Origin of the sequence: Legionella sheltonii, assembly GCF_026191355.1 — a bacterium.
Lineage (GTDB): Bacteria > Pseudomonadota > Gammaproteobacteria > Legionellales > Legionellaceae > Legionella > Legionella sheltonii.
In genome coordinates this window covers 1-57671 of sequence record NZ_JAPHOQ010000001.1, presented here as the reverse complement: position 1 = coordinate 57671, position 57671 = coordinate 1, and the positions used below count along the sequence as shown (strand labels likewise).

The following is a 57671-nucleotide window of genomic DNA, read 5'->3' as shown; positions in this document are numbered from 1 at the left end:
CAAATGCTTTAAATCATATAGAACATGTTGTCCTTTACCAAAAGAGCGAATCATCTCGATACCCATATCCTTAAATTGTTGATGGGCAACTGCGAGAACAATGCCGTCATATTCACCCCTATTGGGTTGTGCAATTAATGAGAGTCCATATTCATGTTCAACATCTGCTTCAGCAGCCCAGGGATCATAGACATCCACAGCTACATTATATTCTTTTAACCCAGTGATAACATCAATGACACGTGTATTGCGTATATCAGGACAATTTTCCTTAAAAGTTAATCCCATGACCAATACTTTTGCTCCTTCGACATGAATACGTTGTTTAATCATTGATTTCACAAGCTGAGAAACCACATAAGATCCCATTGCATCATTAAGACGACGCCCTGCGAGAATAATTTCTGGATGATAACCAATAGATTGTGCCTTATGCGTCAAATAATAAGGATCGACACCAATACAATGCCCACCAACCAAACCAGGACGAAAAGGTAAAAAATTCCATTTTGTTCCAGCAGCTTTCAGCACCGCTTCAGTATCTATTTCCAACTTATTGAAAATAATCGCTAATTCATTGATTAATGCAATATTCAAATCACGTTGTGTATTTTCAATTACCTTTGCCGCTTCTGCGACTCTGATACTCTCGACCTTATGAGTGCCTGCAACAATAATTTCTTGATACAAAGCATCGACAATATCTGCGACTTCAGGGGTTGATCCTGAAGTAATCTTCGTAATCGTTGTTACTCGGTGAAGTTTATCACCTGGATTGACGCGCTCGGGGCTGTAACCTGCATAGAAATCCACATTAAATTTCATTCCAGAGGTACGTTCAAGTACGGGTACGCATACTTCCTCTATAGCACCAGGATAAACAGTAGACTCATAGATGACTATATTACCAGGCTCCAGCATACGCCCTATCATTTCACTGGCCTTAATCAGAGGCTGAAAATCTGGTTGTTTGTACTGATCAATCGGCGTTGGTACGGTAATGATATACATATCACAAAAGGCAATTTCTTCAGGGATTGATGTTAAATACAAATGTTTTGCTTCCCGCAACTCTGCATCACTGATTTCTAGAGTCGAATCATGGCCGCTTTTAAGTTCTTTAACGCGATTTTCATTAATATCAAAACCCATTACCGAACGCACTTTGCCAAATTCAACTGCTAAGGGCAAACCAACATAACCCAAACCAACTACAGCAAGCTTCTTTTCTTCAACAACGGTCATCCTTTCAGTCCCAATTTTATTTTTATATTATTGTAATCTAATCCAACTTCATCATTATAAACTGACCTGCTCTAAGGCTTTATCAGATTGTACTGCATAATAATCCAGATACCATTCCACAAAACGTTTTATCCCTACTTCTACCGGAGTGCTTGGGGCATATCCCACATCATTCTTTAGCGCTTCTACATCGGCAAAAGTATCTGGTACATCACCATCTTGCAGGGGTAACAAATTCATTTTTGCCTTTTTTCCGAGACACTGCTCTAATACTTCGATATAACGTGACAAAAGAACAGGACTTTGATTGCCGATATTGTAAACGCGCCATGGAGCAGCACTTGTACCAGGTTCGGGAGACATACCTGACCACTCCTTATTTGGTGTAGCCGGATGATCATGTACTCTTATTATGCCTTCTACTATGTCATCAATATAAGTAAAATCTCGTCGGTGGTTTCCAAAATTAAATACATCAATAGACTCATCGTTCAGAAGATTTTTGGTAAATTTGAAAAGTGCCATATCGGGTCTTCCCCAAGGCCCGTACACTGTAAAAAAGCGTAGTCCTGTAGTTGGAAGTCGATATAAATGACTGTAACTATGAGCCATAAGCTCATTGGCCTTCTTGGTTGCTGCATAAAGACTCAAAGGATGGTCTACATTATCATGAACTGAAAAAGGCAGGGATTCATTAGCACCATAAACGGAGCTGGAAGAAGCATAACTAAGGTGCTCTATACGATGATGTCTACATCCTTCCAAAATATTGAGAAAACCGACCAGATTACTGTCAATATAGACATAGGGGTTTTCAATGGAATAACGAACTCCAGCCTGGGCACCAAGATGAATAACTCGTTGAAAATTATGCGATGCAAACAATTGCGCCATAGATTCTCGATCAGCCAATTCGAGATGAATGAACTTGAAATGGGCAAAATCAGCCAGTTGTTGTAAACGTGCCTTTTTCAGATTGACATCGTAATAGTCATTGAGATTATCAATACCAATAACTTCATCACCTCGTTCGCACAATTTTTGTGCCACATGAAAGCCAATAAATCCAGCTACTCCAGTAACTAAAACTTTCACTAAACATTACCTCCAGACAGAGTACTGAGATTAAATAAAAACCTTATTTTTAATTCTTCTTAAGTAGCAAAAAGTACACGATGTGTGATCTTCTGTCACTAGGAATTTTTTAGCGCATGGACATTTCGCCAAAAAATTCGGGTAATTCCTAACGCTCCCCCTGCTAGTATACCTAACAATAGAGATATTGTAAGAATCAATTTCTTTTTCGGTGCAGCAGGGATAATTGGTGTTTCTATTGTTCCATCCAAATGGAATACTTTTACTTCTTTTGGCTCTATAACAAATGATTTATAAAAATCAAGCTGGCCTTGCAATTTACGTAGCCCAGGAGTAAATGGGTCATCAGAATCTCGCTCTGATAAATTTTTAATTTTCGCGCGAAGAACTGGAGTGCCCAGCATATACGCTATATTGGTTTCATTTACGGTATTTTATTGATTTACCACTGGGATGTTTATATTTGCATTTTGCGCAATATTGATGACTTCATTTAATTGAGCCATATGATCTAATTTAATTTTTCGGCAATACCTTTTGATAAATCAATCTGATGTTCTAGTTTATAAATGTCGATTTTATCTAAAAAGAAGATTATCTTGAATTAATTTATAATCAGCTTACAGCAGTAGACAAACCCTTAATTGAGAGAGCTGCTCTTATAAGACATGCTTTTGGGTTTATTATCTAGCTATGCTTCATTCTCCAGGAACCAAAAATAAGTAAAGCCCAAAGTGAATAAGCATGGTTAAACGTCCTAGCATTATGTTCACGCCATACTTCTCTTAATTTATCGGGATTAAGAAATGGCGCAAAGACATCCGTATTTTTCATAATAATTTCCTCACCTATAGGTTTCAATTGGTTGCGAAGTAGACTCGCCAAAGGTATGTTAAAACCTTTCTTTTTCCCTTTTACTACCTCGTCTAATAAAGAATGCTTAGATAAAATTTTCCTTAAGGTAAGTTTTGATTCGCCAAATAATGGGCTTAATAGATGTTCGGGCAACTTGCTTGCAAAGTTAATAATTCTACGATCAAGAAACGGAACTCGAATTTCCAAACCGTGAGCCATACTCATCCGATCAACTTTTGCTAACATGTCACCAGGTAAGTAGATTCGTTGATCCGCCAGTAAGCATTTATCAAAAATAGCTCCAGGAGCATCAACTACCGCCTTTTCATAATTGGCTAGAGGATTTACATTTAAAAAATCATGCATGGCTGGACTATATAACTTATTTAACAAAAAAGGATATGCCAACCGGCGCCATTGCGAATGGGGGACTTCAGATAGTGAAACGCCCCAAAGAAATCGCATAAGCATTTCATGCCAAGGTAAGCGACGCTCATCATAGCCACATTTTTTAAACAACCAGTCACCAAGTTGCTGCGTTAAAAATTTTGGTATCAAAGATCGTGTGTACTGAGCAACTCTACTTGCCTTATATGTGGAGTATCCTGCAAATATTTCATCTGCGCCGTCACCTGCAATAGCAACTGTCACATGATTACTTGCTTCTCTTGATAATGCAAAATGTGCTAAACAACTTGAATCAGCTAATTGACCATCAACATGATGCGATACCCGATGGAAATCATTTATTATTTGACTCGTTTGATCGACAGAAACAGATCGCCATGGATGATTAGTAAAAGTAGCTATTTTTTGAGCCAAAATGCTCTCATCGTGTGAGGTTTCATTGAACTGAGCAGTATAACTTATCACTTCACTTTTCGTGAGAAGTGCAATTAGGGTGCTATCAATTCCGCTACTTTGTAGTAGGCCAATTGGAACATCTGCAACTAGCATTTGGTTAATAACTTGTGACAATAATAACTCTATCTCATCAACAGCATCATCTAATTGAATTGATTGATCAGGTTTTCTTACCGGATGCCAATAATTATGGCAAGAGAGCGAGCCATCAAATGAAACTTTTAAAATTGTTCCTGGCTCAAGTTGTTTTATGTTTTTTAATAAAGAGCGCTCTGGATTTGTATACCCCGATGCTAAATAAGTATGAAATTCAGCTTCATCAATATCCATAGGAAATTGTTTTGTTGCAAGTATCCCTTTAATTTCACTACAAAAAAACAATGAAGAATTATTTTGAGCATAAAAAAGAGGTTTAATACCTATACCATCGCGAACAAGAACTAATGTTTCAGTACGACAGTCCCATATACCTATAGCAAACATTCCTTCAATACGATCAAATAATTTTTCTCCCCACGTTAACCAACCTATAGGTAATAATTCTGCATCGCAGTTTGATTTAAATAAATAATCCGTTTCTTTTTCTAAATCGTTTCGTATCTCATCATAATTGTAAATTTCACCATTATAGGTTACGGAAATCAGATTAAGGGTATCTTGCATCGGTTGATGACCTGCTTCACTTAAATCTCGAATTGCCAATCTTCGATGACCTAGACCAACTCCGTCCGTAAACCAAAATCCTTCACCGTCTGGTCCACGATGAAAAATGCTATCAGTCATTGCTTTAAGCATATTCGCTGAGATTGAGGAACGGTCAAAATTTAAAATGCCTGCAATACCACACATTTGTTTTTTACCTAAATCAATGATCTCTCTTCACAGTTTATATTACCCTAATGAACCGAGATGATTGAATCATTAGGATTATATGCATACAATGAGAAATTTATTTGTTTATAGAGGAGCTTAAATTGAGAATTGAAAAGATTTCTTAATTCAGCAGATATATCAGGCTCATAAGCCAAAAGCAATTTCACTTCATGCGCTTGCATGAATTCTTTTAATAATTTGAGCCTGGTTTGATCACTCTCTTTCTTTATTAATGCAAGCTGCTCCGCTTCTTTTTGCCATTCTAAAATTTTTAAACCTCGTCCACTATAGCTTAAGAAATTAAGGTCTTTTTTAAGATGAGCTATCGGTTGAAAACTCGAATAGCGGATTGCAAGCATTAGATCTTCAATCAAGCCATCACTATCACCATCAAGGGAGAAGGCCATGATTTTGGATCCTGGAGGTAATGTTTTAATGTAATGCAGCATCTTTTTGTTTGAGAGATTATTGACCTGATCTTCAACCTGATTATGCTGAATTTGATTGACTACGAAATTATAGAATGTCGTGGGGAAATCAATAAACCATCGATAAACACAAATGAGGATAAGGCATCCAAAAACGAGGCGGTAGGTGTTAGGAATTTTAATATCAATATTGGCAAAAAATCTGATGGCCCCTATCAGTAACAATGGAATCAGATATCTGCAATTACGTATCAAGTCGATTTCTGCAGGATATCGTCCATACATTCTTGCAATGCTCTGATCCAGCCAAGCAATACCCACAGAGGAAATTAAGAGGCCCGCAATAAAAAAAATAAAAAACTGTCGCTCATACTGAGGTTTTTTTGAAAACGTTGGGGCTATGAGTAATCCAATTAATCCCATGAGCCAAAACCAATTCCACTTCCCTTGGAACAACAATGAATATAATGACTGGACTATACTTAATGCATTGTAATATTGAGGTCCAGCCGCTTGAGTCATATAGTGCGCTGCAATAGCAGAACTGCTGTTATTATGTAGACTCTCTGAAGAAGGAAATCCACTAAAAAAGGTTATAATAAACGGAGCTGCAACCATTAAGAACATCATCCCTGCAGCAAAAACTACCAATACTTGCTTTCCCCAACCGCGCCCAGTCGGCTTGCACATGAATAAAGCAGTAAGACATGCAAATGAGACTGAAGGAGCGCTGACAGGATGAACATAAACACTCAGGCCACATAAACCCATCACAATCAATGGAAACCAGACTTTATTATTGTTTTTGAGTAAAGCAAGTAAAAGAAAAGGGAATAAGGCTCCGTAATAGCCTCGGGTTAAAGGGACATCAAGTTGCCCCCATAGCTCCCCTGAAAAAATATATATAGGACTTAGCGAGAGTAAGGCCAGTAAAAAAGCCCAACCCCGATTGGAAAATAAATCTAGCCCGAGCAAATAAAAACCTAGTAGTTGCACGAATATAATTGGCCAAATAAGAAGCAAGTATGACCGGCCAATATCATGAGTAAAATAGGTTAAAAATTGGGTTAGAGGAATAGAAATAGTCCAATAAAATTTAAAATTTTGAGCGTCCGAGAATAACGGATCATTCGCAAACCGCTCTGGACTGATGTTACTGGCAACAATTGATGATACGTTTCCTGCGTCTCCATTTGTTAAAATAATCGGTGCTGGTCCCCAAGTTTTCATTAACCATAAAGAGGCAAAAATAAAGAATAATGCCAACACAAGCCAATGGTTATTAAGGCGATTAAAAAATGGGAAAGAAAACATGTAAATCCCTCTATTTGGGTACAAATATATACATGGAATTTAAACCATATACAAATTTTTCATGCTTTTTTAAGCTATAACCCGCTTTAGTAAACAAATCCATAATCTCTGATTCATCCATACCCATTTCTTCATGCTCATCCACCTCACGATGTTTGTCCTCACTATACCACCATAGGGCATGACCAATTTTTCCTATAACTTTTCCTATCATAGTCACTACAACTTTGCCATTAGGTCGCAATAAACGGCGAATCTCCTGTAGCGATTCAAACCGTTCTGGGATGTGATTTAAACAGGCTATATAACTCACGGTGTCAAAACTATTATCTTCAAACGGAAGATGAGCTGAGTTTTGAATAATGGTACAGTCACTATTCCAATCGACAACATCAACACCAATACTATGATGCGCATCATCTGGAGAATTGTTATACAAACTTGCATACTGACGATATAAGTGGATAAGTAAGTTATCTCCTGCACCGATATCCAAAACTCGACCTTGTAATTCAGGTAACACTTTTCTAAAACGCTCTCCGCGTAAAGAAGTAAGATGTAATTTTTCTGAAACTGCGTCGGGCAAAAGAACCATTCTTAATGGTGCCCCAATAAAATCATAGAATGATTGTAAAAAATTTTTTTGGTTTTTATAAACCCAATCAGGCGGTAAAGCGAGTGAGTTAAATGATTTAATTGCATTATCCATTTGTTTGTTTATCCGATTTTATAGGCCTAAAAGGCATATTAGTTATTGACGAAAGTTGAATCAATCTAAGCTGGCTAATTTGATCCGCTAACAGCCCTACTGCCATAAGCAAGATCCCCCCTAAGATCGATATGGCGCCCGCAACTGGGAAACCGACCCCAAGTTGTAACGCTTTATATAAGCTATAGAACACACCCAAAAAAAAGATGATTACTCCAGCTCGAAGAAATATTTTAAGAGGAGCAAATAATGTGGTTATTCTTATAACAAGAGCCATCGTATTAAAACCATCGCGCAGTTTGACTTTGCTCGTTCCAATTCGCGAATTGACCTTAATGGGGTAAAATGCCATTGGATAATCTCGCTCTAAGAAAATCATTAAGCTGGTCAAACTCGCACTGTATCCATCAGGTAAAACAAAAAGATAACGACAAATGACCTCTCGTCTAAAGACACGTAAACCGCAGTTTAGATCGTGTCCCGCATTGACTTTCATCGTTCTAACTATCATTCGAATAAGAAACTTACCCAGTGTTCTTATGCGACTGGAGGTACCCGAGGGCCTTTGACCGATAACAGCGAGTAAACCTTCAGTGTGAATTTTATTAGCCATACCGATTAAGTCCTCTATTCGATGCTCTCCATCTGCATCAAACCAGGCCACATATTCTGTATCTGCCAATGCCATACCTGTTTTAAGTGCTCCACCATAGCCAATGTTATAGGAATGGGTCACCACTCGAACATTAGGGGCTTGGAGTGCTTGGTGTAATGTAGCATCACTACTGTGATCATCTACAACAATGATATTTACATAAGGAAGATTTGTCCGCAAGCTCTCTAGTGTTGCTTTGATTCCCTCTTCTTCATTGTATGCAGGGATGATTATGGTCAAAAGCTTTTCCCATTCATATCCTTTCTTTGTCTTAGTTTCGGTCATTCTTTATCCTGAGAACTCTTTTCAAAATTACATAAAACTCAATAGATATTAGTGTACGCTATCCTTTAAAGGTGACCATTACACCTAGAGTTACTAAAATAGTGCCTACAATTTTATAAATATTTAATGACTCACCCAAGATCAATGAGCTAAATAGTAATACAAAAACGAATGATAAACTCAAAAAAGGATAAGCATAGCTGATTTCGAATTTAGTCATTGCTGCCATCCAAGAAATTATTGCTAAGGTGGATGCGAAGCAAACACTTAATATCCACGGATTAAGGAATTGAAAAAAAACAAATGCTATTTTCGATGTAAAACCCGGTGGCAAGACACCTGCTGACTTCATTTGCCATCGAATCACCAACTGAGCATACACTGTGCACATAACTGTTAATAATATATAAGTGTAATTCACAAATATTCCTCGAAATTATTTTTTTACCCACTCAGCTAAAAAATAAGGGAAAAAGAAATCCCCTGGCAAAAGATTATAAATTTCCTCGAGAAAAAATAAGGGCTTAGAAATAAATTTTTTAAACGATAGAGGTAAATTTAAAATTAAACTATTCAATATTAGAAAATATGCAGGACCACCCATATATTTTACAAATTTAACCTCAAAGTCTGATCCAAAACTTTGATGCAACTGATCATGTTGAAGCGCCTCCTCAGAATCAGCATCAAAATATTTACTTTTTTTGTACCATAGTTTGCGTACTGATTCTAACATAAAACTACTGCTTGCCTCACACATTAACAAACTACCGCCTGGTTTTAGCATTTGCGATATATTCAAAAAAGTATTTTCTAAAGAAGCGATGCAATGATGTATACCACCAACAACTATGGCATGGTCGTATTGTTGATTCAATGTGCTAGTAGCAGTGAGATCGAGTTCATATGCCTCGCTTCCCACAATTTGTCGGTAGGCTGCACAGGCCTTTGCAGAAATATCAAAACCATGAGTAATTATTTCTGGAAATTTATTTTTCAGATAAAGTGAGTTGTAACCACTTCCACAAGCCAAATCGGCTACTCGTTTATTATTCAAATCGATGTTATTCAATAAGGGCTTATAGATAAATTGCTCTCTGAAGGCAATAGATGTCGGATCATAATAATGTTGTTCATATAAGTCGTGTATCTTTTCATAGTGTTCTTTTTGTGCCAAAGAGCCCGTATTTTTTTCCAACCCATTCTCCTAAAAACTCGACTAAAATGATTAATATTCTAACTAACATCATTTTTATTCGGATATCCTAAATATAACTATTTTTCATCTACACTCAAACTAAATCCAGTTGTGTGAAAAAATCTCACATGCTTAAATCCATTTTTCAAGTATTATTTAGTATCATTCTCCATATGAGCTACTCATAATTGACTTGAACGTAAATACTAAGCTGTTGCCTATTTTTGGAATCTAAGAACATTTTTGCGTGATTATAAAGGGTAATTTTAAATAATTACACAAAAAAATGTTCCTACTTAGAACAATTTTCAAATGAGGCATGCAAAGTATACTTGTTGCGGAACTAAAGCGTACTTTTCGTAATAGATCAATAAATCATAAGCATATTTCAATTTCCACAAAACCATAAAGCTCTATCAAAAATTTTTCCGCTTTTATACTTATTGCGATCAATGAAATGCATTTCGCTGTGCGAATTTCTGAATAGAAACACGAGATAAATTATCCATTTAAAAAGAAGCACATTTTAAAATTATGCTATCTTATCCTGCTTATAAAAAGCACTTTTGATGGTATTTGAGAGATAAAAATTCACTTTTACTCGCAAATTTTTAACAAAAATCATGTTGAGCGCAATCCAAAGTACTATCCATTCAAGAAGCATTATTCCATTTAAATAGCGCCCAACAGACCCTTCTGTGAAATTAATTAAAAAAATTAGTACCAATGCATAAATTACTGGTGGCAACAGTAGCGTTCTGATTAGCTTATCTACTTTTACCAGGAGAGTAAGTAAAAAGATAGGAAATACAAACTGATAAGAAAATGGAACCGTCATTTCTGCTTTGATTGGCGGCAAAAAAGCTCTCATATTATGAATCAATGAATCGGAAGAGATTAATATTTTAGCCAAGGGAAAGATAGCATCTCCACCAAACTTCATCTGAGTTTCTTTTCGTACTAAATCCAAATCATATAGGTCGCGCTTTTGCGTCATCTCCTGCTCACTCCATGATGGTACAGATATTTCTAATTTAAATGTTTCTGATTCAATATGGGTTATTTCTTTTAAGAAGGACAAAGGATTTTGATACAGAGCTTCAAAACCTGCTTTCGAAATTAATTCATCGCTTTTTGCAGCACCAAGTTTTGAATAGGTACTTCCTAACGCATCCCAAAAAGGAATTTTTTCATTAGATGTCAAATGAAGTAAATGAGATAGTTTTGAACTGTTAGGCCCATTTCGTCCAGATGCAAAGTTAAAAGCACGAAAAGATAAAAATATTCCTTTATATACATAGGGCTTCTTTACTGGCACCCAGAGCATCCATGATTTTTCTATCAGAAAAGCACCAAGTTGAGTAGAAAAAAGTATTATTAAGAATAGCGCTAATCGTTGTAAGTAAGAGGCTCTTTTAAATTGGAATACAATTCCAATAAAAGTGAATAAACCAAATAATAGCAATTCCGTGCGTACATGATAGGCAATTCCAACACAGATTGGATACACAAAAAAAATAAGCCATTTTTTTTGAGTTTGAACTGATATTATGTAGAGCAACCACAGTCCTACGAGAGCCAGTGCTCCCAGATTATCGCTAGCCGGATAAGACCATATAGGTAAAACATAGGAGATTAAAAGGACAAAAGTACTTATCCATAGCCTCATTAGATTCGATATATTAAACTTAAAAATAATAGTCACTAAAAATAAACCAGAAAAAAAATAGGTTATTGCTAGTGCTAAAGAGAGTGTGTCAACACTATACCCAAAACTTTTCATGAAAAAATGGTAAAAAAACACCACCAGATCTCGACCACCAATTAAGCTTCCGGCAAAAGTAACAAGTCCTTTAGGCCATAAGACGCTTGACTGGATATAGTATTGAGCATCTCTATGGAATTGGGCAACCTGACACGATTTGAAAATGGATAAGATGGCTAATAAAATTAAAGCGATAATGAAAACAAATTTTTGAGTATTGAGTGGTCTTAGAAGAACAACGTGACGCATCTGAACATCCTTATCTCTGACACTTAGAGTATAAACCTGAAATCATTTAATAAAAATTCAATTTAAATCCTACTATTTTCATCTCCTTATGCATTTGAAATATGCGAATTTTATAATTTTAAACGACAAATCACTAAATTTATCATAAAACAAATAATAACAATAGAAACTTCAATAGAGCATTTATTTGTCAGTGAAACAAACATTTTTCAACTTGCCACCGCAACCACTCGTCTAGTAGCGCAATAATTGAACATGCTTGCTGAGCCGGCTACTGCAAAAAGAATAGGAATAAAAAAGCTAAAGTTGATGCCGGTAAATTCAATAATAAGCACAATTGCTGTAAGCGGCATTTTTTGCGCCGCGGCAAGAAAAGCGGTTCCCCCAATCACCGCAAAAGCAGCGATGGAGATGCCTGGCAATAAATAACTCCAAAGCGTGCCGAGCACCACAGCCAATAAAGCGCCATTGGCAAGCGAAGGGGTTAAGAGACCGCCTGCAGCACCGGCTTGAATACTGGTACATACAATTAACACTCGCAGTATTAATAGGACCGCAGCAATACTTAAACCTAATATATTGCCATCAAATCCTAACTGCGCTGCCGAGCGACCATTTCCCAATATTGCCGGAAAATAAATAGATAATAAGCCGATTAGGAAAAAATTGAACAGGCAAAAAACAATAATCCTCCAGTTACGCGGTGCTTTACTTTGTACTCTATTGGTAATTTCTTTAAACCAATAGGCCGAGAAACCAAAAATAGGACCGGCAATAATCGCCCAAATAACTACGGAATAATCCAAAATTAAAACAGGTATATGGTACATAGTTTGATTGCCAAGTCCCATCCAGGAAATGACCACAGCAATCGCAGAAGTAGTAATTGCCGGGATTACCGCAAACCATCGAAAACTTCCAAGTAATACTTCCAGGGTAAATAAAGCACCACCAAAAGGAACATTATAAACCGCTGCTAATCCTGCCCCTGCAGCACTTGCCACTAATATTTGACTTTCTTTAGGATGTAATTTCATCTTGTTAGTAAACCAACACGCAAAGGTAGCCCCTAATTCTCGTGGGGCAACTTCACGCCCCAACGGAGAGCCCAAAGCCACAGTAACAATTTGCAGCAGCACATGTGTTAGAGTGGTCTTTATTGGCATGTAGGGTCTTGGTGATTTGATTGCGTTGGCTATACTGACTAAGGGGCTGCCATAGCGAAAGACAGCCCACCAGCCAAAACCTGCAATAAAACCGCAAAGCAGAAGTGCGACTACTCTTCTTGGAGCAGTTGAATCGCTGACCACAAATAAAAAACTCTTATTGCCCAGAATAGGAAATACAGTATGCTCATAGGCCAGGTGTTGGATAAAATGCAATAATATCGCTAAAAACATCCCCCCAAAACCAGAAACAACCCCTATAATAATCGTGGCAAAAAAAAGACGATGCCATCGGGATGTTAAATGTTTGGTCATGAACTACTCCTTAATTCATAACGGGATTTGATTACTCAACTTTCCGGCAACTTGCAACTGATGGGCAACGATCCGAGCCAGGTAGTCAAACTCAATATTAACTTCTTGTCCTTGCTTCAAGTAGCACAGGGTTGTACTTAGTAATGTATGTGGAATAAGCATTAATTTGATGCTTTGATTTGCAACTGAATTAATCGTTAAGCTTACCCCTTCAACCGTAATACTCCCCTTAGGAATTAAATACAACATGGCATTGGCATCAAATCTGCTTAACTCGACTTCAACAAATTCGTTCATATGCTTTATTGCCTGAATTTGTGCCACTGCATCAACATGCCCGCTTACATAGTGCCCACCAAAGCGAGTCGATGCAAGCATAGCACGTTCTAAATTGACCTCATTCCCAACTCTTAAATGTCCTAAAGTGGTTCTAGTTAGAGTTTCAGGCGAAAGGTCAAAATTCAGCTTTGCCCCGTCAGAAGGCAATAAGGTTAAGCATACGCCATTCACCGCAATGCTTTCACCTATTTGTAGTTCTTCAAAACCACAAGAAATAACCAATCGGTTTGCATCACCATGATTGATGTTGCGAATCACGGTCCCTTTTTTTTCAATAATTCCGGTAAACATGAATTCCTCTTATTCCTGCCTCAAGTATGTTCGTCTTTTTTGGCGGTTTCCACCCCCTTTCGCTTCATCCCGAGCGCAACGCGCAGATCCCTTGCTCCGCTTGGGATGAGGTAGGTTCTTCTTACTCCTGGCTTAGGTGTGTTCGTCTCTCTTGCATGGTTTCCACGCTATTAATCACCGTTTGCCTACAAATCTCTTGCATAACAGGAATCTCTTTCAAGGGTTGACCTTGATAAATTGTATAAGCAATCAGAAAACTATCACGCCATATTTTTTCATTTCGCCTTTCCTTCGCTTTCATCCATAAGGCAATCCATAAAAAATGAAATTGCCATTTATCACGGTGTATTTCCATTTCTTCAGCAAATACTGCATCCATGGCCTCTTCCATGCTGCACACTCTAATTCCATCAACAAAAGTGCTGTTGTGATTGACAATCTTATCCACTAAAGGATTTTCCAAATACCAGGATTCAGTAAATGATTTACTTTTAAGCCATGATTTCGAACGGCGTAGCGATTCAGAAATTACTTCTTGGGTAAATGGCGTGATTTGGACACTCATCTGTTCAAAGAGATAATCTAAATCCAATTTCACGGGGCGTATGCGGATGCCTAATAGTTCTTGAATTTCTAAAAATTGAATATTAGGAATCTCTTCTTTTTCTATTGTTATCGCCAAGAAATGTTCCACCATCATGGTGAAATAAGATAAATCGACTTCACGAAGCGTCACGTTCTCATCAAAAGCCTTTTTATAATAATCCTTTACATCTTTTGCTGAGAGGACCGGTGTTATCCATGCATCTTTAATACCTAAATCATACTTTAGTAATAAACCACACAGTCTATTTTTCCTCTGTTTACGTACATTCAGAAAAATACCTTGTGAGCCTGTACCATCCACCTCAGTAGCTCGAATAGTCGCTTGAGCCGCTTCCTGTTCCGGTGCAAATACAACCCCTTTTTTACGTTGCGTTTTTATCCAGGAATTAAATAGTGCATGATAGCGCTCTGGATACCAATGCATAATGGTCTGCAAACGTGAAAGAGATATAGAGGAAAAAGTCACCAACTCTATAATTTGGCCCAGTGTATTAATCGCAATGTCGCGCACCTCAGCCTGAGGATGTAATAAAATGAGCAAGGCAATATCGGCCCCCTCCTCGATATTATATAAATCGACCATAAGATCGATAAAAAAGTCCGCGGGCATTGCATAGCTCTGCGCGAAAAAATTTTCGGCGATTTCAAAAACGTTCAGGTCAGATAATTCGTGAATCAAATCACGAATAGCATCCAAATGTGATATCGGTTCACCTTCAGGAATCGATTCCTCCTCATCGCTGGCAAGATCGTAATAGGCATCCTTTAAATCTTCAGTCAATTCAACATGCGATTCATAAAAGGAATTTAATATAGGGAGCCAAAAACTAAGGGTGTGTTTGCGTGAATCAATCATTTCAGCTAAATGATTCATTAATTGAGTTAATGCCTTTGCAGTGACTTTATTATTACCTTCGGCAGCCCCTTGCAACTGCGCGACACAAATATCTAAGGCAAAAACACATGCGGAATAAACCGAAAGACCTTCATCCAACTTTTCTTCTAAGTTATTAATGATATCCACTAATTTAAAAGCGAGTTCAGGTTCTTGAAAAAATAAAGTATATAACTGAGGATCCGGTTCCGCATTTTGTTCAATGTGGGTCGCCATTTCCGTGAGTAGGTGGTATAGGTCTGACGAATTATGGGTCATATTTTTTTAGGCACCTCTCTTGGTCTACCTTCTTCATTTATGGCAACAAAAACAAAAACACCTTCGGTGACTTGATACGTTTCATTCTGAGTCGCAGGATGAGCCCATACCTCAACATTAAATGTCATAGAACTATTGCCTTGTTTCACCAAAGTGACATAACAGCTCACAAGATCCCCCACATGAACTGGTTTTAAGAAATTCATTGAATGAATAGCCACTGTAGCTACACGTCCTAATGCTAATTTTTTCGCCAATATTCCTGCGGCTAAATCCATTTGTGACACAATCCACCCACCAAATATATCACCATTGGCGTTCGTATTTGCTGGCATCGCCAAAGTCTGAATAGTTAACTCTCCTTTGGGGGTATTGGTCATGATTCACCATTTTATGTTAGATGTAGCCAGGGGACACGGTCATTAAATTAAGAGAAAATCCCTTCTCCCCATGGGGAGAAGGTGCTCGTAAGGGCGAATGAGGGTGTTGACTACAGCTAATGAACCCTCACCGCTACCCCTCGCCCACGGATAGGAGAGGGGACTCTATTAACCAAGCGCCACCCCAGCTTTTAATTACGCTTTAATTTGGCTAATGCATCTGCCATTGCCGTATTAAATACCGTTTTTTTAACCGGCTCAACTTTTTTAGCCTCAGGTTTTTTCTTATGCTCTGCTTTTTTAACTGGTGGTTGTTTTTTCACTTCCGATGTTTTTGCAACTTTTTTAACAGCTTGGCTCGCAGGTTCATCTTCCAATTTCATACTTAAGCCAATGCGTTTTCTTTCTTTATCTACTTCAATAACTTTAACCGTTACGATATCTCCGGCCTTCACTACGGTACGTGGATCAGAAATAAATTTATTGGTCATCGCTGAGATATGAACTAATCCATCTTGATGCACACCAATATCCACAAAAGCACCAAAGTTAGTTACATTACTGACAACCCCTTCAAGGATCATTCCTTCGTGTAAATGTTCGATGTCTTCAACACCTTCTTTAAATTGTGCCGTTTTAAACTCCGGTCTGGGATCGCGACCCGGTTTTTCCAATTCACGCAACACATCTCTTATGGTAGGCAAACCAAATTGCTCATCGATAAATTCTGCCGCATTCACACTGTGTAATACTTCTTTATTGCCGATTAGTTTCTTAATATCAACTTTTTTATCTGCAATAATTTTTTCTACTAAAGGATAAGCTTCTGGATGAACACAAGAGGCATCCAAAGGATTATCGCCATGCATGATACGTAAAAATCCTGCTGCTTGTTGAAATGCTTTTTCACCCATACGATTTACTTTTTTCAACTCCATCCGGTTTTTGAAAGCACCATGTTCATCACGATAAAGGACGATATTTTTGGCTAAAGCCTCATTAAGACCAGAAATATGAGATAAAAGAGCCGCCGAAGCCGTATTTACATCAACACCAACCGCATTCACGCAATCTTCAACTACACCATCCAAACAACGCGCCAAGCGAGTTTGATTCACATCATGCTGGTATTGGCCTACGCCAATAGACTTGGCTTCAATTTTGACTAATTCAGCAAGAGGATCTTGGAGACGACGTGCAATGGAAACAGCCCCTCTCAAGGTAACGTCTAAATCAGGAAATTCCTGAGAAGCTATTTCAGAAGCCGAATAAACAGATGCACCAGCTTCACTCACAATAATTTTAGTCAGTTTTAAATCAGGATACATTTTTATTAAATCAGAAACTAAGCGCTCTGTTTCGCGAGAGCCAGTTCCATTGCCAATACTGATTAAATTGACCTGGTGTTTTGCTGCCAATTTTGCCAAATCAGTAATTCCCTGATGCCATTCATTTTGGGGCGCAAATGGAAAAATAACGGTGTAATCCAGTAACTTACCGGTTGCATCAACGACAACGACTTTAACACCTGTTCTGATTCCAGGATCAAGGCCAATTGTGATTTGTGGACCAGCTGGTGCAGCAAGTAACAAATCCCGTAAATTTCTGGAAAATACTTTTATTGCTTCTTCATCTGCCATTTCTCGTAAACGAGTGAGTAATTCCAACTCTAATTTAGTAAATAATTTTACCTTCCAGGTCAGACGTACGGTTTCAAGGAGCCAACTGTCTGCTTTTCTGTGATGGTCAGCAATATTGAAATACGCAGCTAATTTATTTTCACCGTAGGTTTCTTCGTGCTCAGGTAAAGTAAGACTCACTTGTAAAACACTTTCCCGACGGCCACGGAATAAAGCTAATGCACGATGCGAAGGGATCTTTTTAATTGCTTCGGCATAATCAAAATAATCTGAAAATTTGTTTACCGTTTCTTTTTTCTTGGAGCTGCCTATTGATTTGACAATACCATGCTGCCACAAATATTCACGCAGCTCATTAATTAAATCGGCATCTTCTGCAAAATGCTCCATTAATATATGCCGCGCACCTTCTAATGCTGCTTTTGCATCCTCAACACCAGCCTCAGGATTGATAAATTGCACGGCTTGCTCTTCGGGATCCAGATCTGGATTTTTCCAAAGAGCCTGAGCTAATGGCTCTAAGCCTGCTTCTATGGCAATTTGAGCCTTAGTCCGACGCTTGGGTCTATAGGGTAGATATAAATCTTCAAGACGAGTTTTAGTGTCTGCAGCCAAAATGCTTTTTTCAAGCTCAGGAGTGAGTTTCTCTTGTTCTCGGATAGACTGTAAAACTACAGCACGACGTTCATCCAATTCTCGTAAATAATGCACACGTTCATCAATAAAACGTAATTGCACATCATCTAATCCTTCTGTAGCCTCTTTGCGATAACGAGCAATAAAAGGAACTGTTGCCCCTTCATTGAGCAGACGAATGGACGCTTCTACCTGCGCTGGTTTCACTTTAAGCTCTTGCGCAATAATCGCAGCTAATCCCGACATCTCTTGAGTCATTTACATCCCCGTAAAACATAAATATAGAACAATTTGATTACCGCACCCGAAACCTTACTGGAGTAGTCTGGGTGAGTCGTTTAAAAAACCGCCACATTATTACTCAACAGTCACTGACTTGGCAAGATTGCGCGGTTGATCAACATCCGTACCTTTAGCAACGGCGACATGGTAAGCCAACAATTGCAAAGGTATCGTATAAACTATTGGAGCGATCCATAGACCACAGTAAGGTACCTTAATTAAACGCGTGCCATTTGCTTGCCAGTTCTGAGTATTATCAACAAAAACAAACAACTGACCACCGCGTGCACTTACTTCGTGCAAATTAGATTTTAATTTATCCAGCAGTTCATCATTGGGAGCAACGGCAACGACAGGCATATTTTCATCAACTAAAGCCAAAGGACCATGTTTTAACTCTCCAGAAGGATAGGCTTCTGCGTGAATATAAGAAATTTCCTTTAACTTTAAAGCACCTTCAAGAGCTACTGGATACTGCACCCCGCGCCCTAAGAATAAAGCATGTGCTTTATTAACAAATAGAGATGCGAGATCTTCAATTTCTTCATTCATTTTTAACGCACGCTCGCAACATGCAGGCAACTCTTGCAATTGTTTTAAGATTTCATTAGCCCGATGATCATGGGAAAGTGCTGCGGCTAACATCAAGAAAGCAACTAATTGAGTGGTAAATGCTTTAGTCGATGCCACGCCAATCTCGATTCCAGCACGCGTTAGGAAAACACAGTCTGCCTCCCTGACCAAAGTACTTGTTGCCACATTACAAATAGCCAAGGTGGCCAAATAATTCATATTTTTTGCTTTTTGCAAAGCAGCGAGCGTGTCTGCTGTTTCTCCGGATTGGGACACGGTAATAAATAAAGTATCCTGGGGTACGACAACATCTCGATAGCGGTATTCACTTGCGATTTCAACTTGCGTGGGTAATCCCGCTAAAGATTCTAACCAATATTTGGCAATCATTCCGGCGTGATAACTGGTACCACAAGCAACAATATGAATTTGTTTTACCATCGGAAATACATGAGAGGCTCGTTCACCAAAACTGGCTTTAAGTACTTCGAGGCTATTGATGCGACCTTCTAAAGTATCAGTCAGTACCTTAGATTGCTCAAAGATTTCCTTAAGCATAAAATGCCGATAAGGCCCTTTGCTTACCGTTTCAGAATCACTTGCTAAAGGATGAAGAGGTCGTTCAACAACCGATTTGGATGCATTATAGATGGTCACGCTTTTCGAGGTAATAAAGGCACTGTCCCCTTCTTCTAAGTAGATCACTGATTGTGCAAAAGACTTTAATGCCAGACCATCAGATGCGATAAAATTTTCACCGATGCCTAAACCAACAACCAAGGGGCTCCCTTTACGAACTGCAACAAGCTCCATTGGTCTTTGTTGGTGAATAACACCCAAAGCAAACGCACCATCCATTTCTGCAGCAGCAGTTTGCACTGCTGCGAGTAAATTTTCATTCTGTTGATAATGGTAATGAATTAAATGAGCAGCCACTTCTGTATCGGTTTCAGAGGTGAACTGATAGCCCTTCATCATTAATTCATGACGTAATTTTTCATGATTTTCAATAATACCATTATGTACTAATGCAATTTGTCCATGGGATAAATGAGGATGAGCATTTTGCTCAGAGGGCTTACCATGTGTCGCCCATCTCGTGTGTGCAATCCCTGTATTACCCGCAATGGCGGTTTCTTGCATTGCATCCGCTAAATTTTGCACCTTACCCTGAATTCGCACACGCTTTAAATTCCCTTGATTATCGATTACCGCAATGCCGGCTGAATCATAACCTCTATATTCCAAGCGACGTAGACCTTCCAGTAGAATTTTACTGATATCCCTTTCAGACACAGCTCCCATAATCCCACACATAAACCTGCTCCTCGTTTCAACAACCGCATATGAACGATATATCAATAAAAAAACGGCAATTATGCCATAAACATTTATAAATCACTAACATGATTCGTAATAGATTGAGAAAGGACGATGCCACAAATTATCTTCTAAAATCAAATATGGAATACAGCCATAAATAGAAGTTATAAAAAGAAAATTCAGACTACAACTACTACCAATAAATTATAGATATTTTCTTGGTTTTTACAAAAAGACCCCCTCACCCCTCCCCCGATCCCACAAGTGGGGAGAGGGGGTACTTTTAAAAACATTCCTTCTCCCTGCCAGGGAGAAGGTGCCCGTAAGGGCGGAAGAGGGCTACCTTTTACCTCCAATAAATAAATTCAGCCATCCTCACCGCTTTTTACTCTATTGGATTTTCACAGGTTACGTCATATCCGTGATATTTCATTGCCTTACAGACTTCAAAAGCAAGGAGTCCATGAGCACGGGTACTTGGATGAATTTCATCCCAGAATAAATAGCTCTCAGGCGTATCACATACATGATAGTTTTTATCCCCAGCAGCAAAGCTCGCATCTCGGTACTGCAGTACTTGTGCGTAACGTAATACATAGTTGTTCGCAAAAGGTGAGGTGCGGAATGCATCATACATTGGAAGCTTCACATCGATACACGCCTCCGTCGTATTAGTAAATCCATAATTTTCTGGGTTTTTTAAAGCGCGTGACAAATAATCGCCCATATCGATGTAAAGAAAATTAGAATCGGGGTAAATTTTCGCCCATTCTTGCATACGATTTTGAAGACGCTCATTGTGCATATCCACTGCATTATTCAAAACCTCTCTATCAGTGGTTTGCACCATACGAGGAGTATCGCCTATATGAGGCAGCCCCATAATCACAAAACGACGTGCTCCTGCTTGCATTAATTTCATGACTGCTGAACCAGCACCTGATAGAACATTATCAACATAGGTACTCATCACTTCAGTGTTGTAATTATCTTCAAAGAACAAAACATTAATGTAATCATTACTTCCTGTGAAAATAAAAAACACTGTTTCATCACTTAAGGTGGGATGTTCGAGCAAATAAGCCTGAACCGTTAGACCAAGACTGGGTGGAACCAATTTCCCTACAATCAGATTTTTGATTGTCCCTAATGGATGACGAATTAAATTCCAGACGGTGAGCTGATAATCATAGGTTGCTGCCCAGCTTCCACCAAAAGCACGGTTCAAATAAACTTCTTCATCGTCCGGAGAAATGGAAAGCATCTTCGCTAAATATTCATTCCATACCTGACCATTAGAAAAACGCGCATTCCAGTAAGGCTTTCCTGGCAATACAGGCACTAATTTAATTTTACTGACTAAATTGGCAATATAAGGCGCTAATTGGTTATCAAAAAAATCGGTAACTACAGCGATACCTGAATCCAAAACCATTTGTGGCACATAATATTCTTCAGCAAACTCAACCATCTTATTGAGTACAAATGCTTTGAAAGGTGCTACTAAAAAAGCAGGATCCTCTTCTTGGCGTAAACTTTTTAGTAAATGGGTAGTATTCCCGGTATCAGACAAACTGTCGCCAAAAACAACCATAGTTTTTATGGGAGTAGCGGCAAAACTAAAGAGTGGGATAAAAAAACAAAGGATAAAGAACCAACGCAACTTCCGAATGTAATGTGCCATATTATCTCCTTATAAAGCCAGCAGAATGAAAACACAGATAGCTTTGGTATACACCTAAGAAACTTCAAAATACTATTTTAACCTATTGCCATTTCCGCTCTGGAAGCCTAAAAATTCGCAACAGAACCAGTCCATGACCGATCTTTAAGCCTTCCAAGGCAAAAAAATCAAGTAAACGTAAACTTAGTATTTTAAAGTTTCTTAGGTATATAACAGTATGATCGCTGGTTAGTTTTTGTCAACGCATTTAGCTAACTTTTGCTTCACATTGAACCGAAACTTAGGGTGCATTTAATTCAGGCCTATTGATTAAATTCTGTGTAAATGTTAATTTTTGTCGATTATTTTTGGTTATTTTTCAGGTAGTATGATGAACGAAATAGTGATTGCTTCATTTTATAAATTTGTTTCCCTAGAAAATTTCGAAGTGATGCGTGAGCCTTTGCTTACTAAAATGCATGAAATTAAAATCAAGGGGACGATTATATTAGCCGCTGAAGGAATCAATGGAAGTTTTGCCGGAACGCGTGCCCAAATGGATCTATTTTACCAATTTATCCATCAAGATGAGCGTTTGGCTGATTTAAGATTTAAAGAAACTTTTGATAAAGAAAATCCCTTTGAAAAGTCTAAGGTTAAACTTCGTAAAGAAATTGTAACTATGGGTCTTACGAATGTTGATCCTCTGAAAACTGTAGGGACCTATCTCAGTCCTGAAGAGTGGAACGAATTAATTCAAGATCCTGAAGTGGTGTTGATTGATACACGTAATGATTATGAATTTGAATTAGGCACATTCAAAAATGCCATTAACCCCATCACGGAAAATTTTCGTGATTTTCCACAATACGTGCAAGAAGAGTTGCTCAATAAAAAAGATAAAAAAATTGCTATGTTTTGCACCGGTGGCATACGCTGCGAAAAATCCACTGCTTACCTAAAAGATTTAGGGTTTGAAAATGTCTATCATTTGCAGGATGGCATTCTCAACTATATTGAAAAAATGCCCAAAGAAGAATCACTCTGGGAAGGACATTGCTTTGTTTTTGATAATCGTGTAGCAGTTGATCATCAACTCAATCGAGTCTATCCTCAATTACCTTTGGATTACAAACACGACCGCGTCAAAGAATAAATATGACAAACAAGAAACAATCCGATTCAACCATAGTGTTGAATCGCAAAGCAGGCTTCAATTATTTTCTTGAGGATCAGTACGAAGCGGGGCTTGTACTTGAGGGCTGGGAAGTCAAAAGCCTGCGCGCCGGAAAAATTAATTTATCTGATGCACATATTATTATCAAAAACGGTGAAGCCTTTTTACTGGGTGCCCAGATCCAACCGCTCATTACTGCCTCGACTCACTCCATTCCTGACCCCATACGTACCCGTAAGCTGTTATTAAATAAAAAAGAATTGAACCACCTCATCGGCAGTGTTGAACGTCAAGGCTATACCATTGTGCCACTTTCTTTATATTGGAAAAAAAATAATATAAAAATAAAAATAGCTTTGGCTAAGGGCAAAAAAGAGCATGATAAGCGAGACTCCATTAAAGACCGTGAATGGGAAAGAGACCGTTCTCGCATCATGAAAAAAACAGGGAGAGACTGATGAATATAGGTGAATCGATACCCGATTTTGCATTTTCGGCAACGAGTGGAATTAATGCACGTTTAAGCGATTATAAAGGACAGTATGTTGTCCTTTATTTTTATCCTAAGGATGCAACACCAGGTTGTACCACAGAAGGGCAAGATTTTCGTGATGCCTACCCCCAATTCCAAAAATTAAATACTCAGATATTTGGAATTTCTCGTGACAGCTTAAAATCGCATGAGAACTTTAAAGCCAAACAAAACTTTCCATTTGAGCTCATTAGTGATCCAGACGAACAATTATGCCAATTGTTTGAGGTGATTAAAATGAAATCAATGTATGGAAAACAAGTGCGTGGAATTGAGCGCAGTACGTTCATCATTGATCCGCAGGGAAAATTAAGCAAAGAATGGCGTAAAGTAAGCGTCAAAGGTCATGTAGACGAAGTACTTAGTGCGTTAAAGTAACCATTTTATTCTTGACTGGGTCGCATCCCCTAAGCAGAATGAAGGAAGCAATCAAATAAGTGTCGCTTGGTGAAGGTTGGATTTCACCCTAACTTGATGGCAGTTAGGTACTGACTTCAACCAGGCTACACGTTTTAATCACAAGGTGAATTTATGGATAATAGCAATACCCGTCAGAAGTTGTTTGTACTTGATACCAATATTTTAATGCATGACCCTACCGCCATCTATCATTTTGAAGAGCATGATATCTATTTGCCAATGGTGGTGCTGGAAGAACTAGACAATCATAAAATGGGTACATCGGAGGTGGCACGTAACGTCCGCCAAACAAACCGCATGTTGGTAGAGCTCATGAGTAACTCTACCCATGAACAAATCGTCTCAGGATTAGCTATACCTAATTATTTGCATTCAGATAAGAAAAAGTGCAGTGGAAAGTTATTTTTTCAAACCGATGAATTCGATCAGGTTGTTCCATCGACTCTTCCTGGACACAAAGTAGATAATACAATTCTTGCCACTGCTTTGGGCTTACAAAAAAAATACACAGGGAAAAAGCAAGTAATTATTGTATCAAAAGACATCAATTTGCGTATTAAGGCCGGGATACTGGGGATTCTTGCTGAAGATTATTACAGCGATCAGGTGCTTGATGATGTCAATCTGTTACATAAAGGCTTGCATATTCTTGATAATAATTTCTGGGATACTCATGCTAAAGATATGGAGTCATGGCAAGAAAGTGGAAAAACTTTTTATAAAGTAACGGGGCCTTTAATCCATCAATGGAACCCCAATGATTGCATCAGTACGGAAGATGATCAGTTTCAAGCCATCGTAAAGAAATTGGAGCATGATCATGCGGTCATCCAGCTAACCCGTGATTATACAAAGCATTCTGTATGGGGAATTCATGCGAAAAACCGTGAACAAAACTTCACCTTAAACCTGCTTATGGATCCTGAGATCGATTTTGTCAGCTTACAAGGTCCTGCTGGAACAGGAAAAACGCTACTCACGATTGCAGCAGGTTTAACCCAAGTCCTGGATCAAAACCGTTATACCGAGATTTTAATGACCCGTGTGACAATTCCTGTCGGCGAAGACATTGGTTTCCTTCCCGGTACCGAAGAAGAAAAAATGACCCCGTGGATGGGCGCTTTAATGGATAACTTAGAAGTGCTCCACAGTTCCCAGGTGGGTGGTACTTTTGGGCGTGGCGCAACTCAAGATTTATTGCAAAACAAAATTAAAATTCGCTCTTTGAATTTTATGCGTGGCCGTACCTTTTTAAATCGATACATTATCATTGATGAGGCGCAAAACTTAACTCCAAAACAGATAAAAACTTTAGTAACCCGTGCAGGCCCAGGGTCTAAGATTATTTGTCTGGGTGATATTAAACAAATTGATACCCCCTATTTGAGTGAAACGACTTCGGGTTTAACTTTTGCCGTTGATCGCTTTAAACACTGGGAACATAGCGCTCATATGAGTCTGACACGTGGCGAACGTTCAAGACTTGCATTTTATGCGGCGGAACATTTATAGTATGCACTTTAAGGATTTACCATGACTGATCATGCCATCACTTTTGATGACGTTCTACTTGTTCCTTCCTACAACCACCATGAATCAAGAAGAGTAGTGGAAACTGCCAGTACTGACAGACTGGGCAAATTAACCTTAGAGCTGCCTGTAATCAGTTCAAATATGGATACCATTACTGAAAGTGCAATGGCCAATTTCATGGGTTCTAAAGGCGCTATGGGTGCTTTACATCGCTTTATGAGCATTGAAGACAACATTGCCGAGTTTAAAAAGTGCCAAAATAGAGTTTTTGTTTCAGTAGGTTGTACTGCCGCTGAATTAGAAAGAGCGGCGGCATTACGTGATGCAGGCGCTGACTATTTTTGTGTGGATGTGGCTCATGCTCATGCCAAATATGTGGGTAAGACCCTCAAAAGCTTACGTCAGATACTTGCTGATCGATGTATTATGGCTGGAAATGTTGCTACCTACGCTGGAGCGGATTATCTTGCCTCATGCGGAGCGGATATAATCAAAGCAGGTATTGGTGGTGGTTCGGTATGCAGCACTCGAATTAAAACAGGTTTTGGTGTTCCCATGTTAACCTGTATTCAAGACTGTTCACGCTCTGATCGCTCTATTGTTGCTGATGGCGGCATTAGAACCTCAGGAGATATCGTCAAAGCGTTAGCTTTTGGCGCTGATTTTGTCATGATTGGCGGGATGCTAGCGGGTACTTCACCAACCCCTGGCGAAGTCATTCAAAAACCAGATGGCAGCAAGGTAAAGCGTTATCGTGGCATGGCCTCAAAAGAAGCACAAGAAAACTTCTTAGGCCAAATGCATGAATGGAAAACCGCAGAAGGTGTAGCAACTGAGGTCCCTTTCAAAGAAAATCCCGATGCCATTATTGCGGATATCGTAGGCGGTTTAAGATCGGGTCTGACCTATGCTGGTGCGGACACAATCAGTGAACTGCAACGCAAATTAAATTATGTAGTGGTCACCCAAGCCGGTCGTATTGAAAGCTTACCGCATAAATTATTAGGCTAAATTGCATCCAACCCCGGGTGAAGGCGTAAGCTATAACCCGGGCTCTGTTTTTCCCCGGGATTCGCTTCGCCTCACTCAGGCTACATCGTATTACTTACAGTTGCGGTTTGATCTTCTGTCAAATCTTTAGAAGGAGCTGGTGTACTCGATTGAGGTGAGACACTTGTAAAATCTTGGGGCAATGATTGCTCCGCGAAAGACATGGGAGACGTAGTAGTATCTGATGGAGAACCAAGTTCCATTACTGTGTCGTTCTCTTCTTCTTCTTCAAACTCATCAACCATTTGCTCATTTTCTTTGTCAACATCTTGCTGCTCTTCTTGCTGTTCGTCTTCTAGGTCTTCATTTTGCTCTATTTCATCTTCTCGTTCATTTTGTACTGTAACCTTCTCATCTGCTTCTACATTTTCAGCTTCCACTACACTACCAAGCTCTTCCTTCTTACCAATGTTATTTACTTTCTCGGTAAGTTTTTCTAAGGCCTGAACTATTGAGTCGTTGGCTTTGTCAGGAAGCGAGGTAATCGTACTTTTAGCGGTACTCAGTGCATCGGTGAATTTACCCACTGCTTGCCCCACTGGGGTTTTATTGAATTCTGCAAGCTTCTCATCGACCTTATCTGAAACTGCTTGTTTTGCTTTATCGATGAGTTCGTCTTTCTTCGCACCTATGGCATCACTTAATCCACCTAGAGCTTTCCCCAGCTTAGATTGTGCAGCTTTATCCCAAGCCTTACCTGCAGCATTTTTTAAAGCACCATTGATATCGCCCTGAATTTCCTCGACCATATGCCCGAGATCATCCAGATACTCCTTCATAGGGTCTTTTTTATCCTTACCCTCTTCTTTTCCCTGACCTTCCGCTTTTTTGGCTTTAGGTACTTCTTGTTCTTGCTTAGGCTTGTCTTCGTCTTTCTTAGCGGTTTGCTTTGGCCCATCAGAAACATCAGGAGCTATAACCTGTGGTTTTGGAGGAGGTGGTGTATCACTAACTGTTTGACCTGGGGTCTGGCTGCCTGGTTTTGGGCTGGTAGGTTCAGTTTTTCCGTTACTCATTGTCTTTAACCTCTACAATATCTACCCCTATTATAATAAAGATAGCACATCAAAAGAAACATTGCCTCTAAATAAATAGCGCAGAATCAGTATTTTCAGATACACTTAAGCATATCAGGATTCTTTTTATATGAACCATATTTACCCATAATTTACACTTATTTTGCAAAGTAAATGCACTGAAATGGAATAATAAATGATGATGAATCAAAATGATTTTCGTTATATGAGTCATGGCAAACAATTGCTTGATTTAAAAAAGGAAGATTTAGCACTGCTTAAGCCAATTAATCAACGGGGACCAAAAAAAGAACGAGCCCTCCTGCTTTTACATGGGTTTACTTCCACCCCCGCTGTGTATCGTTACCTGATTCCTCAAATAAATCATTACGATGCATTAGTTTGCCCGGCATTACCTGGACATGCTGAAAGCATTGCAGATTTTGCACAAGCCAAAGCTGAAGATTGGCTTAATTGTGCCATGCTAGAATGTGAAGCCTTATTTAAGGAATACCCAAAAGTAGACATACTGGGATTATCACTTGGGGGTATTTTAGCATGCAAGCTGAGTACAATATTTACATTCAATCATATGTTCCTTTTAGCACCTGCATTAAAACTCCGTATGAACATTGATCAGAACTTGAAACTTCTTGCTGTGCTCAAAAAACTTGGATTCTGTGAGCTAAGAGGACAAGCAGGGAATCTGCAAACGGATCAATATGCTGAAATATCCTACAGAAAGCTCCCAATTCCTGCACTTATTGAACTGTTTACCTTGATTCGTACACACCATTGGGTAGCACCAAGCTGTCCAATCGATCTTTTTTTAGGAACCCATGATGCGGTTGTTGATTCAAAAGAGATAGAGCGAATTTTTGCCCCTTTAGCGAACACCCAAATCCATTGGCTCACTAACTCCGCACATGTTTTACCATTAGATAATGATTTGGATCAGATTGTTCAATGCATCAATCAGCATGCATCTTTTAGGCAGAATGAAAAAACTTCGCTTCGGTTAATGGACGATGCGCTGGGTATTAAGGAAATTTAACTTCTACCCTCATCCGCACTAACAAGTACCTTCTCGCCAGCCTCAGTCATCGCGAGTGTCAGGGAACTCCTCATTGTGACGCTTTAGTAGTGCAGTTTATAGAAAAAATTCTCTCTCCCGTTATTGGGAGAGGGATTTGGCTGAGGGTAAAAACCTCGTCCTTTTTAAGGAACTTGCTTATTGTAACGCGTAAAATCTTTAAACTCTGCTTGATTCCACTCACGCATATCCAATACCGAACCATCAAAAGCCATAAAGTCCGCTCGGGTGTTTGGCAGGTTATAATAATAAATATCACTGGCATCCGTAGCTAAATTACTTTGATGTTTCGCCACCGAAATTTCTGCAACAGAATGCCCATGCGTTCTTACAAAGCTACGTTGTGCACGTAAATAACGTCCTTTAAATCGAGCATTTCCCCAGAGTTCAACATCAAGCCTATTGACTGCTCCCGCTAGTTGAAGCGTCGCTTTCTGCTTTGCACGAACCATCAAGTTATCCGTTCTAACCCAATACAAACTGAGCCAGGCATTGCCATACATCGACAAATTGGCTAAATTGGCAATCCCTTCAAGCTGAACCTTTGGGTCTCCCTGCAGATTTATCTGTAAATTTTGGCTTGCGATACCGCCAATTTGCACCAGGCCTTTACCCTTGACATCCAATACGCGTAAACCGATAGTACCGCCTAACCTGACGTTCCCCGTTTTTACTAAATAAACATCCAATACACTGGTGTGTATCTGACTTCCCCTAATTAAAGGAACACCTTGAGCCATCAAGCGATTAAGAAACTGGCCGCGAACATCCGCATAAACTGGACCATGGGCATTACCAATAGACAAGTACAATGTATTTTGTTTGACCTCTGCTTTTACTGTAGCGAGATCACGCGCATCTCCTGATAAAATCACTTGCGGCTGTTTATAGCCCGTGTGCAAATTAACACTGAGTGGTCCTTCTATAACCAGCTGATTAAAGGTTGGAACTGCTCTGACTTGTTTCGTCTTTACCGCTTGTGGTAAAGGCGGGGTTATTTTTTTTTGGAGCCCATGATGCGCGCAAGCGGTTAATAAAAAGACAGTTAGAATCAATAAGTAAAACCGCTTTTGCATAGATTTCATTCCTAGTTTCAATAATTCCTCTACATTAGAGCAAGTTCTGGCAATGTGCAAGGTCAATGATGATGCATCACTCTTTGAATTCGCTATTGGCCTAGATATTCACATGATGAAAATATTTACAGGGATAATAACTCCATCAGCCAGGGTAGAGTCTACTCAAGATCTGTTCTACCCGATTGAGGAGTAGCTGGTCTCATAAAAGTATTATGACTTGCTAAAAAATTTTTTTGAGTAACTTTCTTAGCTATTGTGCTTACGAATTAGCTAATTCACAGAGGGTGCAGGGATCCCTGACGTTCCTTTTTCCAGGAGGTAGCTAAAACCAGGATCCCTTATTAAAATCAGAAAGCATTACATGAGCGGGACAAGTATCGTTCACTGGAGCATTAGGAGCATCATCGATTAGAGATTCTAACGATTCATTAAAAGGGATTAAAGCCGGCAATTGGATATAAATATCAACCAAAATACCATTTCTACAGCCTAAATAAACCTTGCCAGAGTTCTTTTTTCCAAAGGCTTGGGCTACCCTCTCCCGCAAAACAGTTAATGGCACTTTTTGTCCTTGATGTTGGGTAAGATACTGTCCTAAAACTGAATTATCGACCGCTACGGTCAATCGCATGGCTAAAGAAAAATACTCATCTGCAGACAAAATTTGACAACTGCCATGCTTATTCCATTCATGGCGCTCCAAACAACTCCCATAATTGTAACTGGGCATAAGTTTTTTCAAATTTTCCGATACTTGGGGTGATAAACTCAGGGGAGGATAAGCACAATGTCTGGATTTTTGTTCTACCCCGCAGAATCCATAGCTTTGACCACAAGCATTCTGATTTGGCCATAAACCATGTAAGGTAAGATGTTTTGCTTGATACGAGTTTTTAGATAAGTGCATGCACTCGGGTTTACCTGCTTCATAACCATAAGTTTGACAAAAACCTGGCTGTGAACTGAGGGCAAGCACATAAGAGTCAGACATGCCTGCATGCGTGTCACATGCATCGCCAAATCCTACAGAAGCAACGACGTTGACAGAAAAAACAAGCAACAAAAGGGCAGTGAGCTTTTTCATTAAGACACTCCAACCAAGCTTCTTTTGAACATTATACATAAGATGAACCTGAAAGCCAGTTTTTATTTTTATATAAGATATTGAATTTTAATGAAAATTAATTAACTAAAATGTCTAATTTAAATACTACAGAAAACGCCTGGCCCGGATTACGCTGCGTTAATCCGAGCTAAAAAATTCAGGTTACAATACTAACAAAAATCATTCATGGGAGAACCAGCTGGGGTAACCGTTTGTCCATCGTCACTAGCCAACAAGGGTACTTTCTCGCTTGAAAGCTCTTTTTTACTCCACAAGGAGAAAATGAATGAACGCTCAGGTTTTGGTTCAGGCGTAGGCTCTTCAAGAAGTTTTTTACAAAACGCCGAATATTCTTTGTCATCAAATTCCAACGAACTTTTTTCTTCTGGTTTAAATAGAGCATCCACCAAAAGTTGCGATGCGATCGCCAACGCTGCTGCTGCAACAAGCATAGGGATGCCTATGCCTAGAGGTACAAACATTAAACTGGCAAAAACAACAGCAGGAACCATACATTGTATCAAAATGCTGCGCACTAAATTGACTGATTGATAAACTATCATCTCTTTTTGATATTCGGATTCTGCTTGGCATTTCTTAATTTCAAGATAAAGTAGCTTTTTTTCATCCAGATCGAGATCTTTATTCTCTTTTAATAACTTGATTAACATCTTAATCTTTTGCGCAGCATCCTCTTCTTGCTCTTGTCTATTCTTATAGGTTTTATAGATTTCAATGCCTCCTTTGATTGCATTACTAATAATCGTAAATGCAAGGCACAATACTGCACCAGCGATGGCCATTGAAGCTAAAACTGGAGCTGATATCGGCATGAATGGCATGGTTAAGATCATAAAAGCCGCCATCAAACTAACAGCGTAGGCAATATTAACAATTAAGGATACCTTTTGCAGATGCCACTCCCTTTCACATTTTAACTTTTCCCGTTTTAATGCGTGGATTTGCATCTCGATTTGACGCTTTGCTTTTAGCTCTTCATCCTGTAGCTTGCTTACTAATTCTAGATCCTTAAGCGCTTGAAGTTGTCTGTGTAATCGTTCTAAATCTTCATCATATTGCAGCATGGCTTTATTATATTTTGTACTTTGCTCAGCAAAATCCCATAATGCTATGGCAATATCAAAAACTAATAGTGCAAGAGTAACCGCATCCCCCGCTGTACCTAATAAACCTTTTCCAGTAAGCCAGAAAAAACACACTAAATTAGCCGTTCCCCAAATTGAATCATTCAATAAGGTAAATTTTCTTTGATCCCATTGAGTTAGGAAACGCTCCTGCCAAGGTGTTTTTGCCTCTTCGTCACTCATCCATGGATGTTTAACGGTGTGCTTGAGCAATAAAAACAGATTCAGGGCAAAACGAGCGTAATATAAAATCCAGCTCAGATTCCCGGTATAAGGATCAGGCACTCTTATCGCATCGGTTGCCTGTTTTTGATAAAAACGATCTTCGGGAACCAGGCTAATCACGGTTTTTAAGAAACTTGATCCCCATACCCAATATAGCCGCCCTTCATTCAGACCGCCCATGTTGTCTCTAATTTTTCTTGCCGTCCCACCAGATAAATCAGCAATGTCTCTAGCCAACAATTGACCAAGGGGAATACCCAAATATTTTATTGGCTGATCAGGATGAAGCTCTTCTTGTTCAGGATGCTTTTTGATTCGTTCTTGATACTCAGGATCCAGCTCTATAAGAAATTTTGAGCATCTTTTAATGTATTCACCATATTTTTTTGCATTTTCTGTTTTTTGATAGTCAATCTCATGCTTTTGTTGCGCTGCCAAAAGCATCAGGGTGATTTTCAAATTGAATGCCAACTCTTCTTTTTGTTTGTCATTCATATAGGCAAACATAACCCTATCCGTGTTATCCAATACTCCTAAATAAAACTCTAAGGAGGGCAGAAAACTATCACTACGATGCTCCGTGTACGCGCGACCAGTTAAAGAGCGAATAGCGTCTAGCTCTGCTCCTCTGGCACGTTGATACTTTTTAGAACAGGTCTGTTTTAATTGGTCATATTGCTTTTGAAGGCGTATAGATTGAAAGTAATCATAAGTCTGTGCACTGGGATCGAGTTCATCTGGTTCTTCAATTAAGCGAATACTTACTTTTTTTAGATCTACATCTATATCAACATAATAAAGCACGCCATCCTGCAAAACGATGGCGTTATTCTCATGAAGCAATGGGCTGAGGGTTTCAAATTGAATTTCCTCTTCATCTTCAAAATTAAGCTGATCTGGATCTATCTTGATAAGGCCGCACTCTGCTCTGTTGTACTTAAGCAAATCCTCGAAGCTCAAATCAGCAAGTTCCTTATTTTCTTTTAAAGCATCTCGAAGAAAGGATTGAAGAATTGCGCTACTTGTTGCCATAAGTGCCACCTCGGTGTTCATGAATTTCGGCGACTAATTCATTTAATCTAAGTAAAAAATTAATCTGTTCTTTTTTATAACATAAAATCAATTAAAAAAACAAGATGTACATACATTGATTTACACATTTGAAACCATAATTTTACAAAATAATTCATTTTAAGAGGCACTTAATCATATTTTGAGGTGAAATAATGTGAAACTCGGGGTTAAGATGCCCCATGATGTAAAAATCATTGTGGTCTGGTAGCTTGGGTCAAGACCCTACCTACAGGCGGCTCAATTTTTAGGAGAGATCACGGGCATAAATATCATCAAAACGCTTAATATCATCTTCTCCCAAATAGGCGCCACTTTGTACCTCAATGACATACAGCGGCTCATCCCCTGGGTTGCTTAATCGATGCAGCGTATTTTGTGCAATATAAGTCGATTGATTTACCGATAAGTGGATTGTTTGCCTATCATTGATTACTTCTGCTTTTCCAGAGACAACCACCCAATGTTCCGCTCGATGCTGATGCATTTGTAAGGATAAACGTGCTCCAGGTTTCACCATCAGTCGCTTTACCTTAAATGAAGCACCCTCGGCTAAAATCTCATAATATCCCCATGGACGAGATACCCGTTGATGATCCTGGGTTACTTGATGATGATCTTTACTTAAAGAACTCACCAAATCCTTAACCTGTTGTGAATATTGCTTGTCTGCTACTAAAACAGCATCTTGGGTTGCAACAATAATTTGATCTTGAACCCCGATTGCAGTGACCAAAATGTCGGTACTATGAATCAAGCAATTCGTACTCTGCTGAGCAATAACTTTTCCAGTCACCGTATTTCCGTCTTGATCCGGTATGTTTGCATCGGCAACTGCAGACCAACATCCTAAATCACTCCATTGCATGGAAACAGGAATAACAGCCGCTTTATTTGTCTTTTCCATAATCGCATAATCAATCGACTCTGCCTCACAACGCGAAAAGCATTCTAAATCAAGACGTAAAAAATCATGATGATGCTGGGCTTTTGAAACTGCTTGCTGACTAAAATAATAAATATCCGGCTGGTATTCGGCCAATTCCTGGAGATAGACACCAGCACGACATACAAACATGCCACTATTCCAAAAATAATTGCCACTGGCGATAAACTCTTTTGCCATCTCAATGGCTGGTTTTTCTCTAAAACTTAAAACTTGCTGCACCTTGTCGGTTAAGGACATACCCGCCTCTATATAACCATATCCTGTTTTAGGGCTATCAGGCTCAATACCAAAAGTAACTAGAGCTTGATGCTCGGCCGCAAATTGCGCCCCGATCAACATCGCTTCTCGCCATGCCTGATCATCGGCTATCCAATGGTCTGAAGGCAGTACTAACATCATTGCATCTGGGCCGGCAATTTGCGATAAATAATGCGCAGCACAGGCAATCGCCGGAGCCGTATTGCGGGCACAAGGCTCCAGCAGATAAGTCATTGAATGGGTAAAATGATTTAATTGATCCTGGCAAAGAAAATAATGAGCGTCATTACTCACAATAAGAGATTGAGTACTTACCAAGTTCTGAGCTCTTTTCACGGTTTGCTGTAAAAGGGATAATTCTCCGTTTAAGGCCAGAAATTGTTTCGGATAATTTTTACGAGATAACGGCCATAAACGAGTTCCAGAACCTCCAGCTAGGATAACAGGATAAAAAGTAGTCGTCATAAGGTCCCATGTTATGGCATAATTTGGCGCATTCTAACAGTATTTTTGACCTAAAAAAAGGTAACTTCTCGATAAGATCTAGACAGAAACCCTGGCTACATTTTCAGGCATCATTCAGTTAAATGGTAAAATACCCTGCCTAGCCCCTGCGACTGGTCAGCAGGGTCGAGTAAAGGGTTCAAAATTTCTGGATTCCGCCGGCAAATCTCGGCACGTAGTAAAAAATGATTTCCTTTAACTTCCTGGTCTGTCCGTAAAATTTAACGAGCTTTTTTTACTTAGGCTTATTGAACATGTTATAAGATAGCTAAATTCTTCATGGAGACTTTTACATTATGAAAAAAGCGGTAGTCTTACTGTCTGGAGGTCTGGATTCAACGACTTGTCTGGCTTTAGCAACCTCCAAAGGTTTTTCCTGTTATGCACTAAGTTTTGCTTATGGACAAAGGCATTCTGCTGAGCTGCTCGCCGCGCAGCGTATTGCACAACATTATAAAGTGGCCAAACATCATATCGTTACCTTAGATACAGAACTGTTCCGCAATTCCGCTTTGACTAATTCCAACTTGGAAGTACCTGCTTTTCAGGAGAGCTCTGAGATTCCCGTTACTTATGTTCCTGCTCGCAATACAATTTTCTTGTCAATGGCCTTAGGTCTTGCTGAATCCATAGGGGCACGAGATATCTTTATCGGCGCAAGCTCTGTTGATTATTCACATTATCCGGATTGTCGTCCCGAATTTATCGATGCATTTCAAACTTTAGCCAATTTGGCAACCAAAGCTGGGGTCACTGGGGATCATTTTTCCATTCACGCGCCCTTACAGCACTTGAGTAAGGCACAAACCATTCAATTGGGGACAAGCCTAGGCGTAGACTATAGCTTAACGGTTTCATGCTATCAGGCAAATGATGCTGGCCAAGCTTGCGGAGAATGCGACAGTTGTACGTTTAGACGACGTGGTTTTATCGGAGCTGGAGTTGCTGACCCTACCTTATACCGTCATTCATCTCACCAAAGTAATATCGATTAAAGACAGGTATTGATAGGCCCTAACTGATAACTAAGACTCACGGACGAACAATAATTGCTCGTTAAGGATAAATAAAGAAAAATGTGAAAATTTTTTATACTATTGGTGCCAAAAAATCAAATAATTTTACACTTTTGTTACAACAAATTGAGCATTTTTGATTCACATGTAGCAAAAACATTGCTATCATCCGCCGTGATTTATAACCTTGGAGTAAAACATGGCATTAACAAAAATTCAGAAAAAAAAAATCAGTAATTTCTTCAGTGCAGTTGGTTATGCGCCAGCTACTGCCTTTAACTTTATTACTAACTTAATATTAGGCTCTACTGAAACAGATAAAGATACCGGTCAATCTGTGAAGAAGCCTGGTTTAATTGGCTTATTAGCTGATGGTATCAAATCTTTAGTTGGCTTATTAGCTGATGGTCTCAAGACTGTTACTCGTGCAGCTGCTGACTTTTTAGTTGCGCATAAGAAAGCGATTGCTGTTGCTGCTTGGACTTCTTTAGCTGTTGCTGGTGCTGCTGCCCTTACTTTATTCTTGTGGCCTGCTGCTTTAACTGCTGTTGCTTCATTCTCCGTCTACGGTATTTCGATTGCAGGTATCGCTGGCGCTAACGCTCTTGCACAAATCGGTGTTGCTTCTGCATTATCTTTTGCAGCTACTTCTACCCTAGCTTATGTTGGTGCTGCTGCTGGCAATTTTGTTAAATGGGTTGCAGGCTGCTGCAAAAAGGCTAGTGCTAGCCGCAAACCTTTAGTGATTCATACAGCTAATGAAGATGAGCAAGATGACCTGTTAGTAACAACAGTTCCTAGCCCATTAGGCAATTTAGGTTCTTCTAAAGTTGAAAGGAAAGAGCAAAAAGAAGCGGACGTGTTAAACTTTAAACCACTTCTTTCATCAAAACCTACTGTTACTGCTAAAAAATCCGAAGAAGATTTACTTAGTCTGGACGAAGAAGCTGCTCACACACCTGCACGTAAGCTTTCAGGCAGCCAGCAATAATTAGGTTGCGTGAAAATTACTGCTAAACGCGGCCTAGGCCGCGTTTTTTTTTGTACACGCAAAAGAGTGGCAACTCATTTTAAATCTGTGGGAATACCGCATTGTATGGTGCGCTTGATTCCAAAACGGGCCTATAATTAAGACTCTCGCAATAACTCAGCTACCTACAGCATTTATCACTCATATACGTTATAATCTGTCATTTAACACAAGCGGGTAACTCATTGATGGCGAAACAACGTAAAATGCTGGTAACCAGCGCCTTACCTTATGCAAATGGCCATTTACATCTTGGTCATTTGGTCGAACACATTCAAACGGATATCTGGGTACGCACCCATAAAATGTCGGGCATTGAGTGCATCAGCATTTGTGGCGATGATGCGCATGGGACCCCAATTATGTTGAAAGCAGAGCAAATGGGGATTACACCTGAAGCGTTGACTGCTGAAATTAAGTTAAGCCATGAACAAGACTTCAAAGCCTTTGCCATTGATTATGATTGCTATCACACCACCCACTCGCCAGAAAACCAAGCATTGGCTTCAGCGATTTACGAGGCATTGCAAGCAAATGGCTCAATAATTAAAAGAACCATACGCCAGGCTTATGACCCCGTAAAACAAATGTTTTTGCCAGATCGTTATGTCAAAGGAACCTGTCCCAAATGCGGTGCTAAAGATCAATATGGCGATAACTGTGAAGTATGTGGTGCAACCTACTCCCCGACGGATCTAATCGATGCGGTATCTGCTATTTCTGGTGCCAAACCTATAGAAAAAGATTCAGAGCATTACTTCTTTGATTTACCTCGTTATGAGCATCTCTTAAGAGAATGGACCCGTAGTGGTCACTTGCAAGCAGAGGTAGCGAACAAACTGGATGAATGGTTTGCCGCCGGATTAAAGCAATGGGATATTTCGCGCGATGCGCCCTATTTTGGATTTGCTATTCCTGGGACTACAGACAAATACTTCTATGTGTGGCTTGATGCCCCTATTGGCTATATGGCCAGTTTTAAAAAATACTGTGATGAGAAAAATATCTCCTTTAGTGAATTTTGGGATAAAGACTCCACAACCGAATTGTACCACTTCGTAGGTAAAGACATTGTTTACTTTCATGCTTTATTTTGGCCCGCCATGCTTGCTGCCAGTGGTCATCGCATGCCCACAGCAGTTTATACCCATGGCTTTTTGACAGTTGACGGCCAAAAAATGTCAAAATCACGTGGGACTTTCCTTGAAGCGCGTACTTATTTACAGCATTTACATCCTGAATACCTGCGCTATTATTTTGCGGCCAAACTCAATGGCCGTGTTGATGATTTGGATTTAAATTTTGATGATTTTATCAATCGCATCAACGCCGATTTGGTCGGTAAAGTGGTCAACATCGCCAGTCGTTGTGCCGGTTTTATTAATAAACGTTTTGATAACCGCCTCAGCGACCGCTTAAGTGATCCGCAGCTGTATGCAGAACTGCTGGAAATGCGCGCAGAGATCATAGAATCTTTTATTTCTCGTGATTACGCACGCGCTATTCGTGACATCATGGATTGTGCTGATAAAGTGAATCAGTACATTGATATGAATAAACCCTGGGTTTTGGCAAAAGAAGAAGGACGTTTATCTGAAGTTCAAGACATTTGCACCATGGGAATTAATTTATTTCGCATCCTGATCACTTATTTAAAGCCGGTATTGCCGCAGATGGCAAAAGCCGCGGAAGACTTTTTGAATTGTGAACCGCTTGCTTGGGATGCAATCGATCATCCTTTATTAAATCACCATCTCAATATTTTCCAGCCTTTAATGGTGCGTGTTGAAAAGGAAAAAATACAAGCCATGCTGGAGCAATCCAAACAGGTGTACAATGGCCTCAGTTAAAGAAATTGACGCGCTTTTGCCGCAAACTCAATGCGGTGAATGCGATTTTCCTGGTTGCTTACCCTATGCTGAAGCCTTGGCTCAAGGGACAACCACGATTAATAAATGTCCTCCTGGAGGAGTTGCCACCGTCAAAGCGTTAGGCGCTTTATTGCAGGTTGACCCAACTCCTTATTTGGCAGACGCACTTGCAAATACTCGCGCGCCATCGGTTGCAGTCATTCGTGAAGCAGAATGTATTGGTTGTACCAAATGCATCAAAGCGTGCCCAGTTGATGCAATTATTGGCAGTGGCAAATTAATGCATGCAGTAATCGACCATGAATGTACCGGTTGTGGTTTGTGTGTCGCACCCTGTCCAGTAGATTGCATTGAGATGGTTAGTTTACCGGAGGTACACTACGATAAAGATTTGGCACGCACACGTTTTCACGCGAAACAAAGCCGTTTATTGCGCGAGGAACATGAAAAGCAACAAGCTTACAGAGAAAAACGTCAACTTGCTTTGAAAGCGGATAAAACTCAAGACATACATGCTAAGCAAGACTACATTCAACAAGCATTGGCACGTGTTAAAGCGAAAAAATTATGAATAAGCTAAAACGTCGAGAAATTTTTGTACGCTTTCGCGCGCAAAATCCTCATCCAACGACTGAATTAGTTTATCATTCTTCTTTTGAATTATTAATCGCGGTCATTTTATCAGCCCAAGCAACGGATACTGGGGTAAATAAAGCAACTGCTAAATTATTTCCTGTTGCAAACTCGCCTCAAGATATTCTAGATTTGGGGCTGGAACAATTAAAAGAATATATTAAATCAATAGGTCTTTATAACAGCAAAGCACAAAATATTATGAAAACCTGTGCTTTGCTGGTTAATAAGTATGATGGAAATGTTCCCAATAAACGTGAAGAATTGGAGTCTCTACCTGGAGTGGGGCGCAAAACTGCCAATGTCATTCTCAATACAGCCTTTGGCGAACCCACTGTTGCAGTAGACACGCATATTTTTCGAGTGGCCAATCGGACTGGACTTGCTAAAGGGAAAACTCCTCTAGCGGTGGAAAAAGCACTCATAAAAAACATAGAGCCTGAATTTTTAAAAGATGCCCATCATTGGCTGATTTTGCATGGACGATACGTGTGTACGGCACGAAGCCCTCATTGCAAGACATGCATCATCCAGGATCTTTGTGAGTACCCAGATAAGAATTTATAAGATAAAATTTTCTTCTCTATTCTCTATCAGGGAAGAAGATCACCCTCACCCCTACCCCTCTCCCACAAGTGGGATAGGGGAGATTGCATAATTGATGGTTGTGAAAAGTTTCTCCACTGTCATTAAGCTAAAAATATCCCTTCTCTCCATGGGGAGAAGGTGCCCGTTAGGGCGGATGAGGGTTGGATAAAAATATAAGTTACGGACAACAACAATGAAAGAAAGCGATAAAAAAACTTTTATAAATTTCATTTTATTAAAATTTTACCAATTTTTATCAAAGGAAGATAACGTCACTAAAAGAACATATCTGTATGATTTCGCTCAATTCACCCAGGAAATAAAACCTGGAGATGTACTCTTAGTAGAAAGTCATACACGTATGGGCAATATTATTCGCCTTATTTCCGAAAGCACCTGGACGCACGCCGCTTTATATATTGGGCGTCTTGAGGAGATTACAAATCCGTCTTTACGTGAAATAGTACAAAAAAATTCTCCAAATCTGACTTCAGATCAGCTCATCATAGAAAGTGTCCTTGGCGAAGGAACTCGAATTTCGTGTGTTGATGAATATAAAAATGATCACATCCGCATTTTAAGACCGTCCTTACTGCTTCCCGAGGATAAAGAAAAAGTGATTGCTGCCGCCATTCATAAAATTGGCAAGTACTACAGTTTAAGACATCTTTTTGATCTGGCACGCTTTATTTTTCCTTGGAGTTTTTTTCCTCGTAAATGGCGCTCTTCTTTATTCCAGCACAATATGTTGCAACCCACAGAGGATATATGCTCTTCGATGATTGCTCATGTGTTTCAATCAGTAAACTACCCTATTTTGCCGCTTATAAAAAAAGATAAAACAGGCTATGCATTAATCCACAGAAATCCCCGTCTTTATACCCCAAGTGACTTTGATCTTTCCCCCTTTTTTGATGTGATCAAATATCCAATCTTACCCCTGCAAAAGGGTCAAACTTATCATGACTTACCGTGGAAGAAACAATTAATCAGTGATGATATTGGAGTCGTTGAGCTGAAAGATAAAGAATAACTCACTTTGTTTTTGACATATTGATCTTAATAGAATCGTAACAACATGTTATGTTCCTGCGCTTCATGAGAAAAAGACTAGCATTTCTAAATTTTTACCCCTACAATAAAATTTCGTTGTTGCAGGGAGAGCAAACATATGAACTGGTGGACATCTACCGTTAATGGGGCCAAATCATTTGGCAATGGAGCAACATGGGTTTGGAACAATGCACCGATAAAGCAAACCATAGCCTATGCTGCAAATACAGCATTTTATGTAGTGGAGCAAGTTTTAGCTTTACGGGAGGCAATTCCTGCTGTAGTTACTCCGCCGGTGATGAAAATTGTCAATGGCGCAGGAAATATTCTTTTCTATGATGTTTTACCCGTAGCCACAGTACATTTTGTCAACAACGGAATACAAAGCTACGTTCGCCAAAGCTATCCAGAAGATTCAACAACAGGGCTTTCACCCTACTCCTTAGTTTTACCGACATTGGCTTTAATCAACTATGGAGTTCAGGCTTATACCTACAGACAAGCCCCTAAAATAATTGCACATACTCTGGCGCTTGATGTATTTGGTTCTTCAGCTTTTAATGAACACAAAGGAAAACAGACTCCCCCGCCTCCAACCCTCTGCGGGGAAACAGAAGAAGATTGTAATTTTAAACGTAAATTTAAAGGTTCTCTGCGTGAGCCTTTAGTATTGATGCTTAATGATGTCTTACTTTGGGGAATTAGCAAACTTCCTTATGGTGGCGAACAAATTTCTTGGATATTAGCCATCTACTTTTATGGTGAATATATTACGCGTATGGCAACACCAGAACGCTGCGAGCGCCATAAGGCCATGAAGTCGGAATCCATATTATCTTTGGGTTTAACATACACCGCGGCTTCAACTTTGATGGAGTATGGGCTTGAATCCACCGTGGGAATGCCTCCCTATCTTTATCTCAGAACCTTACGCCATTTATTACTTTTGGCACATATTAATCTTGCATCACACATGTCTTTACCCTTAGTTCGATCCGCAAAAGGAGCAATCCCTGTCGATCCTTTGGTTATTTTTGATCGTACGAAACGATTTGCTGTTGATGTGGTGTTTGCAGGATTGATGAAAAGAATACCTATTGATTTTAAACAACCACCAGGGTCAAAGCCATTCATCCCTCTATCAACTGTTTTTAAATTCTTAACGAACATACTTGAAAGTGATTTAGAGCAAGTACAAGTGACACAACCAGGTTTTTTCAAGAAAACGGCAAGAGTTCTTTTACCCAATATGTTTCTTAGCCCTAAAAATGCAGTCAATGATCCGGTGATTAAGCAATTTTGGCCTGACATACGCAGTGATTTACTCTACATTCTGGAAATAGTCGAAGCAGCAAAACCCGTTAAATCACTAACGACAGCGCATAAGCCTATTGCAGCCACAGTCAAATATACACTTCCAGTTTTATTAAACTACCGCTTTGGTTTACCTATAAAATTATCTGAATTTCTATTATCCTTGAGTAAAAAGGAAGACTTTTGGACGTTTGTTACTGCACTTAAATTATGGCTTGAACGAAATAATGTGGCTTACGAGGTCATCTTGGCAAAAGGAAATTCGAAAGTGGGTTTACATGAAACAGGTAAGATCATTGAGCTGCCTCCTGAGTCTCCAACTAAAGTGCTGCCTCCTGCAGATGATTTAAAAACAGTAAGAGCGCCAACGGTGACTGATGCGAAACGATTAATTTCCCAAAAACCTAGGTCTTTAATCACAGCAAACAGCTTATTTTCTACCAAACAGCGCCCTAAGCTCGTAGGCAATGCCGGTAGCCTACCATCAAACAATGAAGAACTATCTTCCTCGCAATCAACACAGGAATATGCTTCACTCGAAAACAACTGATGAATTAAGGTGATTAAAGAATGCCTGCAGCAATCCTGATTCTTTTCATCACCTTAATTGGAATTGCTATTCGCAGAATGAGTCAGGTCATCATTCCCATTTGGCTGTTAACCACGGTAGGTGCTGCTGTCGCGCTATTATTGCGGCAAATCACTCCAATTCATGCAATTGCAGCAATTGAACCGGATGTGATGCTCTATCTGTTTGGGGTTTTTTTCATCGCCCAAGCAGCCGAAGACAGTGGTTACTTAGAACAGCTAACCGATAAAATATTTTTTCATGCCCACACAGGAAAACAGGCTTTATTCGTTATTTTATTTATTCTTGGCTTAAGTGCTTCCTTGCTTATGAATGATACAATTGCCATCATCGGTACCCCCATTATTATTCAATTGTGTCAATCTAATAAAAGGTTAATTAAACCTCTACTTTTTGCACTGGCTTTTTCAATCACCATAGGCAGTACGCTCACTCCCATCGGTAATCCACAAAATTTATTGATTGCTGTAAAAGCAAACATGCCATCGCCTTTTTTTCAATTCATAAGACTCTTGGCGATACCCACTGTAATAAATCTTATCATTACTTATTTTTTTATTTATTTTTTATATAGAGATATCTTAAATGAACCTATAGAAAAGCCTATTCCAAAGCCTGTCAATGATCATCATACAATGACCCTTGTTAAATTGAGCTTAATCATTTTCTTTTTGCTAATCACCCTTAAAATAATTTTTGAATCCCTACAATCACCTATCCACTTGAATTTTAGTTACCTGGCACTTATCTCCTCCTTGCCGATTTTTTTTAGTAAACTCCGATGGGAACTCCTCAAACGGTTGGATTGGGGCACTTTGATTTTTTTCGCGAGTATTTTTATTCTGATGCAAAGTGTATGGGATAGTGGTTTCTTGCAAACGCGGATCAATCATTCTCAACTTTCTGTGACCGCCGTTCCTGTTATATTGATAATCAGCATCATTCTAAGCCAATTTATTTCCAATGTGCCGTTGGTAGTCTTATATTTACCTCTACTCCTGCACCATTCTGTTTCTGATTCAAGTCTGTTGGCTTTAGCGGCAGGAAGTACGATTGCAGGCAATTTATCAATTTTAGGAGCAGCAAGTAATATTATTATCATTCAAAACTGTGAAAAAAGAAGCGTTAGAGGCTTTGGCTTCTTTGAATTCATAAAAATCGGCGCTCCTCTTACTTTGGTGAATATTTTAATTTATGCCTATTTTCTATAAAAAAATTCCGTTTTTAACCCCATATAATCTGTGTCTTAAGCAAAACTGGCCAACTATTGCCATATTAAATGCAATGGTGTTATATTTACGCGCGAATTAGTTGATTACAGGGCAATTATTAGCACAGGCCAAGGAAAAATTATGGAAATCCGATAAATATGAATCAATCATTGCCTTCACAGCGTTCACGCTGTTTTTTGTTTCTAACCGTAGGTGTAATTACCACCCTGATTTTATTAATCAATGTCTCTTTCAAAATTGTACTGATTCAAGGGCTAATATTTTCTGTAAATGGTTTAATCTGCCCACTTATAGCAGGCTTGTATTTATTAGCATTAAGAAATTGCACGATTAAAGAGCAAAGACACATGCTCAATATGTCGCTAATGACGTTGTATCTCTATTGTATTGGCGTTTATGTCCTAATCAATTTGCCTGCAGCGGAGTACATGCATGATAATCCAGTGTATCAAATTATTTTTGAAGACATACCTAAAAAGTTTTTTGCAACTACGATTGCTTTTGCCTTGAGTTTTTACCTACCCCATCTCTTGGTTAATCCTAAATACAGTAAAACCTCACCCACTCCCAAACAATGCATGCTTCTAGCAGTATTAGGTGGCATCAGTTTTTTTGGGCTGGACTTTTTTCTCTTATTTTCAGGAACTCATCTTCAAAGTTTCAAACAAATTTTTATTGATTCATTGATGATTGCCTCGCTTATACTACTCGTTATCGGTGTTTTCTATCTGACTTTATTATTGAAATACCAAAACTTATTTTTTCCTGAACGAGGCAGAGAAGAGTTACCCTTATATCATTACTTTATTTGTATTGCGATTGTGGTCATGCTTATTTGTTTAGCATGTGAATACAGAATAGTAACCATTATCAATAAATACATGGTGCTCTCGGCAAGTTCATTATTTTTTCCCATTACCCTGGCAATTAGTACTATTCTCGGTGAGCTTTGGGGTTATCGAGTCAATCTAAAATTATGTCTGATACTGATTGCCACCCAATTTACCTTCGATGTTTTACTAATGGGGATTGTAGCCTTACCCTCTCCAACATTTTTTAATTTGAATCCTTTCTACAACTACATTATGTTGAAGCGATTACCCACTGCTTCTCTGACCTTGTTTATTGGGTTTATCAGTAATGCCATGCTGCTCCATTATTTGAAAAACTCCAAATGGAACTTTCATCGTCCCTTACGTATTTTAATCGCTAATTTTTGTTCTACTTCTTTATTATGTTTGATTGACTATAGTTTACTATTCGGTGGCATCTATCCTTATGATCAAATTATTAATTTAGTAGCAAATGTTTGGCATTATAAATTATTAATGGCCTTGATTTTTCTACCATTTATTCTGTGGTTCTGTGCTTATATGGAAAAAAACAAGTCATTGGCTTTGCAGTATGATTGATGCGCGAAATCCAAGGATTTTGACGTCATCCAAGAGCAATGAGGGATCTCCTCATACTAATCACCGTGCTACAATGTGGAGCTCCCTCACTACTGCGGGATGACGAGGTTAGGAAGTGTATTTGAATTATGGTGGAAAGTCAGATTTGAGCTTAGGTTGAACGATGAGCCCAATGTGACTTTCCAGTCATATCGCGTGAGTACTTATTTTTTCACCGGTCTCTTCCAGCCATAAACCGTTTTCTGTTTTGATTCAGTGAGTGTCAACTCACCAGGAGGAACGTTTTTACGAATAGTACTGCCCGCGCCTATAGTTGCATAGGCACCAACTGTTACTGGGGCAACGAGCTGTGTATCTGAACCAACAAAAACGCCATCCTCAATAATGGTTTTATGTTTGTTCACCCCGTCGTAATTGCAGGTAATCGTACCAGCCCCCACATTAACTTGTCTTCCAAGAGTCACATCACCCAAATAGCTTAAATGACTTGCCTTAGAGCCCTCATCAAAAACAGCCTTTTTGGTTTCAACAAAATTACCTATCTTACAGTGCGGAGCCAACTCGGTGCCCGTTCTTAAGCGAGCAAAAGGGCCAATAGTACAATCATTAGCAATGGCACATCCTTCTAATACACTATTAGCATAAATCTCACAACCCGCTCCCAAACTCACATCGGTGAGTACGCAATTAGGTCCTATAGAACAGCCATCGCCGAGCACTACTTTTCCTTTAAATACGCAATTAATGTCAATGAATACGTCTTTACCACAGACTAACTCACCACGCACATCAAAGCGATTGGCGTCAGCAAGCATCACACCTTGTTGCAATAATTGTTCTGCATGCCGTACCTGCCATATGCGTTCTAACTGCTGCAATTGCAATCGGTTATTTACACCTTGAATTTCTGCGCTATCATTTACACTCAGTGTTTTAATTGGAGTTTGACTGGCAACCGCTAAAGCAATAATTTCTGTAAGATAATACTCAGACTGAGCATTATCATTGCTCAATTTGGGCAACCAAGAAGCCAGATCATCAGATAGTGCACAACATATCCCAGAATAAATTTCTTTTATATTCTTTTCTTGCTCATTTGCATCTTTTTCTTCTACAATGATGGAAACTTCACCTTGGTTGTCTCTAATAATACGTCCAAGACCGCTAGGATCTTCGAGATGAGCAACCAAAAGTGCCAAAACGGATTTATAGGAATTTGCTGTATGGCTGCATTCGATTAAAGCATGCAACGTATTTGCTTGAATAAGCGGTACATCAGCAGATAAAACAAGTACTTGTGTTTGTGGTGGAATAAAAGGTAAGGCTTGCATGACTGCATGTCCAGTACCCAATTGTTCTGCTTGATATACCCAATTCACAGGTAAGTCAGGGAGTGAGTTCTTAAGTTGTTCACCACCATGACCGTATATAACATGAATTACATCAGGATTTAGTTGTTGTGCGGTTTCTACTACCCGAGTCAACATAGGCTTCCCAGCAATTTGGTGAAGTACTTTAGGGGTACTAGAATACATTCGTTTGCCTTGTCCTGCAGCTAAAATAATAATTTGTAAGTTCATGGAGTTATGAATTCCTAGGTTAAGCACAATGACAGCCATGCGATGAAAAGTCTGTCTCAATAGTACAGGTATGATAACTAAATTACAGTTCAAGGAGTAGAGCGATGACCATATTTGTTAGAACCGTCCAAGCACTTATTGACCGAGTTTTGAATAAATCAATTGAAGATTCAATTGCTGATGATAATGGGATGTTATATGGATTGTTTCGAGATACCAAACATTCAGAACAACAAAGAAATATAACCCGTACTCTGCAAAAATTAGTTGCAGACTTTGTCCCAGAAGATACAGATAAAAAAAATTTAGCAGCCTTGCAATTACTCATTAGCGACGTAGATAGCGCAGTTGAAAGTATGCGTGCAAAAAAATCATGGAAGCGCGGTGATTTGAATGACACTTTAAGTAAACTCAATTCAACCCTAGATCGATTCTACCGTTGTCTTGTGGAGAAATCTGAGAAAAATGAGAAAAGCGAGAACGGTGAGAAAGCATTTACTTTTATCGATGTCGCTGATGATGATGATCCGTTTAATCTACTTTGTGCTCATGCAGCTTATTATTTGGGCGAACACATTATTTGTCCACCAGAAGAAGGAATGCTCGCGAAAATATATGAAAAAGTAACCAATTCCATTAGTAACTCTACCGCAATAGAAATCAGAGCCAAAAAGGAAGAGTGCCTGATGAAAAATATTCTCATCTGTAAGAAAAAACTGGGCGGTTTAGATCCAGATAAACCGGATTACAAAAGTTTGCGTAAGACATTTGTTATTGAAGCAATACAAGCCATTCATAGAGAGAATGCTGAAATTTGTGAAGAGTCCAAACCAATTGACTCGATACCGGTGCAAGTCACTTTGATTGCCGTTGCACGTGTAAAAGCACCAACTATAAAACCAAGTCGTGGCCGATTAAAAGTTGCGATGGACAATGCGTTTGAGGAAATTGAAGCCAGAGCACACGATAAAAAAGAAAAGGAAGAAGAGAAAGTAGCGTTATCACTTTAATTATTTGGTCTTAAAAAAATCCCATCTCCCCCGGGATGGGAAAATTTTGTTGAGTCGTCCCCTGGCCTGGGGCCAAAAATATTTCACTATGAAGTCAATTCACCACAAAGATCTGTTTCCATAAGCTTTTTTATTTCTAAAATTTCTAATCGCTTACTCAGCAAATACAATAATTTGCAATGAGCTGCCTCTGGGGTCATGTCATGACCGCTAATCACCCCCGCTTTCTTTAAAGAATGTCCGGTAGCGTATTGACTCATTTCCACCCCACCTTGTTGGCATTGGGTGCAATTAACAATGATCACCCCACGTGCACAAGTATCCTTGAGTAATTTTAAAAAACGAGGATCATTATTTTGTGCATTACCTGCACCGTACGTCTCGAGGATTAAACCGCATAAAGACTGATTTAAAATATAAGTCAAAACCTCCGTAGCGAACCCCGGGAATAACCTGAAATTGGCAATAAACTGTGGCTCTATTGTTTGTAAATGAAAGGGCTTTTGCGGTCGTTTCAGCAACAAGCTTTTGTGAACTTTTATTTCAATCCCAATAGACGCTAGATGGGGGTAATTCGGAGAATCAAACGCTTTAAACCCTTGTGAACTAATTTTTTGTGAGCGATTACCGCGTAACAGATGTTGATTAAAATAAATACATACTTCGTGTATGGGCTGATTCGCACAAAGCCATAAGGAAGTGATCACATTATCGATTGCATCATTACGTACTTCAGATAAAGGAATCTGTGAACCGGTAATAATGACTGGTTTACCTAAGTTCTCCAACATAAAGGATAAAGCCGATGCAGTGTAAGCCATAGTATCCGTGCCATGAAATACAACAAAGCCATCAAAATAGGCATAACTGTCCGCTATATCACGTGCTATTCGATTCCAGTCGTACACCGTCATATTCGAAGAATCAAGCAGCGGATCATATTCTTTTATCGAATATTCGGGCATGTCTTCATGTTTGAGCAAAGGAATCTGTTGCAAAGCAGCTTCTACATAACCCGCAGCTGGCTCATAACCATTTTCTGTCTTAATGCTACTAATTGTCCCGCCCGTATTGATGATTAAAATTCTCTTTTTCATATGCTTCAAACTCAAAATATTTGTCCCAATTATATACGTTTATTGAATCCAGGGTAGGGTCATGCATACTGAGGGATTCTAATCTATGTATATGACCGTATGTGTCAACCGAAAATCGTGCGCCATTTAGTGAGTATAGAAATGATTTATGATTCTCGCTCTTAAGCCTATACCTAACCATGCTTTTTCGGGTTCGGATTTGGACAGGCACCATTTACGTTAATAGAAATAAGATGGATTTTGTTGAGTAGTTACCTTTTTTCAATAATAATTACAGATTTAATTGCCAAGCTCTCGCAGTTTATGGAAAAATCAAGCTATTAGCGGTTTAATCTAAACAGTGACATCATGGTGATTGATCGTGCCGGTTATCGGTTGAATGTAGGTATTATCCTTGTCAACGCACAGAATAGGGTTTTTTGGGGTAGAAGGACTGGTCATGATGCATGGCAATTTCCGCAGGGCGGCCTGGCTGCTGGTGAAACATCATTAGAAGCAATGTTTCGGGAATTGCATGAAGAAGTAGGTTTGGATAAGGAAGATGTTGAAGTGATTGGCTCTACCAAACGCTGGCTTAAATACAGACTTCCTAAACAATATCTGCGTCATGGCAGCGAACCTTTAGTGATTGGACAAAAACAAAAATGGTATTTGTTAAAGCTCGTTGCCAGTGAGCAGAAAGTCAAACTGGATCTGAGTGACTCACCAGAATTTGACAGCTGGCGATGGGTTGATTTTCATGAGCCAGAAGGACAGGTTATTTTTTTTAAACGCCAAGTGTACTCGCAGGCATTAAAAGAATTAGAACCTTTATTGAAAAAGAATCGTCGTTCCCCCTATGGCATTAAACGAAAAAAGAGAACATAGGACAGCTGCGATTTAAAAATGTTGGTGAACGATTGAATTTGAGCATAGATTGAACGAAAATCGTACGGAGTATTTCTCGCAGCGATTTTATTCAAGATATACTCGATACAGCCGTTCCTTAATAGGGTGACCATTTACAGAAGAGGTAATCATAGGCATAGATGCTCAAAGTACTTAAACGGATAGTTCAAGAAGTCACTACAGCAAAGCAGCTTTCCGAGGCGCTTGTCATTTTAGTGCAACAAATAAATAAAGCCATTAATGCGGAGGCCGCTTCCGTTTACCTCATCGATACCAAACACGCTGAATATGTCCTTATTGCAACAGAAGGTTTAAACAAGCAAGCACAATTTCGAGTTCGTATCTCATTTGATAGTGGCCTTGTAGGCCTTGTTGGTCGGCGGGAAGAGCCTATAAATCTTGAAGATGCCCCTGCCCATCCTGACTTTTATCATAATCCGCTATTGGGCGAAGAGCATCTTAAAGCATTTTTAGGCGTTCCTATTATTCAGCATCGAAAACTCTATGGCGTCCTCATTGTTCAACAAACAGAACAACGTTACTTCGATGATACAGAAGAATCTTTTTTAATTACCTTAGCGGCTCAACTTGGTGGAATTATAGCTCATGCAGAGGCAACAGGTGAGTTAGCGGAACTAACCCAACCCAAGCCTATGGGTGTTACTAAAAAAGTTGAAACCAGTACAACCGCTCTAGCAGGGATTGGCTCGGTCCCAGGTATTGGAATAGGTACTGCGGTGGTTGTATATCCGCAAGCAGATATTGATGCCGTGCCACAAAATCCAGTTGAGACTTTGGATGAGGAAATTAATGCGTTTTACGAAGCTCTGGAGTCCACTCGTGAAGACATGCACCGCTTAAGTAGGCGCATGAAGTCGGTTGTCGGGGAAGAAGAACATGCCCTGTTTGACGTTTATTTACGTATTTTGGATAAAGACAGCCTAGGTGTTGAAGTGGAACACATCATTCGTAAAGAAAAAATTGGAGCCCAGGCTGCTTTAGCTACTGTAATTAAAAAACACATAGCCCAATTTGAAAATATGGAGGATTCCTATCTTAGAGAGCGAGCCAGTGATTTCCGCGATTTGGGACGTCGTGTTTTAGCAGCACTACAGTGGTCACAACAAGAAGAGATTGTATACCCTAAAAGGACCGTTTTGGTTGGCGAGGAAGTAACCGCAGCAGCATTGGCTGAGGTTCCTGAAGGATACCTGGCGGGAGTTATATCAGCCAAGGGTTCTAATAACTCGCATGTTGCTATTTTAGCGCGCGCCTTAGGTGTTCCCACAGTTATGGGTGTTCGTGGTTTAAAATTAGATTTAATTTCCCGACGCGCCATTGTTGTTGATGGGTATTATGGACAAGTTTATATTTCCCCATCGAAATCCGTACTTGCAGAATTCAAACTTCTGGAACAAGAAGAACAGGCACTAAACCAGAGTCTGATCAGTTTAAGGGATAAGCCTGCGGAAACTACCGACAACTATAAAATTTCTCTGCAAGTAAACACCGGCTTAGCCATGGACGCTGGTTTATCCATGAGCGTCGGAGCTGAGGGTGTGGGTTTATACCGTTCGGAAGTTCCTTTTATGAGTCGGGATCATTTCCCTTCAGAAGATGAGCAAACCATTATTTATCGGCAAACATTGAAAGCCTTCGCTCCCCGTCCCGTAACCATGCGAACTTTGGATATTGGTGGCGATAAAGTACTCCCCTATTTTCCTGTAGAAGAAGATAACCCCTATTTAGGATGGAGAGGAATTCGGGTCACCCTAGATCATCCTGATGTCTTCTTGATGCAAGTGCGCGCGATGATGCGTGCAAGCGAAGAGTTGAATAATTTGCGGATCATGTTACCTATGGTCACCAATTTAAGCGAAGTTGAAGAAGCTTCTTATCTTATTGATCAAGCGTTTACAGAATTGTTAGAAGAAGGTTGTGTCATCGAAAAACCAAAGTTAGGTGTCATGATCGAAGTTCCTGCCGCTGCTTATTTGGCACGGGAAATCGCCAAGCGAGTTGATTTTATCTCTGTAGGCAGCAATGATTTGACCCAATACTTTCTGGCTGTCGACCGGAATAATGCCCGCGTTGCCGGCCTTTATGATTCCATGCATCCAGCGATGTTGCGTGTTTTGCTGAAGGTAGTGGAAGGAGGTCATGCAGCAGGAGTGGAAGTGAGTATTTGTGGTGAAATGGCCAGTGATCCTTTAGCTGTGATTTTATTAGTCGCCATGGGTTTTGATACCTTAAGTATGAACTCTTCTAGTTTACCGCGTGTGAAATGGGTTATTCGTAATTTAGCCATTGCTAATGCGCGCAAGATTCTTGCCGAAGTATTGGAGTTCGAACACCCAGCGCAAATACGTTTTCATTTACAAAAGGCATTAGAGGAAGAAGGATTAGGCGGCCTCATCCGTGCTGGAAAGTCTTTATGAATAAGAATCTGATTGAATCCAATACTCTGGGTGCAACACAGCGAAACCTGCGCCATCCCGATGGCGTGGGTTCGGAAAAAAAGGAACTTAAAAAATATGCTAACCTTTCCGTACATTAACCCTGTAGCATTTTCAATAGGTCCAATACAAGTTCATTGGTACGGCTTAATGTATTTGATTGGCTTTGTCAGTGGCTGGTTACTCGCCCATTGGCGGAACAAGCACTATCACCTGGATTGGACTTCAGAACAAATCAGTGATTTGATTTTTTATGCGGCTCTTGGTGTCATTATTGGTGGCCGAATTGGTTATATGCTTTTTTATAATTTCCCGGAATTGATGCATGATCCCCTCTCTTTATTTAAAATATGGCAAGGAGGAATGTCTTTCCATGGTGGCTTGCTGGGTGTTGCTGTCGCCCTCTGGCTCTTTTCTCGCAAAAGTAAAAAATCATTCCTGGAAATAGGCGATTTTATTGCCCCCCTGGTCCCTATTGGTTTAGGTGCTGGGCGTATCGGCAATTTTATTAACGGTGAGTTATGGGGACGAGTGACCGATATGCCTTGGGGTATGGTATACAGTCATGTGGATAACCAGCCTCGTCATCCCTCTGAGTTGTATGAATTCGGTATGGAAGGAATTGGTTTATTTCTCCTTGTCTGGATCTATGCACGTAAACCTCGTCCCGCTGGACGGGTGTCCGCTGTTTTTTTAATGGGGTATGCAGTGTGTCGTATCATTGCGGAATTTTTCCGACAACCTGATCCACAGCTTGGCTATATTGCCTTTGGATGGTTGACTATGGGACAAATTTTATCAATCCCCATGTTATTACTTGGATTTTGGTTATGGTGGCTTAAACGATGAAAACTTATTTGAATTTATTAGAACATATCTTACAACACGGTACCCAAAAAACAGACCGAACAGGGACAGGAACCTTATCGGTTTTTGGGTATCAGATGCGATTTGATTTACGTCAAGGATTTCCTTTAGTGACTACCAAAAAATTGCATATGCGCAGTATTGTGCATGAATTACTTTGGTTTTTAAAAGGAGACACTAATGTTGCCTATTTAAATGAGAATGGGGTCACTATTTGGGATGAATGGGCTAATAGCGATGGAGATTTAGGGCCTATTTATGGCAAACAATGGCGAAATTGGCCAACCACAGATGGCCGTACGATTGACCAACTCAGTGATGTGGTGCAGCAAATCAAAACCAATCCTGACTCACGCCGTTTACTAGTCAGTGCCTGGAATGTTGGCGAGTTAGATCAAATGGCGTTAATGCCTTGTCATGCTTTATTCCAATTTTATGTGGCAGACAAGACGCTTTCGTGCCAATTGTATCAACGCTCTGCAGATGTGTTTTTAGGTGTACCTTTTAATATTGCATCTTATTCGCTACTCACTCACATGGTTGCCCAGCAATGCAATCTCAATGTGGGCGATTTTATATGGACTGGCGGCGATTGCCACTTATATCTCAATCATTTAGAACAAGCACGTACGCAATTAAGCAGAGCGCCATTACCCTTAGCTACATTAAATATCAAACGTAAACCACAGTCATTATTTGACTATGTTTATGAAGATTTTGAGTTCGTGAACTATCAATCTCATCCGGCCATCAAAGCGCCAATTGCGGTTTAAACTCTATTTGTAGGGGTTTCTCTCATTGATAAGCTTGATTTGGCGTAGGTTGGGCTAAAGCCCATAGCCGTCAAGCTAAGAAGTAGATTTTTGGTGTTAAGCGGTTGAATTAATTAGAAAAAAAGATAGAGTACCCTTTTAAATTTTTTCCTAGCCGGGAAATAAAAAGAAAAAGGGACTCTATGCTGTTAAACAAAATATCAAATTTGCCACAAAAAATCTTTAATTTTTTAACTAAAGAAGCGCGAACACTTGGTAAGGAATATGGATTTACCAAACGTCAATCAAAAGTAACCGCTTCATCATTTATAAAAGCGTTGATTGTAGGGAACCTTAATCCACACTTTAGTTTGGAGCAGTTGAGTAGTTTACTTAGGAAAGAAAAAATATCTATCACGAAACAGGGTATTCACGAGCGTTTTAACGAGGCAACGGTGAAGTGGTTAGCAGCACTTTCAAATGCTTGCTTAAACCATTTCAAGGCCGAAAAAATGTCTGCCATTAAAGGATTAAAAGGATTTAGCCATATCAATATTGTGGACAGCAGTACGATTTCTTTACCGAGTATTTTCAATACATTATTTAAGGGAAGTGGAGGAGCTGCCTCTGATGCTGCACTAAAAATTCAAGTCATGTTTGACTATCTTGAAGGACAAATCAAAGCATTGACTTTAACCGACGGATGTCATAATGACCAAGGCTTTGATCATTATTTTAGGGAAGTAGAAAAAGATGCACTTTATTTAATGGATTTAGGATATTTTAAACTGAGTTCCTTTCAGAAAATTATAGATGGAGGTGCTTTTTTTGTCACTCGCTTTCGCACTAAAACCACTTTGTTTCAAACCGATCATCAGCCGATTGATTTACTAAAAACACTTTCTAATGCAGGAGCTCTCTTTTCACAACCCGTACTTTTAGGAGCAAAAGACAAAATCCCCGTGCGAATTGTTGCAACACGACTCCCTTCTCAAATCGCCGAACAACGGCGACATAAGCTCAAAGAAGGATTGCGACGTCGAGGCATGAAGCCTAGTAAAGAAGCTCTCGCTCTGCAAGATTGGTCTATTTACATTACCAATACCTTAAAAACACAAATAACGGATGAGGATATACATCAAACATATGCCTTGCGATGGCAAATAGAGTTATTCTTTAAGTTAAGCAAATCTTTAATGAAAATAAATCACTTCCGCACTCATAAATCTACTCGATTACTCACTGAAATATATAGCAAATTTATTACAATGATGCTGTTTTTCTTATTATGTAATCCTGTCAGAATTCATCTTGCAAAAGACATTTCTTTTTATAAATCTTGTGCCTTGCTCCTCTTCAAATCCGCTTTACTGACCAAGGCGTTCTCTTCTCTCTATCGCTTAAAATTATTTATTGCTGATTTCTTTGAGGACCTTGCTCTCTTTGCCGTCAAAGAAACGAAAACTAAGTTTCTTGCCAACCCTTTTCCAGGAGATTGCTTTTAGCTCCGATTGCTTAGCTTGACGGCTATGGGCTGCGAAGGCTCAATTAATTACTATCTCTTTTGATTCATAAATTTATTCCAAAATATCAAGACTTGACCATTTTTGTATTGCTGTGCATTAAACGAATTAAAAAGAAACATAATCGATTAATTTAAATCTGATTGATTATATTTTGATCTTTTCGTATTATGCTTCGATATTTTGTCTTTATAATTTTTGAGGTTACTCATGCGAGATTTAAGTCAATTGCCGATTTTTAAAAACTCTGAGTCTATTTTAGCCGATCTCAAAGAATATCGGGATCAACCCGAAATGCAGGAAGGCTCCAAGAGCTTAGTTAATGCATTGCATAAAGCAGAAATGACTTCCTCAGTTTTTTTTCATGATGACCTTCCTAAGTATGCATTAATTGCACTTCAAGACGAAGAGATAAATGAAGCACAATTTATTTCCATGTTACTGATTTGGGCTGCGTTTAAAGACTATCCCCAAAAAGAGCAAGTTTCGTGTCAGGCCTATCAATTAACGGATGAGGATAAAGGTACAAAACAGAAGTTAAACAAATTTCTGAGTATTCAGCATGTGGGGGATAATTTATTTGGGCATCAGACATTAAATGATGAAATGGATGATAAGTCAAAGGAACGGTTATTTGAATCCTTATTTAACAAAGAGGTTCCAGAATCAGAGCGTTGCTTTTATACCTTTACAGTTGAAAATCCTGGTGAACAATTTGGAATTTTTGAAGCGATTGCTCGAACTGGTTTTGATTTATTTATGCCAAAGAAAAAATCTGATGGGGAATACGAATTTATTATTCCTTCAATGACAATGATTCAGTCTACTCTCAATGTATTAGCACAAAAACCAAAGCAACTCGTCGCACGAATTGGTGATGATGATTTTGATGAGGTTTATGAGATGCATAAGCAGGATACTCATCCATTTGGTCTAAGTTTTCCTGGCAAATATGAGAAAACAGAGGCGGATAACCTTAAGTCGGGTCGTTTTGGCTTCGCATTGCATGATCTCTACCATGTTGTGCTCTTATCTTTTACCTCCGAAGCACATAAAGCAGTTTTTAATTCAATGATTGACTTAGGAAAGAAACTACACGCGACAGCAAATAGTCAACATAAAAGAAGCTATAGCGAAGCAGTTGGCTCTTTAATAGATAATGAATTTCGGCAGTTTGTTAGGGGTTATACCCTAGGGCAAGTGATCACAGAACAGCAAAAAAGGCTTTTAAACAGTAATGAATTTGCTGTGATTACTGGAATGGTGAGTGTTTTAGCTAAATCAACATACTATTCTAATCAGATAAATGATTTTTATTTGGAGGATGATAAAAAGAGCGCCGAGCAAGAAGAAGATCTAATTAAAAAACTCGAGCAAATTAACCCAAAACATGCACTTACTGAAAAATTACAGTTTTGCCGCGAGCTATTTGCGCAAATTTTTCAATCTAATGGAATGTTAAACCAACAACAGGTTCAGTTAAATCGTTTAGTTGATATCTTATTTTCAGAAGAAGCAGTTGCAAAGACCTTTGAACTCGATAAATTAAATGTACTGGATTTTAGTGGTTTTATGGATGCTTATAAAATTACTTTTGGTGTAGTCCAACAGCAAATGCTGCGTTGTCTGCGGGATCCTGAAAATCAAAAGAAATATCCTTGGCTGAAAAATTATTTTGGTATGGCTAAACAGTTTCAAGAA

At 39.3% G+C, this 57671-nt stretch carries 47 protein-coding genes (1 of these 47 running past the window's edge); 23 read left to right on the top strand and 24 right to left on the bottom strand.

Annotation, left to right across the window (positions count from 1 at the left end; genetic code table 11):
• From tviB to plaC, 17 genes are all read right to left on the bottom strand, one after another.
• Nucleotides 1–1245, bottom strand: the 5' portion of a protein-coding gene (tviB, locus tag OQJ26_RS00235; RefSeq protein ID WP_265701902.1) for a Vi polysaccharide biosynthesis UDP-N-acetylglucosamine C-6 dehydrogenase TviB. The gene continues 33 nt to the left of window position 1, outside the view; the window shows 1245 of its 1278 coding nt (coding positions 1–1245); the start codon lies at nucleotides 1243–1245; its stop codon lies off the left edge, out of view.
• A gap of 54 nt (nucleotides 1246–1299) precedes the next feature.
• Nucleotides 1300–2340, bottom strand: coding sequence for an NAD-dependent epimerase (locus tag OQJ26_RS00230; RefSeq protein ID WP_265701901.1), 1041 nt, complete (start codon nucleotides 2338–2340; stop codon nucleotides 1300–1302).
• A 98-nt stretch (nucleotides 2341–2438) separates the two neighbouring features.
• A complete protein-coding gene (locus OQJ26_RS00225; RefSeq protein WP_265701900.1) occupies nucleotides 2439–2744 on the bottom strand; it encodes a hypothetical protein in 306 nt (101 codons plus the stop codon).
• A gap of 283 nt (nucleotides 2745–3027) precedes the next feature.
• A complete protein-coding gene (gene asnB, locus OQJ26_RS00220; RefSeq protein WP_265701899.1) occupies nucleotides 3028–4908 on the bottom strand; it encodes an asparagine synthase (glutamine-hydrolyzing) in 1881 nt (626 codons plus the stop codon).
• A 47-nt stretch (nucleotides 4909–4955) separates the two neighbouring features.
• A complete protein-coding gene (locus OQJ26_RS00215; protein WP_265701898.1) occupies nucleotides 4956–6674 on the bottom strand; it encodes a hypothetical protein in 1719 nt (572 codons plus the stop codon).
• 10 nt (nucleotides 6675–6684) lie between these two features.
• Complete coding sequence (locus tag OQJ26_RS00210; protein WP_265701897.1) at nucleotides 6685–7383, bottom strand: class I SAM-dependent methyltransferase; 699 nt, start codon at nucleotides 7381–7383, stop codon at nucleotides 6685–6687.
• Nucleotides 7376–8323: a glycosyltransferase family 2 protein gene (locus OQJ26_RS00205; protein ID WP_265701896.1), complete on the bottom strand. Its 948-nt coding sequence runs from the start codon at nucleotides 8321–8323 to the stop codon at nucleotides 7376–7378. The genes OQJ26_RS00210 and OQJ26_RS00205 overlap by 8 nt, the downstream gene beginning before the upstream one ends.
• A gap of 58 nt (nucleotides 8324–8381) precedes the next feature.
• The gene (locus OQJ26_RS00200; protein WP_265701895.1) at nucleotides 8382–8744 is read right to left on the bottom strand and encodes an EamA family transporter; all 363 of its coding nucleotides are present in this window, start codon (nucleotides 8742–8744) and stop codon (nucleotides 8382–8384) included.
• A gap of 15 nt (nucleotides 8745–8759) precedes the next feature.
• Entirely contained in the window at nucleotides 8760–9521 is a 762-nt protein-coding gene (locus tag OQJ26_RS00195; RefSeq protein WP_265701894.1) for a class I SAM-dependent methyltransferase, read from the bottom strand.
• Nucleotides 9522–10053: 532 nt separating this feature from the next.
• Complete coding sequence (locus tag OQJ26_RS00190) at nucleotides 10054–11535, bottom strand: hypothetical protein (RefSeq protein ID WP_265701893.1); 1482 nt, start codon at nucleotides 11533–11535, stop codon at nucleotides 10054–10056.
• Between the two features lie 209 nt (nucleotides 11536–11744).
• The gene (locus OQJ26_RS00185) at nucleotides 11745–13016 is read right to left on the bottom strand and encodes a chloride channel protein (RefSeq protein ID WP_265701892.1); all 1272 of its coding nucleotides are present in this window, start codon (nucleotides 13014–13016) and stop codon (nucleotides 11745–11747) included.
• Nucleotides 13017–13031: 15 nt separating this feature from the next.
• On the bottom strand, nucleotides 13032–13646 hold the full coding sequence (locus OQJ26_RS00180) for a riboflavin synthase (RefSeq protein WP_265701891.1): 615 nt from the start codon (nucleotides 13644–13646) through the stop codon (nucleotides 13032–13034).
• Nucleotides 13647–13767: 121 nt separating this feature from the next.
• Nucleotides 13768–15405, bottom strand: a complete 1638-nt coding sequence (locus OQJ26_RS00175; protein WP_265701890.1) for a hypothetical protein — start codon at nucleotides 15403–15405, stop codon at nucleotides 13768–13770.
• Nucleotides 15402–15785 carry an acyl-CoA thioester hydrolase YciA gene (gene yciA / locus OQJ26_RS00170; protein WP_265701889.1) on the bottom strand — a complete coding sequence of 128 codons (384 nt, stop codon included), beginning with the start codon at nucleotides 15783–15785 and terminating at the stop codon, nucleotides 15402–15404. Before yciA ends, OQJ26_RS00175 begins: the two co-directional genes overlap by 4 nt.
• Before the next feature lie 191 nt (nucleotides 15786–15976).
• The gene (locus OQJ26_RS00165) at nucleotides 15977–18319 is read right to left on the bottom strand and encodes a Tex family protein (RefSeq protein WP_265701888.1); all 2343 of its coding nucleotides are present in this window, start codon (nucleotides 18317–18319) and stop codon (nucleotides 15977–15979) included.
• A 99-nt stretch (nucleotides 18320–18418) separates the two neighbouring features.
• On the bottom strand, nucleotides 18419–20233 hold the full coding sequence (gene glmS, locus OQJ26_RS00160) for a glutamine--fructose-6-phosphate transaminase (isomerizing) (RefSeq protein ID WP_265701887.1): 1815 nt from the start codon (nucleotides 20231–20233) through the stop codon (nucleotides 18419–18421).
• A gap of 391 nt (nucleotides 20234–20624) precedes the next feature.
• A complete protein-coding gene (plaC, locus tag OQJ26_RS00155; RefSeq protein ID WP_265701886.1) occupies nucleotides 20625–21923 on the bottom strand; it encodes a lysophospholipase/glycerophospholipid:cholesterol acyltransferase PlaC in 1299 nt (432 codons plus the stop codon).
• Nucleotides 21924–22293: 370 nt separating this feature from the next.
• Between plaC and trhO the strand changes: the two genes are divergently transcribed.
• The 5 genes from trhO to OQJ26_RS00130 all read left to right on the top strand — a co-directional run bounded on the left by trhO (nucleotide 22294) and on the right by OQJ26_RS00130 (nucleotide 26575).
• Nucleotides 22294–23058 carry an oxygen-dependent tRNA uridine(34) hydroxylase TrhO gene (gene trhO, locus OQJ26_RS00150; RefSeq protein ID WP_265702211.1) on the top strand — a complete coding sequence of 255 codons (765 nt, stop codon included), beginning with the start codon at nucleotides 22294–22296 and terminating at the stop codon, nucleotides 23056–23058.
• Nucleotides 23059–23060: 2 nt separating this feature from the next.
• Nucleotides 23061–23537 carry an SsrA-binding protein SmpB gene (gene smpB / locus OQJ26_RS00145; RefSeq protein WP_265701885.1) on the top strand — a complete coding sequence of 159 codons (477 nt, stop codon included), beginning with the start codon at nucleotides 23061–23063 and terminating at the stop codon, nucleotides 23535–23537.
• On the top strand, nucleotides 23537–23989 hold the full coding sequence (locus OQJ26_RS00140; protein WP_265701884.1) for a peroxiredoxin: 453 nt from the start codon (nucleotides 23537–23539) through the stop codon (nucleotides 23987–23989). Before smpB ends, OQJ26_RS00140 begins: the two co-directional genes overlap by 1 nt.
• Before the next feature lie 153 nt (nucleotides 23990–24142).
• Nucleotides 24143–25543: a PhoH family protein gene (locus OQJ26_RS00135; protein ID WP_265701883.1), complete on the top strand. Its 1401-nt coding sequence runs from the start codon at nucleotides 24143–24145 to the stop codon at nucleotides 25541–25543.
• 21 nt (nucleotides 25544–25564) lie between these two features.
• Complete coding sequence (locus OQJ26_RS00130; protein WP_265701882.1) at nucleotides 25565–26575, top strand: guanosine monophosphate reductase; 1011 nt, start codon at nucleotides 25565–25567, stop codon at nucleotides 26573–26575.
• An 80-nt stretch (nucleotides 26576–26655) separates the two neighbouring features.
• On the opposite strand, the gene OQJ26_RS00125 is transcribed toward OQJ26_RS00130, so the two are convergent.
• A complete protein-coding gene (locus OQJ26_RS00125) occupies nucleotides 26656–27630 on the bottom strand; it encodes a hypothetical protein (RefSeq protein WP_265701881.1) in 975 nt (324 codons plus the stop codon).
• 202 nt (nucleotides 27631–27832) lie between these two features.
• On the opposite strand from OQJ26_RS00125, the gene OQJ26_RS00120 reads away from it, so the two are divergent.
• The gene (locus OQJ26_RS00120) at nucleotides 27833–28684 is read left to right on the top strand and encodes an alpha/beta hydrolase (RefSeq protein WP_265702210.1); all 852 of its coding nucleotides are present in this window, start codon (nucleotides 27833–27835) and stop codon (nucleotides 28682–28684) included.
• A 164-nt stretch (nucleotides 28685–28848) separates the two neighbouring features.
• Here the strand turns inward: OQJ26_RS00120 and OQJ26_RS00115 are convergent, their stop codons facing one another.
• From OQJ26_RS00115 to OQJ26_RS00100, 4 genes are all read right to left on the bottom strand, one after another.
• Complete coding sequence (locus tag OQJ26_RS00115; protein WP_265701880.1) at nucleotides 28849–29799, bottom strand: GIN domain-containing protein; 951 nt, start codon at nucleotides 29797–29799, stop codon at nucleotides 28849–28851.
• Between the two features lie 325 nt (nucleotides 29800–30124).
• On the bottom strand, nucleotides 30125–30886 hold the full coding sequence (locus tag OQJ26_RS00110; RefSeq protein WP_265701879.1) for a ribonuclease T2 family protein: 762 nt from the start codon (nucleotides 30884–30886) through the stop codon (nucleotides 30125–30127).
• A gap of 191 nt (nucleotides 30887–31077) precedes the next feature.
• Nucleotides 31078–33309 (bottom strand): hypothetical protein, encoded by a 2232-nt coding sequence (locus tag OQJ26_RS00105; protein ID WP_265701878.1) that lies wholly within the window; start codon nucleotides 33307–33309, stop codon nucleotides 31078–31080.
• A 286-nt stretch (nucleotides 33310–33595) separates the two neighbouring features.
• Nucleotides 33596–35020, bottom strand: a complete 1425-nt coding sequence (locus tag OQJ26_RS00100; RefSeq protein ID WP_265701877.1) for a mannose-1-phosphate guanylyltransferase/mannose-6-phosphate isomerase — start codon at nucleotides 35018–35020, stop codon at nucleotides 33596–33598.
• A 335-nt stretch (nucleotides 35021–35355) separates the two neighbouring features.
• On the opposite strand from OQJ26_RS00100, the gene queC reads away from it, so the two are divergent.
• The 9 genes from queC (at nucleotide 35356) to OQJ26_RS00055 (ending at nucleotide 45797) form a co-directional block, all read left to right on the top strand.
• A complete protein-coding gene (gene queC, locus OQJ26_RS00095) occupies nucleotides 35356–36054 on the top strand; it encodes a 7-cyano-7-deazaguanine synthase QueC (protein ID WP_265701876.1) in 699 nt (232 codons plus the stop codon).
• Nucleotides 36055–36274: 220 nt separating this feature from the next.
• On the top strand, nucleotides 36275–37066 hold the full coding sequence (locus OQJ26_RS00090) for a hypothetical protein (RefSeq protein ID WP_265701875.1): 792 nt from the start codon (nucleotides 36275–36277) through the stop codon (nucleotides 37064–37066).
• Nucleotides 37067–37293: 227 nt separating this feature from the next.
• The gene (gene metG, locus OQJ26_RS00085) at nucleotides 37294–38955 is read left to right on the top strand and encodes a methionine--tRNA ligase (RefSeq protein WP_265701874.1); all 1662 of its coding nucleotides are present in this window, start codon (nucleotides 37294–37296) and stop codon (nucleotides 38953–38955) included.
• Nucleotides 38942–39547: an RnfABCDGE type electron transport complex subunit B gene (locus OQJ26_RS00080; protein ID WP_265701873.1), complete on the top strand. Its 606-nt coding sequence runs from the start codon at nucleotides 38942–38944 to the stop codon at nucleotides 39545–39547. The genes metG and OQJ26_RS00080 overlap by 14 nt, the downstream gene beginning before the upstream one ends.
• Nucleotides 39544–40176, top strand: a complete 633-nt coding sequence (gene nth / locus OQJ26_RS00075; protein WP_265701872.1) for an endonuclease III — start codon at nucleotides 39544–39546, stop codon at nucleotides 40174–40176. The genes OQJ26_RS00080 and nth overlap by 4 nt, the downstream gene beginning before the upstream one ends.
• A 214-nt stretch (nucleotides 40177–40390) precedes the next feature.
• Nucleotides 40391–41230: a YiiX/YebB-like N1pC/P60 family cysteine hydrolase gene (locus OQJ26_RS00070; protein ID WP_265701871.1), complete on the top strand. Its 840-nt coding sequence runs from the start codon at nucleotides 40391–40393 to the stop codon at nucleotides 41228–41230.
• A 138-nt stretch (nucleotides 41231–41368) separates the two neighbouring features.
• Nucleotides 41369–43114, top strand: a complete 1746-nt coding sequence (locus tag OQJ26_RS00065) for a hypothetical protein (protein ID WP_265701870.1) — start codon at nucleotides 41369–41371, stop codon at nucleotides 43112–43114.
• A 20-nt stretch (nucleotides 43115–43134) separates the two neighbouring features.
• Complete coding sequence (locus tag OQJ26_RS00060; protein WP_265701869.1) at nucleotides 43135–44364, top strand: SLC13 family permease; 1230 nt, start codon at nucleotides 43135–43137, stop codon at nucleotides 44362–44364.
• Nucleotides 44365–44522: 158 nt separating this feature from the next.
• Entirely contained in the window at nucleotides 44523–45797 is a 1275-nt protein-coding gene (locus OQJ26_RS00055) for a VUT family protein (protein ID WP_265701868.1), read from the top strand.
• 203 nt (nucleotides 45798–46000) lie between these two features.
• Here the strand turns inward: OQJ26_RS00055 and glmU are convergent, their stop codons facing one another.
• The gene (gene glmU / locus OQJ26_RS00050) at nucleotides 46001–47377 is read right to left on the bottom strand and encodes a bifunctional UDP-N-acetylglucosamine diphosphorylase/glucosamine-1-phosphate N-acetyltransferase GlmU (RefSeq protein WP_265701867.1); all 1377 of its coding nucleotides are present in this window, start codon (nucleotides 47375–47377) and stop codon (nucleotides 46001–46003) included.
• Between the two features lie 104 nt (nucleotides 47378–47481).
• Here glmU and OQJ26_RS00045 point away from each other — a divergent pair, with 104 nt between their 5' ends.
• On the top strand, nucleotides 47482–48387 hold the full coding sequence (locus OQJ26_RS00045; protein ID WP_265701866.1) for a hypothetical protein: 906 nt from the start codon (nucleotides 47482–47484) through the stop codon (nucleotides 48385–48387).
• Nucleotides 48388–48473: 86 nt separating this feature from the next.
• Here the strand turns inward: OQJ26_RS00045 and ansA are convergent, their stop codons facing one another.
• Entirely contained in the window at nucleotides 48474–49484 is a 1011-nt protein-coding gene (gene ansA, locus OQJ26_RS00040; RefSeq protein WP_265701865.1) for an asparaginase, read from the bottom strand.
• 348 nt (nucleotides 49485–49832) lie between these two features.
• On the opposite strand from ansA, the gene OQJ26_RS00035 reads away from it, so the two are divergent.
• From OQJ26_RS00035 to OQJ26_RS00005, 7 genes are all read left to right on the top strand, one after another.
• Complete coding sequence (locus OQJ26_RS00035) at nucleotides 49833–50351, top strand: RNA pyrophosphohydrolase (protein WP_265701864.1); 519 nt, start codon at nucleotides 49833–49835, stop codon at nucleotides 50349–50351.
• A 161-nt stretch (nucleotides 50352–50512) separates the two neighbouring features.
• Entirely contained in the window at nucleotides 50513–52810 is a 2298-nt protein-coding gene (gene ptsP, locus OQJ26_RS00030) for a phosphoenolpyruvate--protein phosphotransferase (protein WP_265701863.1), read from the top strand.
• Complete coding sequence (locus OQJ26_RS00025; RefSeq protein WP_265701862.1) at nucleotides 52807–52929, top strand: hypothetical protein; 123 nt, start codon at nucleotides 52807–52809, stop codon at nucleotides 52927–52929. Before ptsP ends, OQJ26_RS00025 begins: the two co-directional genes overlap by 4 nt.
• Nucleotides 52907–53677: a prolipoprotein diacylglyceryl transferase gene (lgt, locus tag OQJ26_RS00020; protein WP_028382451.1), complete on the top strand. Its 771-nt coding sequence runs from the start codon at nucleotides 52907–52909 to the stop codon at nucleotides 53675–53677. Before OQJ26_RS00025 ends, lgt begins: the two co-directional genes overlap by 23 nt.
• Nucleotides 53674–54468 (top strand): thymidylate synthase, encoded by a 795-nt coding sequence (gene thyA, locus OQJ26_RS00015; RefSeq protein ID WP_265701861.1) that lies wholly within the window; start codon nucleotides 53674–53676, stop codon nucleotides 54466–54468. Before lgt ends, thyA begins: the two co-directional genes overlap by 4 nt.
• A 182-nt stretch (nucleotides 54469–54650) precedes the next feature.
• Nucleotides 54651–55952, top strand: a complete 1302-nt coding sequence (locus OQJ26_RS00010) for an IS4 family transposase (RefSeq protein ID WP_265701860.1) — start codon at nucleotides 54651–54653, stop codon at nucleotides 55950–55952.
• Nucleotides 55953–56180: 228 nt separating this feature from the next.
• A partial coding sequence (locus tag OQJ26_RS00005; protein WP_265701859.1) for a hypothetical protein occupies nucleotides 56181–57671 on the top strand: 1491 nt, incomplete at its 3' end.

Excerpts from the sequence above, each read along its gene's own strand:
- OQJ26_RS00135 (WP_265701883.1), top strand. The coding sequence starts at position 24,143 with ATGGATAATAGCAATACCCGTCAGAAGTTGTTTGTACTTGATACCAAT.
- OQJ26_RS00010 (WP_265701860.1), top strand. The coding sequence starts at position 54,651 with ATGCTGTTAAACAAAATATCAAATTTGCCACAAAAAATCTTTAATTTT.
- OQJ26_RS00080 (WP_265701873.1), top strand. The coding sequence starts at position 38,942 with ATGGCCTCAGTTAAAGAAATTGACGCGCTTTTGCCGCAAACTCAATGC.
- lgt (WP_028382451.1), top strand. The coding sequence starts at position 52,907 with ATGCTAACCTTTCCGTACATTAACCCTGTAGCATTTTCAATAGGTCCA.
- OQJ26_RS00065 (WP_265701870.1), top strand. The coding sequence starts at position 41,369 with ATGAACTGGTGGACATCTACCGTTAATGGGGCCAAATCATTTGGCAAT.
- OQJ26_RS00110 (WP_265701879.1), bottom strand. The coding sequence starts at position 30,886 with ATGAAAAAGCTCACTGCCCTTTTGTTGCTTGTTTTTTCTGTCAACGTC.
- thyA (WP_265701861.1), top strand. The coding sequence starts at position 53,674 with ATGAAAACTTATTTGAATTTATTAGAACATATCTTACAACACGGTACC.
- OQJ26_RS00125 (WP_265701881.1), bottom strand. The coding sequence starts at position 27,630 with ATGAGTAACGGAAAAACTGAACCTACCAGCCCAAAACCAGGCAGCCAG.
- OQJ26_RS00175 (WP_265701890.1), bottom strand. The coding sequence starts at position 15,405 with ATGACCCATAATTCGTCAGACCTATACCACCTACTCACGGAAATGGCG.
- OQJ26_RS00180 (WP_265701891.1), bottom strand. The coding sequence starts at position 13,646 with ATGTTTACCGGAATTATTGAAAAAAAAGGGACCGTGATTCGCAACATC.
- OQJ26_RS00210 (WP_265701897.1), bottom strand. The coding sequence starts at position 7,383 with ATGGATAATGCAATTAAATCATTTAACTCACTCGCTTTACCGCCTGAT.
- OQJ26_RS00045 (WP_265701866.1), top strand. The coding sequence starts at position 47,482 with ATGACCATATTTGTTAGAACCGTCCAAGCACTTATTGACCGAGTTTTG.
- ptsP (WP_265701863.1), top strand. The coding sequence starts at position 50,513 with ATGCTCAAAGTACTTAAACGGATAGTTCAAGAAGTCACTACAGCAAAG.
- OQJ26_RS00190 (WP_265701893.1), bottom strand. The coding sequence starts at position 11,535 with ATGCGTCACGTTGTTCTTCTAAGACCACTCAATACTCAAAAATTTGTT.
- OQJ26_RS00060 (WP_265701869.1), top strand. The coding sequence starts at position 43,135 with ATGCCTGCAGCAATCCTGATTCTTTTCATCACCTTAATTGGAATTGCT.
- OQJ26_RS00025 (WP_265701862.1), top strand. The coding sequence starts at position 52,807 with ATGAATAAGAATCTGATTGAATCCAATACTCTGGGTGCAACACAGCGA.
- OQJ26_RS00205 (WP_265701896.1), bottom strand. The coding sequence starts at position 8,323 with ATGACCGAAACTAAGACAAAGAAAGGATATGAATGGGAAAAGCTTTTG.
- OQJ26_RS00100 (WP_265701877.1), bottom strand. The coding sequence starts at position 35,020 with ATGACGACTACTTTTTATCCTGTTATCCTAGCTGGAGGTTCTGGAACT.
- OQJ26_RS00070 (WP_265701871.1), top strand. The coding sequence starts at position 40,391 with ATGAAAGAAAGCGATAAAAAAACTTTTATAAATTTCATTTTATTAAAA.
- yciA (WP_265701889.1), bottom strand. The coding sequence starts at position 15,785 with ATGACCAATACCCCCAAAGGAGAGTTAACTATTCAGACTTTGGCGATG.
- nth (WP_265701872.1), top strand. The coding sequence starts at position 39,544 with ATGAATAAGCTAAAACGTCGAGAAATTTTTGTACGCTTTCGCGCGCAA.
- OQJ26_RS00090 (WP_265701875.1), top strand. The coding sequence starts at position 36,275 with ATGGCATTAACAAAAATTCAGAAAAAAAAAATCAGTAATTTCTTCAGT.
- OQJ26_RS00035 (WP_265701864.1), top strand. The coding sequence starts at position 49,833 with ATGGTGATTGATCGTGCCGGTTATCGGTTGAATGTAGGTATTATCCTT.
- ansA (WP_265701865.1), bottom strand. The coding sequence starts at position 49,484 with ATGAAAAAGAGAATTTTAATCATCAATACGGGCGGGACAATTAGTAGC.
- trhO (WP_265702211.1), top strand. The coding sequence starts at position 22,294 with ATGAACGAAATAGTGATTGCTTCATTTTATAAATTTGTTTCCCTAGAA.
- glmU (WP_265701867.1), bottom strand. The coding sequence starts at position 47,377 with ATGAACTTACAAATTATTATTTTAGCTGCAGGACAAGGCAAACGAATG.
- metG (WP_265701874.1), top strand. The coding sequence starts at position 37,294 with ATGGCGAAACAACGTAAAATGCTGGTAACCAGCGCCTTACCTTATGCA.
- OQJ26_RS00130 (WP_265701882.1), top strand. The coding sequence starts at position 25,565 with ATGACTGATCATGCCATCACTTTTGATGACGTTCTACTTGTTCCTTCC.
- OQJ26_RS00165 (WP_265701888.1), bottom strand. The coding sequence starts at position 18,319 with ATGACTCAAGAGATGTCGGGATTAGCTGCGATTATTGCGCAAGAGCTT.
- OQJ26_RS00055 (WP_265701868.1), top strand. The coding sequence starts at position 44,523 with ATGAATCAATCATTGCCTTCACAGCGTTCACGCTGTTTTTTGTTTCTA.
- OQJ26_RS00105 (WP_265701878.1), bottom strand. The coding sequence starts at position 33,309 with ATGGCAACAAGTAGCGCAATTCTTCAATCCTTTCTTCGAGATGCTTTA.
- OQJ26_RS00185 (WP_265701892.1), bottom strand. The coding sequence starts at position 13,016 with ATGACCAAACATTTAACATCCCGATGGCATCGTCTTTTTTTTGCCACG.
- OQJ26_RS00120 (WP_265702210.1), top strand. The coding sequence starts at position 27,833 with ATGAATCAAAATGATTTTCGTTATATGAGTCATGGCAAACAATTGCTT.
- plaC (WP_265701886.1), bottom strand. The coding sequence starts at position 21,923 with ATGGCACATTACATTCGGAAGTTGCGTTGGTTCTTTATCCTTTGTTTT.
- OQJ26_RS00140 (WP_265701884.1), top strand. The coding sequence starts at position 23,537 with ATGAATATAGGTGAATCGATACCCGATTTTGCATTTTCGGCAACGAGT.
- OQJ26_RS00225 (WP_265701900.1), bottom strand. The coding sequence starts at position 2,744 with ATGCTGGGCACTCCAGTTCTTCGCGCGAAAATTAAAAATTTATCAGAG.
- smpB (WP_265701885.1), top strand. The coding sequence starts at position 23,061 with ATGACAAACAAGAAACAATCCGATTCAACCATAGTGTTGAATCGCAAA.
- OQJ26_RS00215 (WP_265701898.1), bottom strand. The coding sequence starts at position 6,674 with ATGTTTTCTTTCCCATTTTTTAATCGCCTTAATAACCATTGGCTTGTG.
- OQJ26_RS00115 (WP_265701880.1), bottom strand. The coding sequence starts at position 29,799 with ATGCAAAAGCGGTTTTACTTATTGATTCTAACTGTCTTTTTATTAACC.
- queC (WP_265701876.1), top strand. The coding sequence starts at position 35,356 with ATGAAAAAAGCGGTAGTCTTACTGTCTGGAGGTCTGGATTCAACGACT.
- glmS (WP_265701887.1), bottom strand. The coding sequence starts at position 20,233 with ATGTGTGGGATTATGGGAGCTGTGTCTGAAAGGGATATCAGTAAAATT.
- asnB (WP_265701899.1), bottom strand. The coding sequence starts at position 4,908 with ATGTGTGGTATTGCAGGCATTTTAAATTTTGACCGTTCCTCAATCTCA.